This window comes from Actinoplanes cyaneus, assembly GCF_016862095.1.
Taxonomy (GTDB): Bacteria; Actinomycetota; Actinomycetes; order Mycobacteriales; family Micromonosporaceae; genus Actinoplanes; species Actinoplanes cyaneus.
In genome coordinates this window covers 1-56499 of the sequence record NZ_BOMH01000041.1, presented here as the reverse complement: position 1 = coordinate 56499, position 56499 = coordinate 1, and the positions used below count along the sequence as shown (strand labels likewise).

The window sequence follows — 56499 nt, the reverse complement described above, 5'->3', positions numbered from 1 at the left end:
CCGGGCAGCTTCCCCGTCGTCGCCGGTGGCGTAGACGTGCCGGCCCCAGGCGGTGTTGCGCAACGCGAAGAGCACGAGTGCGAACAGCAGCAGCATGATGATCGAACCGTAGGTGAGCCGGAAGCCACCGATCGGGATCGCCGTGCCGGTCCAGGTCAGCAGCCCCGGCATGTCGGCGCCGCGAATCGTCTCGCTGTTGCTGACCACGGAGTTCAGCGAGAAGAAGATGGTCAGCGTGCCGAGGGTGACGATGAACGGTGGCAGCTTGATCCGGGTGACCAGGAAGCCGTTGAGCGCGCCCATCGCCGTGCCGAGTACGAGGCCCGCCACGAGGGCAGCCGGCCCGGGCAGCCCGGCCTTGACGGCGAGAGAGGCCATCAGGATGGAGGAGAAGACCGCGATGGCTCCCACCGACAGGTCGATGCCGGCGGTGAGGATGATCAGCGTCTGCCCCAGCGCCAGGACGGCGATCACGGTGACCTGAGCCAGCACCAGTGACAGGTTGGGGGCGGAGAAGAATCGCGGGTTCGAGACGGTGAACGCGATGACTGCCAGGACCAGGACGGCCAGCGGCCCCAGGGTCGGGTTGGCGTGCAGCAGCTGTTGAACGCGTGCCCGGGCCGAGGTCGTGCGGTTGTCGTCGAAGTCCGGTCTGGCCGCGGCGTCGCTCTTCGCGGGTACGGGCGCCGGCGCGCTTGCGGTGGACGAGGGTGTGGTCATGGTCGGCACTCCTCATGCCTTGTGGGGTGGACGGGAACTCGGGGCGCGAGCAGCGAGATCAGCCCCAGCAGTTCTGCTTGGCCCAGGTGGAGTCCTTGGCCTCGACGCCGTCCTGCGGCTGGTCGGTGATGAGCTGGACCCCGGTGTCGACGAAGTCCTTGCCGGCCGAGGCCGCGGGCTTCGTGCCGTCCTTGGCGAACTTCGTGATGGCTTCCACGCCCATCGACGCCATCTTGAGCGGGAACTGCATGGAGGTGGCGCCGATGACTCCCGAGCCGACGTTGTTCACGCCCGGGCAGCCACCGTCGACGGACACGATGGTCACGTCCTTCTCCTTGCCCGCGGCCTTGAGCGCCTGGAAAGCCCCGGCGGCGGCGGGTTCGTTGATGGTGTAGACCAGGTTGATGGACGGATCCTTCTGCAGAAGGTTCTCCATCGCGGTGCGCCCGCCGTCCTCGGCGCCGTCGGTGACGTCGTGGCCGGCGATCCGCGGGTCGGCCTCGTCGCCGATCTTCGCCTTGTCCTTCACGTCGACGCCGAAGCCCTCCAGGAAGCCCTGGTCGCGCTGCACGTCGACGGAGATCTGGTTGGCGTTGAGGTCCAGCAGCGCGATCCTGGCCTGCTTGCCCTCCTTGGTGAACTTGGCCTTGGCCCACTGGCCGATGAGCAGACCGGCCCGGTAGTTGTCGGTCGCGTACGTCGCGTCGACGGCACTGGCCGGGTCGGTCGGGGTGTCCAGGGCGATCACCACCATGCCGGCCTGCCGTGCCTTGTCGATCGACGGGACGATGGCCTTCGAGTCGTTGGGCGTGATCAGGAAGCCCTTCGCGCCCGCGGAGATCAGGTTCTCGATCGCCTGGACCTGCGCCTCGTTGTCACCGTCCTGTTTGCCGGCGAACGACTGCAGGTCGACGCCCTGCTGACCGGCCGCGTCCTGAGCGCCCTGCTTCATCTTCACGAAGAACGGGTTGGTGTCCGTCTTGGTGATCAGCCCGACGATCGGCTTTCCGCCGCTCGCCGAGCTCTGCGGCGTGCTGCAGGCGGTGCTCGTCAGCGCGCACACGGCTGCGGCGGCGACGGCGAGGCGCCGGCGGCGGCTGTTCAGGACATGGGTCATGACGGCTCCTGGTTCGGAGTGGAAAGGGCTTGAGGGGAGATGTCCGGCCATCGACGACCGGCCGGGACAACGTTGTCTGCGAGTACACGCGATGAGTTCCGATGTTGTCAACACCACAAGTCTGATCGGTTTCCATCAGCAGCTCGTCACCTGGTGCAACCGCCGGGCGGCCTGATTGTCGGCGCGCTGGATCATCCGGAGACTGCCGGACGCGCGGGTCTGGCGTCGGACAACGTTGTCTCATTAGGGTCCCCGGATAGGCTTCGGCGTCGGCCGTCGTCAAGGAGGAACAACGTGCAAGCCCTCGGCGAGCCGGCATCCGGCGGTGAACAGCCCGGCAAGGCCCGGCCGACCATGAACGACGTCGCCCGCGCCGCGGGAGTCAGCCTCAAAACGGTCTCGCGGGTCGTCAACGGGGTGCGCAGCGTCTCCCCGGATCTGGCCGCTCAGGTGCAGACCGCCATCGCGGCTCTCAACTACCACCACGACATCGGCGCCAGCACGCTCCGGCGCAGTGATCGCCGCACGGACACGATCGCCCTCCTGCTGGAGGACGTGGGAAACCCGTTCTCCTCCGCCCTGCACCGGGTCATCGAGGACGAGGCGCGGGCCCGGAAGATGCAGGTCCTCACCGGCAGCCTCGACGAGGACCCGCAACGGGAGCGCGAGCTCGTCCAGACCTTCGCCATGCGTCGCGCCGACGGCGTGATCATCGCTCCGGTCAGCGCCGACCACAGCTACCTGGGCGCCGAGCTCCCGCCGGGAACCCCGGTGGTCTTCGTCGACCGGCCCGGGCAGGGCTTCGCCGCGGACACCGTCCTGACCACCAACGTGACCGGGGCCGGCGAGGCCACCAGGCATCTGCTCGCCCACGGGCATCGCAGCATCGCCTATCTCGGCGACCACTTCCACATCTCGACGGCTCAGCACCGTTACGAGGGCTATCGTGCCGCCGTGACCGAGGCCGGCCTCACTGTGGACCCGACCCTCGTGACCCACGGCCTGCACACAGCGGCGCTCGCGGAAACGGCGGTCATGAGCCTGTTCCACCGGCCGGACCCGCCCACCGCCCTGTTCAGCAGCCAGAACCTCGTCACCATCGGAGCGGTGCGGGCTCTGCGCCGGCTCGGGCTGCACCGCGCCGTCGCGCTCATCGGCTTCGATGACTTCCCGCTCGCCGACCTGCTCGAGCCCGCTGTCACCGTGGTGGCGCAGAATCCCGCACTGATGGGTCGCACCGCCGCCGCGGCACTGTTCCGCCGTCTCGACGGGGACACCGGCGAGCCCGGCACGTTCTGGATTCCTACCGAGCTCATCCGCCGCGGCTCGGGCGAGTTGCCGCCGAGCCCGCAGCTCCTCAGTGGCAGGTCGGGTCAGCCGCTCTGAGCGACGGGGCCGCCCGCGCCGTCACCGTGCCTCGCGATTCGCCGCTGCCAGCACCGCGACGAGCACCGGCAGCGCCGCCCACCAGCCGAGGTGCACGGCGGTCCAGGTCGCCGCTCCCGGCAGCGCCCACGGTGACCAGCGGCCCGGCAGGAAGAACGTTGCGACCACCAGGGCCGCCTGGAACGCCGGACCGGCCGGCGCCGTCGTGGCCGAGCTACCGGCGCGGCTCGCGACGGCAGCGCCGGTCAGCCCGCCGAGCACGCACACCGCCGCCTCGATCGCCAGGCCGGCCACCGGCAGGGGCGGCCGGTCCAGTGGCATCGCGGCCACCGCCAGCAGGCACAGGCCGGCCCAGACGAGCCCCGCCGGGACCGCCACGATTGTGAACCGCAGCCATTGCCGCAGCCACCGCGGCGTGGCGGTGACGGTCACCGGCGCCATCGGGTCGACCATCGCGAAACTGGCCCCGGCGCCGAGCAGGAGAGCCGCGATCCGCAACCCCCACACCTGGGCGGCCGGGACGGCGGCGCCCAGCAGCGCGGGCAGCATCCCCGTCGCGGCCAGTGCGATCGCCGCCAGCAGTGGCAGCCCGGGCACCGCCCGGATCAGCGGCGCCAGCAAGCCCGGCCGCCGCCGTGAACAGGGTCAGCGCACCGCCTGCCGCCGACGGCAGCCAGGTGCCGGCCGCGACGCCGATCGCCGCACCGGCCATCGGCACGATCACCGCCACCAGCGCCGACCCGGCCCGCACCGTGCCGGCCGGCCACGCCGGGGTGAGCGTCAGCAGCTCGAGGCCGAGGCAGAGCGCACCCGCGAGGCCACCCGCCGGTACGAGCGTCAGCAGCGCCACCGTCCGCCGGGCGGGCCGCACCGGTAGCGCCGCCGCGGCCTCCCGCGCGCCGTGCCGGTGATCGCGTGACGCCGCGAGATGTCCGAGAACGATCAGGAAGCCCGCGAGCACGAGCGCCGCCAGGCCGGTGTCGGTGCGCACCGAGGCTCCGGCCGGCTCGGTGCTCCACAGCCAGGTGGTGCACAGGCCTGTCGTGACGGCCACTCCCGCCCAGAGGACGGGGTCGCGCAGCAGCAGTTTCACCTCGGTCCACGCCAGGGTCCGGGTCCCCGGCCGCTGCAGGGTCGCCGTCATCGGACCGCCGTCGCGGCGTCGGGGCCCAGCAGCGTCAGATAGCCGTCCTCGATGGATGGGCGCACGGCGGCGCCACCCGGAGGCCGTACGCCCAGGGTCCGGTAATCCCCGTCGGCGGTGCGCCAGTACATCGAGCCGCCGGCCGGTGGATCCGCGGACAGCCACACCTGTCCCTGTGCCAAGGCGGCCAGCTCACGAGGCGTACCGTCGAAGACCGCCCGGCCGGCGCGCAGCACGATCACCCGTTCGCAGAGCGCGCTCACGTCCTCGGTCTGGTGGGTGGAGAGCAGCACCGTCCGGGTCTCGCCCAGCCGTGAGATCAGCGCCCGGAAGAACATCCGCTGCTCCGGGTCCAGGCCGACCGTCGGCTCGTCGAGGATCAGCAGGTCGGGTGTGCCGAGCAGGGCCTGCGCGAGGCCGAGCCGCTGGCGCATGCCGCCGGAGAGTTTGCGGACCTTCGTACGCGCGCGGTCGGTCAGGCCGACCTCGTCGAGCACCCGGCGGACCTCGGCACGCCGCTGCCGGGTGCCGGTCAGTTCCTTGAGGACCGCTACGTAGTCGAGCAGGGCGGCGGCGGTGAAGTTCGGATAGAGGCCGGGCGACTGCGGCAGGTATCCCAGGCGGCGGCGCAGCGCGGTGCGCTCGGCGGCCACCGCCGGGTTCAGCCCGAACACCTCGATCCGCCCGCTGTCCGGGGCCTGCGCGGTGCCCAGGCAGCGCAGCAGGGTGGTCTTGCCGGCGCCGTTCGGGCCGAGCAGCCCGGTCACTCCGCGGCCGATCGTCAGGTCGAGGTCGTCCAGCGCCGTCGTCGCGCCGTACCGCTTGCCGAGACCGGTGATCCGTATGGTGGTCATCGCGACTCTCCGGGGTCGAGGCGACGGCGTCGCCGGGTCAGAACGCCGGCGGCCAGTGCCGCCGCCAGCAGGTATCCGGACTGGGCGGCCGGGCCGAAGACCACCGGCAGGTCCGCCTCCCCGGCGATCGACACTCCGCCGGCCACGATCACCCAGCCCGTGGCCAGGAGTCCCGCCGCCACCGGCAACGGCAGAACCGTCGCCAGCGCCAGGGTGCCGACGCTCAGCAGGAACGCGGGCAGCAGCCAGGCCGCCGCGTACCAGCCGGGGCCCGGCAGCAGGGCGGCGGCGACCAGGCCGAGCGCCATGGAGACCCCGACCACGGCGGTCGCGCGCCAGAGCACGAGCGCCGGTCCGGCCGACGGGGTCATCGAGGTGATCTCGTGCATCGGATCGAACGGCGGCCCGTACGCGGTCGCCACCGCCAGCACGGGCAGCAGCGGAGCGGCGACCAGGAACCACGTCAGGGACGTCCGGGCATCCCCGGCGTACGCCGCCACCACGCCGAACGTCAGCACCGCGACGGTCGCCGCGAGCCAGGACCATCGCAACGCGGGGGTGGCGGCCAGCAGTCGCAGCCGGTGCCCGGGCAGGCCGGCGCGTTCCGCCGCGCGTTCGACCGGACCGGGCGCCGGCGTCCGGATCAGGTCCAGGACCGCCTCCCAGCTGCGGTCGAGCCATTCGGCGTCGGCCGGCACCGCGCTCCGGCACGCCGGGCAGGCCTGCAGGTGGGCGTCGACCGCCATCACCCGGCTCGGGTCGAGCCGTCCCTGCTGGTAGGCCTCGAGCAGGGGCTCGTCCACGTGCCAGGGCATGGCCTCTCCTCGCGCCGTCATGCCAGCAGCTCCCGCAGTCGCGCGCGGGCCCGCATCAGCCGGGTCTTCGCGGTGCCCTCCGGCACGCCGAGCAGGCGCGCGGCCTCCCGGACGGTCAGCCCGTCCAGAGCGGTGGCCTGGATGACCGCGCGCAGCTCGGGCGGCAACCGGTTCAGGGCGTCGCCGAGATCGCCGTGCTCGACGCGCAGCAGCACCAGCTCCTCCGGCGACGGTGAGACCCTCTCGTCGCCGGGCGTTGTGGCCGCGCCCAGCCAGCGGTGCCCCGGCCCGCGCAGGGCGGAGATCAGCCGGCGTACGGCGATCGTCCAGATCCAGGCGGCCGGGTCCCGGCCGGTGTCGCGATAGCGGTGCGCGTCCTTCCACAGTGCCAGGAACGTGTCCTGGACGGCCGCGTCGACGACGTCCGGGTCGGCGCAGCGGCGGGCCAGCCGCGCGCGCAGCCAGGGCGCGTGCCGGCCGTGCAGCATTCGCAGCGCCTCGACCTGCCCAGCGGCCACCGCCCGCAGCAGCTCGGTGTCGCTGCTGCGGGCGGTGGCCGCCTCTTCCGGTCTCGTTCTCTTCCCGCGCACACTCGGACTATCGCGCCCGGCGCGCGAAAGCGTTCACTGTCAGGCGGCCGGGCCGGTCCAGCCGGCCGGGACGTGGGCGAGGCGTACCCGCTGCGGGTGGTCACCGACCGGCACCGAGACGACCTTGCGCCCGGTGGCGAAGTCGATGGCGGTGACCTGGTCGGCGCCGCTCTCGGAGATGACGCAGTTGCGCCCGTCGCCGCTGACCGTGGCCCAGTACGGCTTGGACGCCGGCACCTGCGGCCCCTCCTGCAGACTCGCGCGGTCGACGACGGTGGCGTAGTCGTCCATCGTCCCGGCCACGCACAGCTTGCTGCCGTCGGGGCTCATGGACAGGCCGTGGTGGCGTGAGTCGTTGACGTAGGTGGTCCGGTCGTCGCTGGTGGCCGGGTTCTTCGGCAGCGTCTTGACCCGGGTGACCTTGTCGGTGGCGACGTCGTACTCGACGAGGCCGTTGAAGAACGACACCTGGAAGTAGAGCTTGCCGGAGTCGGGGCTGAAGACCGCGGGCCGTACGGCGTTGGACAGGTCCGAGCGGCCGAACGCGTCGAGCCGCGCGCGCATGTCGATGGTCTTGACCACCCGGTAGGTGCTGGTGTCGACCACGGTGATGTGCCGGTCGCCCTTGGTCCAGTCCCACCCCGGGCTGTCCAGGTCGGTCTCGACGTTGCCGATCGACATGTTCCACAGGTACCGGCCGCCGTCGGTGTAGACGTTCTCGTGCGGCTTGTCACCGGTGGCGAACGAGCCGACCTGGGCGCCGGTGTTGATGTCGAGCACGTGCACGGTGTTGGCGGTGGAGGCGGAGACCGCGACCTTGGTGCCGTCGGGCGAGACGGCCATGTGGTCGGCGCGGTAGCCGGAGACCGGGAACCGCCACTTGAGCTTTCCGGTGGCCAGGTCGACCGAGACGACGTCGGCGAAGCTGGGTCGCGACGCCACCAGGGCGGTGCCGTCCGGAGTGGAGTAGAGGTCGTCGACGAGCTGGTCGTGGCCTTCGCCGGGCCCGGAGCGGATGCCCAGGAAGTAGATCAGCTTGATCGGGTTCAGGTAGATCTCGGCGAGTCGCTGGCTCTTGTCGGGCACGACGTTGATCCGCCCGATCTTGGCGAAGTCGCCGCGGGAGTTGATGACGTCGGCGGTGCCCTCCCAGTTGTTGCCGACGAACATGACCTCGCGCAGCGCGGCGGCGGTGGACGCCGGGCTTGCGGAGGCGATCGAGGTGGTGGCGGTGGCGCCGAGCGCGACGGCTGCGGCAGCCGCGCCCAGCAGCCGCCAGAGGTGGCCGGTGGCGGCCCCTCCGGCCGCGGTGGTGGTGGAGCGCATGTGTTCTCCCGGTGGCTGGGTGAGCAGGACGATGCCCGGAATGCGAAACCCCGCGGTGTTCCCATTGACGTTACTGGATGGTAGGTCCGGGGTGGCCCAGATCACAATGCGCTGGAATGAAAACTTCTCGCGTCAGTGCCCGCACAAACGCCTCGCCTGACCAGCACGCCGATTTCCGGGTACGAACGGTCCCGCTAGGCTGTCGTCATGATCGAGCAGACGGGTGGGGGCGAGCGCCCGGAACCCTTGTCGCTGGGTCTCTCCCCGCTGTCCCGGGTCCGGCTGGACGAGCTGCTGCAGGAGATGCTGGACCGCGTCGGCGAGGTGGTGGCCAGTCGCGAGCGGCTGCGCGCGCTCCTGGACGCGGTCGTCGGCATCGGCACCGACCTGGATCTGAACAGCACGCTCCGGCGGATCGTCGAGGCGGCGTGCGCCCTGGTCGGCGCGAAGTACGGCGCGCTCGGCGTGCTCGCGCCCGACCACAGCAGCCTGTCCGACTTCGTCACGCACGGCATCGACCCGGCCGCGCACGCCCGGATCGGCGACCTGCCGCACGGCCGCGGGGTGCTCGGGCTGCTGATCAGCGACCCGAAACCGGTCCGCCTGCCGGACATCCGTAAGCACCCGAGGTCGTTCGGCTTCCCGCCCCACCATCCGCCGATGCACAGCTTCCTCGGCGTGCCGGTGCGCACCCGCGAGCAGATCTTCGGCAACCTCTACCTGGCCGAGAAACAGGGCGCCGCCGAGTTCACCGACGACGACGAGGAGATCGTGATCGCCCTGGCCGCGGCCGCGGGCATCGCCATCGACAACGCCCGCCTCTACGAGCTGGCCCAGCGCCGGGAACGCTGGCTGGCCGCGACCGCCGAGATCACCAGCGTGCTGCTGGGCACCGTCCAGCGCACCGAGGCGCTCCGGCTGATCGCCCGGCGCGCCCGCGAGGTGGCGGCGGCCGAGCTCGTCCTGGTCCTGCTCTACGAGGAGCCGAACAGCCGGTACGTGATCGAGGTGGCCGAGGGCGCCGACCCGGGTTGTGCCCGGCTGACCGGGCAGTTCGTCCCGGTGGACCCGGCCGATGTCACGGCCCTCGGGCAGGAGGGCTACCGCGCGGTGGAGAACCTGCGCGCGATCGCCGACTGGCCGGGCGAGGTCCCCGCGCTGCCGGCCCTTGCCGCGCCCCTCACCGGCGCCGCCGCGCTGCAGGGCGTGCTGATCGTCACCCAGCCCGCCGGCCAGACGGCCGGTGACGAGGACGCCGTGCTGCTGTCCACCTTCGCCGGTCAGGCGGCCCTCGCGCTGGAGCGCGCACGTGCCCAGGAGGAGCGCCAGCAACTGGCCGTTCTCGAGGACCGCGAGCGCATCGCCCGCGACCTGCACGACGTGGTCATCCAGCGGCTCTTCGCCACCGGCATGCAACTGCAGGCCACGGTGCACCAGGTGACCCGTCCGGACGCGACCAGGCGGATCAACGCCGCCGTCGACGACCTCGACGCGACGATCCGCGACATCCGCCGCTCCATCTTCGAGTTGCGCGCCCCGGCCGGGCCGTCCCTGCGCGGTGAGATCCATCAGGTGGCCGAGGAGGCCGCCGGGCAGCTCGGTTTCCGGCCGGTCCTGGACACCAACGGCCCGGTGGACAGCGTCGTCCCCGACGATGTCGTGCCCGATCTGCTCGCGGTGCTCCGGGAGCTGCTGTCGAACGTGGCCCGCCACGCCGGGGCCACCGGCGTCCGGGTGTCGTTGTCCGCGAGCGCCGCCGAGCTGGTGCTCTGTGTCGAGGACGACGGCGTCGGCACCGACCCGGCGAAGGCCCGCGGCGGTCTGATCAACGTGCGGGGCCGTGCGGAGGATCTCGGCGGCAGCCTCGAACTGGGCCCGGGCTCCGGCGGCTCCGGCACCGTGGTGACCTGGCGGGTCCCGCTCGGCTCCTGAGCGGGGCCGAAGGGCCACCGCCGATCGATTGGTGCTTCACCGTGCTGCCGGCCGGCCCGTAGCGTGCCGGTATGCGGATACTTCACCTGTCCGACACCCATCTGACCCGGGACGCCGGGCCCAATCACTACGGCGTCGACCCCGCGGCGTCGCTGCGGCTGATGCTGCGCGACTGCGGTGAGCTGCGCGAGCTGGACGCGGTCGTGGTCACCGGGGACGTGGCCGACGACGGGACTTCCGAGGCGTACGCGCAAGCCTGGCAGTTGATCGGGGGCTTCGCGCGCGCGGTGTGGGCGACGCCCGGCGTGGTCACCCGGATCGACCCGACCGCCCCGCTGAGCACCGTCCGGGCGGTCCGGGGCGCGTCGGCGAGTCTGGTCGACCTCGGCGGCCCGCACTCGCCGGTGCTGCACACGCTGCACACGCGTGACCCGGAGACGGGGCGAGTCGCCTACGAGACCGGCGCCCAAGGAGCGTGATCAACCCACCGGACCGGCTGACCGTCTGCTGTGCGTAACCGGCGAGGTCCCGGGGTAACGATCGGGCCGATGTTGTGGACCGGCACCTTCACCCGCTACTTCGTCGCCCGAGCGGTCTCGGTGTTCGGCGACGCCATGCTGATGGTGGCCGCGGCCCTGGCGATCGGCCAGGTCTACGGTGCCACCGGGGTCGGGGTCGTGCTGGCCGCCTGGATGGTCCCGTTCCTGGGCCTCATCCTGTTCGGCGGCGTGTTCGCCGACCGGATCGGCGCCCGCCCGCTGATGCTCGGCGCCGACCTGGTCCGGGTGATCAGCCAGGGCGTCGTCGCGGTGGCGTTCTTCACCGGCACACCGCCGCTGTGGCTGCTGGTCACGTGCTCGGCGGTCACCGGCTCGGCCACGGCGATGTTCCAGCCCGGGGTGAACGGCATCGTGCCGCTGGTGACCTCCGACCCGCAGCGGGCGAACGGCACCATCCGGGTCGCCAACGCGATCGCCGAACTGCTCGGACCGGCCGCGGCGGGTGTTCTGTTCGCCCTCTTCGGAGCCGGCCCGGTCTACACCGTGGACGCCGCCACGTTCGCGATCAGCGCCGTCTGCCTGGCCGGGCTGCGCATCGAGCGGGTCCGCGGCACCGGCACCTCGACCGCCAAGGACCTCGTCGCCGGCTGGCGCGAGTTCCGGTCGCGCGCCTGGCTGTGGAGCGTGATCCTGGTCTGGGTCGTGTTCGGCATCTTCCTGTTCGGCCCGCTGGTGCCGCTGGCCGCCGTCGTGGTGAAGCCCGCCGATTATGGCTGGATGCAGTCCGCGGTCGGCGCCGGCACCATCCTCGGCGGTCTCGTCGCGCTGCGCGCCAGGCCACGGCGCCCACTCGTCGCCGGCGCCGCGATGATGTTCGGGTACGCGCTGCTGCCGCTGGCGATCGCCCTGCACACGGTTCTGCCGCTGCTGCTGCTCGCTGCCGCGGTCAGCGGGTTCGGCTGGGCGTTCTGGTCGATCATGTGGCAGACCACCGTGCAGACCCGGGTCCCCCCGGCGATGCTGAACCGGGTCACGTCCTACGAGGTGTTCGGCTCGGACGGCAGCCTCCCGATCGGCCAGTCGCTGGCCGGGCCGGTCGCCGCCGCTGTCGGGGCCGAACGCGTGCTCGGCGCTTCCGCAGTGGTCGGGGTCCTCGGCTGCGTCGCGTTGCTGTGCTTCCCGGCCGTCCGCAACCTGCGCCGGGAGCCGTAGGCCGACGCGGTTCCAGCCTGCCGCAGGCTGGCCGCCACCGTGGTTCTGGCGCCCGGACAACCACGGTGAACGCCAGCCGAAAGCGCGCTGGTTCTGACCGTGGTCATCGGCCGCGACAACCACCGTGGACACCAGCCGTGAGGCGCGGGCTGGTCGCCACAGTGGTGTTGCCGGGGGCGCATTACCACGATGAGCACCAGCCGGGCCCCGATGTCCTGTTCTCGATCGGCGATAACTCGTTGGGCGGCCCGCAAGCGCCAGGCCGTAGCCTGGAAACAGCGACGCCCGAGGAGGCTGTTCCTGATGCGAGAAGCTGAACCGGATCCGGAAGACCCGGCGCTGAGTACGGGGCAGAGGATCATGTTCCATCGGCAGCGACGCGGCCTCACTCGTGATGTTCTCGGCGGCCTCGTGGGTAAGAGCGGGCGGTGGGTGAAAGCTGTTGAGCGAGGCGAGATTCAGCAGCTCAAGCTCCCCACCGTGATCAGCTTGGCGGAGGTCCTCAGGGTGCGGGATCTGGCTCAGCTGACCGGCGGTGAGCCGATGCCCGTGACGACGTTCCGCGGACCAGGACACCCGGCCCTTCCTGCCGTCCGTGCCGCTGTCAATGCCGTCGGCCTGCGGAATGCTGAGGCGCCGCCGTCGCTGGACGATCTTCAGAAGCGGCTCGTCGCAGCCTGGAGGGCCAGGCACGCCTCACCTGATCACCGCACCGTCTTGGGCTCCTTGCTGCCCGACCTCATCCGGGATGCCCGGCTTGCTGCGCGGGAGTTTGACGGTGCAGATCGCCGGCGAGCACTTGCTCTTCTGGCACAGGTCTACAACCTGACGCAGTTCTTCGTTGCTTACCAACCCGATGCCAGCCTGCTCTGGCGCCTCGTCGAGCGGTCGTTCATGGCGGCCGAGGAGTCCGACGACGCCCGCGCACTGGCCGGTGCCATCTGGCTCGCCACCCAGGCACATCGAGACGCCGGCGACTTCGATGCGGCAGAGGCGGTGAACCGTGAAGGCATGGAAGCGTTGAAGCCTCGCATGGCAAACACCGAGAATGACGATCTTCGGGCTGTCTGGGGAGCGCTTCATCACGAGTTGGCTTACACGGCGGCCCGCGCGGGCCAGTACGGCACCGCGTGGTGGTGGTGGGAACAGGCCGACAGAATCGCGCGAACACTCCCGATCAGCTTCTACGAGCCGATGACGAGCTTCAGCCGGGTGATCATGTCAGCCCACGCCGTGACGATCGCGGTCGAGGCGCGACAAGGCGCCGAGGCTCGCAGGCAGGCAACAAAGGCGAGCAACTTGGCGATTCCATCCCAGCCTCGCCGCGGCCGGCACCTGATCGAGGTTGCGCGTGCGTGGGAACTGGTGGGAGACAAGGCAGCAGCGCTCCGCACGCTCAAGGATGCGTATGTGGCCGCGCCGGAGACCATCCGCTACAACGGGCACGCGCGCCGGATGACGTTGGAATTCACCAAGGAACCGGACAGCTTGCGCCGAGACGCAACTGATCTGGCCGATCAGATCGGGTTGCTCATATAGGGGACAGTTTCCTGTCCGTTCGGAATGGTCGGTCGACATAGCGTCCTGCCATGGCCTCGGAGCACGGACAGGATGTTCTGCGCGACGGCTGTCGACGATGACCGACGCGGCAGCCGATTCTTCGTTGATGGGCGCCCGGGAGATCGCGGTCCGGATGGGCCTGTCGCGCCAGCGCATTCAGCAACTCGCCGAACGCCCCGACTTCCCCGCACCGGTGGCGTCGCTGCGCATGGGGCGGGTCTGGCGAACCACCGAGATCGAGTCCTGGCTACGCACCTACCGCGACCCCGGTGAGAGGAGATGAATGTCGATGCTGATCGACCAACCGTTGTGGCGTGCCGCCGGCAACGTCGCCGACCTACTGCTCGCCGACCACTATGCCTCTATTGAGGAACACGAGATCGAACCGCTCGCCAGGACCATCCGGCAGTTCCTGGTCGACCACGGCATTGTCCTCCCCGACGCCTCGGAAGCGAATCCGGACACCGTCGGCTCCAGGCTCTTGTGAAGCCGGACGATCCAGTGCCTTCCCGAGCCGCCTCGAAGCGTTGATCACCATCAACAACGGTGGTCGAGCTGTGCGGGCGTCGGTGCAGCCTGATGTGAGTTCTGACGACTGCTGACAGCGGCGGTGGCGGGCTGGTCGGGGGGCGAGGGTTTAGGTGCCGGTTCCTGTGGAATCGGGGAGCGCATGGGACGTACCGGAAAAGCGCTTCTGATCGCCGCGCCGCTGGCCGCCGGCACCGTCGCGGTGGCTGCCGCACGGCGCCGCGCCGCCCGCGGGCCCGCGGCACATCGCACTCATGTTCTGACCGTTTACAAGCCTATCGACGAACTGCAGGCCACCCAGCTGCCCGGCTCGCTGCGCGAGATCGCCGACGGCGTCGAGATCAGCCTGCGGGCCGCTCCGGGAGATCGGGGAACGGAGATTGCCGTACGCATTCCCGACGGCTCCTCGGTGACCGACGGTGACGTGCGTCGCGCCTTGCGGGAGACCCGTTCGCTGATCGAGACCGGCGACGTGCTGCTGCCGTCGGGCCCCGCCACGACGACGCCGACGTTGCTGAACCGGCCGTTGCAGACGGCCACCCGCAAGGGCCGCGAGGGAGGTCTGCTGTGAAGGCGCTGCAGTGGCAGGGGGTCAACAAGCTCGCCGTCGGCACCGTGCCGGACCCGGAGCTGCGCAACCCCGGTGACATGATCGTGCGGGTCACCAAGAGCGTGACCTGCGGTTCCGACCTGCACCTGCTGGGCGGGTACATCCCGTTCATGGAGAAGGGTGACGTGCTCGGGCACGAGTTCCTCGGCGAGGTCGTCGAGGTCGGGCCGGACGTGCGTAACCACCGGGTCGGCGACCGGGTCGTCGTGTCGTCGTTCATCTCGTGCGGCAACTGCTGGTACTGCGACCAGAAGCTCTTCTCGCTCTGCGACAACGGCAACACCAACCCGGCGATCACCGAGTCGCTGTGGGGGCACGCGCCGAGCGGCTGCTTCGGTTACTCGCACGCGATGGGTGGCAACGCCGGCAGTCACGCCGAGTACATCCGGGTGCCGTTCGCCGACGTCGGCGCGTTCACCGTGCCGGAGGCCGTCAGCGACGAGCGCGCCCTGTTCGCCTCCGACTCCGCCTCGACCGGCTGGATGGGCGCCGACCTGGGCGGGGTCAAGCCCGGCGACGTCGTCGCGGTGTGGGGTGCGGGCGCGGTCGGCCAGATGGCGGCCCGCGCGGCGGTGCTCCTCGGCGCCGAGCGGGTGATCGTGATCGACCGCCTCGACAACCGGCTGCAGCAGGTGGACCGGCACATCGGCGCGGAGACGATCAACTACGAGAAGACCGACGTCTCCGCCGAGCTGCGCGAACGCAGCGGCGGCCGGGGCCCGGACGTGTGCATCGAGGCGGTCGGCATGGAGGCGCACGCGCCCGGGCCGCACTTCGGGTACGACCAGATCAAGCAGCAACTGCGCCTGCAGACCGACCGCCCGATCGCGGTCCGCGAGGCCATCCACGCCTGCCGCAAGGGCGGCTCGGTGTTCGTGCTCGGCGTCTACGCCGGCTTCGTCGACAAGTTCCCGCTCGGCGCCCTGATGAACAAGGGCCTGACGGTGCGGGGCGCGCAGATGCACGGCCAGCGCTACATCCCGATGCTCCTGGACCGGATGGCGAAGGACGAGCTGAAGACCGAGCACCTGGCCACCCACGTGCTGCCGCTGGACCGGGCGCCGGAGGGCTACCGCATGTTCAAGGAGAAGGAGGACGGCTGCGTCCGCGCGGTCTTCCTTCCGTGACGCCCCGGCTGCCGGCGGGTCACGCCGGCTGGCTCTGCTGAGCGGCCCACTCGGCGACCCGGCGGGCGCTCTCCTGCTCGGAGAGGTCCTCGACCCGGGTCATGACCGACCAGCGGATGCCGTACGGATCCCGGATGCTCGCGAATCGGTCACCGGAGACGAAGGTGGCCGGCGCCTCCCGCACCACGGCGCCGGCCGCCTCGGCCCGGGCCACCACGTCGTCGACGTCCGGGCAGTACAGGCCCATGGAGTAGCAGTCCTGGTCACCGCCGGGCGGCGCGATCAGTCCGTAGTCCGGCTGCGGCTCACCCAGCTGCAGCAGGCCGTTGCCGAAGTCGAGCACGGCGTGCGCGACCACGTCGCCGAACTCGGTCACGTCGACCACCCGCGCGCCGAAGATCCTGGTGTAGAAGTCGATGGCCCCGCGGGAGTCCGGGATGACCAGGAAAGGGGTCAGTGCCGTCGCGCCGTGCGGGGTGCCGTTCGTGGTGTACTGGCCGTCCGCGGCCTTGGTCGTCTCACTCATAGGTCAGGATCGTAGGTATGCCCGGAGTGGAGCGGCTTGAAGATTCGCGACAGAAGACCGCGCCGCGTGGCATTCTCTACCCCGCGCGGCTGCCGACGTTCGACCGGTTCCCGCCACCCGAGGCGGTGGCCCAGCTCGTGCGGTGGTTCTGGATCCCGGAGTGGCAGCTCCAGCCCGGCCGCACCTCCCGCCAGCACCTGATCGCCTTTCCCGCCAGCAACCTCGTCGTCGAGCCGGACCTGGTCGGGTTCTCCGGGCCGACGACGCGCAGCTCCTACCGCGACCTCACCGGAACCGGGTGGGGCGTCGGCGCGCTGCTGCGCCCGGCGGCGGTGCCGCACCTGGTCGCGGATCCGGCGGCGCTGCGGGACACGTACCAGAAGATGGATTTCCCGGTCCTGCACGAGGTGGTGTGCCGGGCGATGTCCGGCCCGGGTGACGCGCCGGCCCGGCACCGCGACGCGATCGAGGCCTTCAGCACCTGGCTGGCCGCGGAGATCCCGGCGCCGGATCAGGAGGCGCTGCTGGCCAACCGGATGGCCGACGTCATCGATACGGATCCCTCGATCCGGACGGTCAAGGACGCCACCGAGCGGCTGAACCTCTCGGCCCGCTCGTTGCAACGGCTCGCGTCGCGCTATGTCGGCCTGTCCCCGCTCACGATGATCCGGCGCCGTCGCCTGCAGGAGGCTGCCGCACGTGTACGGGCCGAGCCGGGCACCAGCCTGGCCGACGTTGCCGCCGACCTCGGTTACAGCGACCACGCTCACCTGGCCAACGAGTTCCGCTCGGTCCTCGGCCTGACCCTGAGCGGTTACCGGCAGGAGGCCGAACCCGAGGCTGTCCGCGACTGATCAGGTGTCGCCGAGGCCGATGTGCTCGGCGAGCAGTGCCACCTGTCTGGCGTAGTGCTCGACGAACTCGGGGGAGCGCGGGTCGGCACCGACCAGCCCTTCGATGACGTGCGGCAGGGTGGTCGTCGCCATGCACGCGGCCATCAGCATGATCTCCAGGCAGACCGGGTCGAGCTCGGCCGGCAGCCGGCCCGCCGCCTGCAGGGCCCGCAGCTGGGTGACGCTGCCGCCGAGCATCTCGGTGCGGGTGTCGCGGTCCGGGTCGTCGTCCGGGCCGGTCCACTGCAGGCCGCTCCAGGCGAACATGCGCACCCCGGCGGGGTCGCGCAGCGTCTCCATCGCGTAGCCGCGCAACTGCTCCGGCATCGACGACCCGGGCGGCGCCAACTCCTCGCGGCGCTGCGCCCACCGCTCCGACATCGCGCGGTAGAGGCCCTCCTTGCCGCCGAAGTAGTACGACACGAGCTGTTGGTTCACTCCCGCCCGGGACGCGATCGCCCTGGTGCGGGCGCCGGCGTAGCCGTGCTCAGCGAACTCCGCGGCGGCCGCCTCCAGAATCTTCTGGCGGGTGCGCTCGGGGTCGCGCTGCCGGTTCTGCGGTGCTGGTGACCTGCGCGGACGTGGTGATGTCACGCGTCGATCATACGCCCACCTGACACAATCAAGTAATCATCTGATTGACACGAGCATGCATATGGTTGATAGCCTGCCCGGCATGACACGAGTACTGATCAGCGGGGCGGGCATCGGCGGTCTCGCCCTCGCGCAAGCGCTGCGACAGGGCGGCGTCGACGTCGTCGTCCACGAGCAGGACCCGACGCCGCAGACCCGCGACCAGGGGTATCGCATCCACATCGACGCGAACGGGAACGCCGCTCTGCGCGCCTGCCTGCCGCCCGCGGTCCTCGACCGGGTCCGTGACACCAGCGGCGTGAACGGGGACCTGGTCGCGACCTTCACACAGCGGCTCGAACGGGTCTTCGCGCAGGAGTTCCCCGGCATCCCGCCGAGCGACCTCAGCAACGTGGACCGGGACACGTTCCGGCGTGGGCTCCTGACCGGGCTCGACGACCGGGTGTTCTTCGGGCGGACGGTCGCCGCCTACCAGGTGACCGATGCGGGGCGGGTCCGCGTCGAGTTCGCCGAGGGCGGCTCCGACGAGGGCGACCTGCTCGTGGGCGCGGACGGGGTGGGCTCGGCCGTCCGGCGGCAGTTGGCTCCGGGCCCCGGTCCCCGGGATCTCGGTCTGCGCTGTGTCTACGGAAGGATGCCGATCGACGCCGCGACCGAGCCCCTGATCCCGGCCGACTTCAACCGCGGGTTCTGCTGGGTCGCCGGCGACAACGGCGCCGGCGCCGGCTTCGCCCCGGTGCGCTACCGCGATCGCCCCGGTGGATACCTGATGATCGCCCTCGTCACGACACCGGACCGAGTCGGCGGCGACCTGCACGCCATGGTGATCGAGGCGACGAGCGGCTGGCACCCGACGATCAAGAGCCTTGTCGCGTACGGCGACAGCACCTCCTTCTTCCCGATCACCCTGCGTGCCAGCGACCGCATCGAGCCGTGGCGATCCGGTCCCGTGACGATGCTCGGCGACGCGGTTCACGCGATGCCGCCGGCCGGGGGCGTCGGCGCCAACGCCGCCCTGCAGGACGCCGCGACCCTCGCCGCCGAGCTGCTGTCCGGAAAGGATCTGCTCGACGCGGTCGCCGACTATGAGAGGGTCATGCTCCCGCGCGGCTTTGACACCGTCGAGAACTCGGTGCGCATGATGGGCCGGCTCGCGGGCGGCTGACCCCTGATGGGCCGGCTTGCGGCCAGCCCCTGATGGTCGGGTTGCAGGCGGCCGGCCTCTGGCGGGTCGACTTGCGGGCGGCCGGCCCTTGATGGGCCGGCCCTTACCGGCTCACCAGGGGAGCACGCCGTGCCGGTCGCTGAACGTGCCGGTCGGGCCGTCCGGGCCGATCGTGGCGAGCGCGACGATGGCGTCGGTGCCCTCCGTGACGGTCTGCGGGCCGGAGTGGCCGTTGAGGTCGGTCGCGGTGTAGCCCGGGTCGACCGCGTTGATCCGCAGAGCCGGGAGGAAGCGCGCGTAGACCGTGGTCAGCATGGTGAGGGCGGCCTTGCTCGCCGAATACCCCAGGCAGGGAACCGAGTGCTCGACCTTGGACTCGTCGGCCCGCACGCCGAACGAGCCGAGACCGCTGCTGACGTTGACGACGACGGGCGCCGACGACTCCTGCAGCAGGGGGAGGAAGGAGTGCATCGTGCGGACCGGGCCGACCGTGTTGGTGTCCAGGACGGAGAGGACCTCGGGGCCGTCGAACTTCGCCATGTCACCGATGAAACCGGAGACCCCGGCGTTGTTGATGAGCACGTCCAGGCCGCCGAACCGGGCCCGCACCTGCTCGGCGGCCGCGGCCACCGACTCGTCGGAGGTCACGTCGATCGCGACCCAGTCGACGCCGAGGGTCTCCGCGGCCTCCCGCGTCCGGCCGGCGTCGCGGCCACCGATAACCACCTGGTGACCGAGCTCCTTGAGCCGCCGAGCCGTCTCGTAGCCGAGTCCCTTGTTACCGCCGGTGATGAATGTCGTCGTCATGCCGGTAACCCTCACACGATTCCGGCGGGGCGTCGTAAGACCGTTCTCCCTATGACCAGCAGTACCACCCAGGGCCGCAGAACCCGGACTAAGGTTGCGCGGTGAGCCAACCCGGCGGCTTCTCCGCCCTTCTGCGAGCGTGGCGAGCCCGTCTCCAACCGGCCGCCGCGGGCCTTCCCGCCGGCCGTCGCCGGACACCCGGCCTGCGCCGGGAGGAGGTGGCGATCTTGGCCGGCCTGTCCGCCGACTACGTGACCCAGCTCGAGCAGGGCCGGGCCGACCGCCCGTCGGAGCAGGTCGTCGCCGCCCTCGCCCGGGTGCTGCAGCTGACCGCCCTCGAGCGTGACCAGCTCTACGTCGCGGCCGGCCTGCCCGCGCCCCTGCCGAGGACAGTGCCGACCGACATCCCGGGCAGCGTGCAGCGTCTGGTCGCCCGCATGCCCGACGCGGCGGTCGGCGTCTACACGTCGTACTGGAAGTTGTTGACGGCGAATCCGACATGGGTCGCGCTGCTCGGCGAGGTGGACCCGTCCCGGAATCTGATCTTCGAGGAGTTCACCGGTTCCGAGCTCTGTGCCGTGCGCACCCCGGCCGAGCGGGATCAGCTGCGGCGCGGTCTCGTGTCGGACCTGCGGGCGACACACGTGCGCTACCCGCGGGATCCGGAGGTGCGCTCGCTCGTGGCGAGGCTGGAGCAGGTCAGCGCGCCGTTCGCCAGGATGTGGGCGGAAAGCGTGATGGTCGGCGAGCGCCCCAGGCTGAAGACGTTCACGCACCCGGTCGTCGGCCCGATCACCCTCGACTGCGACGTGTTCACCGTGGTCGGCACGGATCTGCGCATCCTGGCGTACACGGCGGTGCCCGGCAGCGTGGACGCCGCGCGCTTCCAGCAGGTGCGCGCCCTGGTCTCCCAGCCGGTCGGATGAGCTCGTTCGCCCCGGCATCACGGGGCAACGGGCCGCGGCGCTCTCCATCAGACTGGGTCGATGAGTCTGAACGGGGACGTCACGAACCGGTCGGCCGGCGCCGCGGAGCAGGCGGTGCCGCCTCCGTCACGGCGGGCCGTGCTGGCGGGGTGGGTCGCGGCCCTGGCGGCGACGGTGGGGTTCATGCCGTTGCACGTGGCGTGGGCCGCGGGAATCCCGCTGTTCGCCGACAGGGAGCGGTTCGAGGTGTGGCACGCCGACGGGGGCGGCACCTATCTGTGGACGCTGAACGCGCTGGCGTTGCTCCCGGCGGTGCTGGCGTTCGCGCTGATCCGGCCCTGGGGGCTGGTGCTCCCGCGCTGGGTTCCGGGCCTCGCGGGCCGGCGGGTGCCGCGCCTGCTGCTGATCGTCCCGGGGTACGGACTGGTGGTGGCGCTCTCCGCGTACACGGTGTTCGCGCTGGTCCTGACGTTCGTGCAGTGGGGCGCGCCCGAGGCGATCTTCAGCCCGTGGACCGGGGTCTACGGGATTCCGCACTTCATCGTCTGGGTCGTCGCGCTGGCCGTCGCGACCCACTCGTACTCGCGGCGCACGCGCGCTCTCCGTTGACCTCCTCTCCGTCCTGAAGACGGGGATTCCTTCATGCTGCGCGGAGAACGCGTGGCCTCCGGGTGGGTCATCGCCCTCACCGCGCGGTGCCGGGACAGGCTGGTCAACAGCATCGAGGGCCTCTCCGCACGCCGGTGCGCGCTGGCTCAGGAGCGCTTCTTCCTCGTCCAGACGACGTAGGCGGTGCAGAGGATCAGCATGAGGACGGCGATGGAGCTCCACGCCCAGCGGGCGAAGGGCTCGTCGGCCGCGAAGGCGCGGACGCCGGCCAGGACGGCGAGTGCGAGCGGACCCAGGCCGAACCACTCGGAGTGCTCGGAGAAGGCCAGATCCTTCAGCGTCTGCCGCATGCGGCCAGTCTAGGTAGGACGGCGGGAAGGAGCGAACGGCACAGTGCCTGGAGCGGCGAGCTCGGGTTGCCGCAGGGCGAGGGCCGCGCCGGGGCGGGGGTCCGGCAGGGCGTGGGTCGCGCCAGGCCGGAGGGCGGAGGCCGCGCTATGCCGGCGTCGTGCTCCGGCGCCGCAGGCGCAGCCAGGAGAGCCAGCCCAGTCCGATGATGAAACCGAAACTGATCAGGCGGTAGAGGACGACCGTGGCCACCGCCGCGGGACCCGCCACCCCGCCGGTGATCAGTCCCAGGATCAGCGCGCTGTCGATGATGCCCAGGCCACCGGGGACGATCGTCACGGTCCCGGCGGCCATCGCGGCGCAGAATGCCAGCAGGGTCGCGGTCACGCCGGGCGCGGGTTCGCCGATGGCCAGGAAGCAGAGCCACAGGCCGGTGGCGTCGAGCAGCCAGTTGAGCACGGCCAGCAGCGCCGCGGACAGGCCCAGGGCGGGGCGCAGCCGGGCTGCCCGCAGCTGGGTGAGGAAGTCCTGGACGCGGTCGTGGCCGTGGTCGGCGGGGCGGCGGCGCAGGCGGTTCACGGCGGCGAGCGGGGCGTGGAAGAGGTCCGGGCGCCGGGCGATCCGGCGGGCGCCGGCGATGAGCAGGATCGTGGCGGTGAGCAGGCCGGTCAGGTGCCGCCAGTCGGCGTTGCCGCCGGCCGCGAGGGCGCCGGCCACGGTGATCGCGGCGAGCGCGCAGGCGGAGAGGATGCCGCTGAGGGCGATGACCCAGGAGGCCACCGCGGGGGTGGCGCCGAAGCGGCGCATCTGCTGGAAGTTGAGCCGGGTGGAGAACGCCGGGCCGCCGGGCAGGGTCTCGTTCAGCGAGTGCGCGGCGTAGGCGAGCCGGACGTTGTCCATGAGGGGCGCGTGCACGCCGGCGGACTGCAGCAGGCGGCGCTGCATCCGGGCGTAGGCGTGCATCGAGACGATCTCGGCGGCCACGGCCAGGAGCAGCCATCCCAGGTGGGGGCGGCGCAGGTGGTGCAAGGCGTCGACCAGGGAGCTCCATCCCAGGACCAACTCGACGGTGACCAGGACCAGAACCGTGGCGGCGGCGGCCAGGCGGAGCCGGTTACGCCGTACCCAGGAAGGGGCCGGATCTTGGGTCTCGGGGTGTGGGGTGGTGATCGCGGGCACGGTGGGCCGCTGCAGGGTGGGGATCACCGCTGGCTCCTGGCGGGTGTGACGGAGTGGTTCGACCGGCGCCGGAGTTGCCGCCGCGTGGAGATCAACAGTCGAGTCGAGCCATGAATTCCCTGGTAGAGGGGGTGATAAGGATCATGGCGGCGGCTGGTCCCGCGCGGCCTCAGCAGCGTGGCCGGCGGGAGAACCCGTTCCGGCGCGCGAGGTTGTGTCGGCCTGTGCATGCGCGCCGGAACGGGAGGCGGGGTTCAGGTTCTGCCGATCGCCGCGTACTGGGGCGATCGGCAGGACGTGACACCTAGCGGCGGGTGGTGTCCACCTGGTCGATGGCCGGGGCGCCGTCGACGGCGTCGGCGCCGACCGCCGCCGCTTTCATCTCGCCGGGCAGGTCGAGGCTGTCGCGCAGCATGACCGGCCGCATGGCGACCGCCGCGACGATGCCGATGATCCCGATGAACGCCGAGATCAGGAAGATGTGCCCGGTCGCGTCGCCGTAGGCAGCGCGGATGATGTGCACGATCGGCTCCGGCAGCGCGGTCAGGTTGAGCGCGCTGGTGCCGCCGCCGCTGCCGGAGGCGGGCACGCCGGCCGCGGCCAGGTCGTGGGTGATCTGGTCGGTGACCCGCCGGGCCAGGACCGCTCCCAGGACGGAGACGCCGATCGTGCCGCCGAGCGACCGGAAGAACGCGACGGTGGAGCTGGCCGCGCCGATGTCCCTGAGGGCCACGGTGTTCTGCACCGCCAGGACCAGGTTCTGCATCGACATGCCGACGCCGGCGCCGACCAGGAACATGCCGATCCCGACGAACCACAGCGCGGTCTGGTGATCGATGGTGCTGAGCACCGCGAATCCGGCGACGAGAACGATCGAGCCCGCGATGATGTACGGCTTGATCCGCCCGGTCTTCGTGATCAGCCGGCCGGAGACGATCGAGGTGACGAGCACGCCGGCCATCAGCGGAATGGTGAGCAGGCCGGCCTCGGTCGGGCTGTAGCCACGGCCGATCTGGAAGTACTGACCGAGGAAGACCGCGCCGCCGAACATCGCCATGCCGACCGCGAGGCTGGCGAGGATGGCCAGGGCGGTGTTGCGCTGCCTGACGATGGGCAGCGGGATGATCGGCTCGGCGGCCCTCGACTCCACGAGGACGGCGAGGGCGAGCAGCACGATGGTGCCGCCGACCATGGCGTAGGTCTGCCAGGACAGCCAGGCGAAGGTGTCGTCGACGAAGGAGATCCAGATCAGCAGCAGGCTCACGCCGGCGGCGATCAGGGTCGCGCCCAGGTAGTCGATCTTCACGTTGTCGCGCCGGTTGGTCGGCAGGTGCAGGGTCATCTGCAGCAGGACCAGGGCGACGACGGCGACCGGGACGCCGATGTAGAAGCACCAGCGCCAGCCCAGCCAGCTGGTGTCGACGATCAGGCCGCCGAGCAGCGGGCCGCCGACCGTGGCCAGGGCCATCACGCCGCCGAGGTATCCGTTGTAGCGTCCCCGCTCGCGCGGCGGGATCATGGCGGCGATCGCGACCTGGACCAGGGCCTGCAGACCGCCGACGCCGATGCCCTGGAAGGCGCGGGCGGCGATCAGCTCACCGGCGTTCTGCGCGGCGCCGGCCACGGCCGACCCGATGACGAAGATCACGATCGAGATCTGGATCAGGGCCTTCTTGTTGAACAGGTCGGCGAGCTTGCCCCAGATCGGGGTGGTGGCGGTCGCGGTCAGCAGGGTGGCGGTGACCACCCAGGTGTACTGGGTCTGCGAGCCGTTCAGCGCGCCGATGATCTTCGGCAGCGCGGTGGAGACGACCGTGCTGCTCAGCATCGCGACGAAGAGCACCAGCAGCAGCCCGGAGAGGGCCTCCAGGAGCTGCCGGTGCGTCTTCGTCTCGCTCGCCGCGGTTGCCGCCGGTGGGGTGGGTGCGCTCATGGCGCGGCCTCCGTGGTTTCGTGGATGTTCAGTGCTCTGTGGATGTCACCGACGAACCGGTCGATGCCCCGCTGAAGGGATTCGATGTCGTCGGCGCTCCAGCCGTCGAGGGCGCTCGTGATGAGCTCGGCGTGCCATCGCAGGGCATCGCTGAGCGCGGCCCGGCCCGCGGGCGTGACCACGAGGATCGTCGCGCGGCCGTCGTGCGGGTCGGCCTCGCGCGCCACCATGCCCTGGCGGACCAGGGTGGCGACGCCCCGGCTGACGGTGGACGGGTCGAGCCCGGCGTGCTCCGCCAGGTCACGGCTCCGGCAGCCGGTGGGCAGCCGGTCGATCTCCGTGAGGAGTCCGAGCAGGCCGGTAGGGATGGCCGGCTGCGCTGCGGACCGATGCTGCTTGATCAGGCGGATGGCCTTGAGCAGATCGTGCAGGCGCATGCCGATCTCGGGCGGTGCACCGTGCATGGGCGGAACCTTCCAGGCCGTTCAATGCTTGCTACAGCCAAGTATCTTCACAGACTTGCTCAAAGGGCAAGTTTTCCCAGAGAGAAAGTTCGACGGAGGGATCAGCGCGATCTGGTACACCCCGACGGACCGTGAGTGGGAGGCGGGCGAGCGCCGGGCACGCTGCTTCGTCTACCTGACCAAACGTGCGGTCCGCGGGTCGCTGGCCGGGATCGGGCCGTCCGGCCTCTGATCAGGCGGCCACCGCGACCTGGTCCCGCCCGGCCTCCTTGGCCCGGTAGAGGAGCTGGTCGGCGAGCAGGGGAAGGCGGGCCGACTCGGTCACGTCGGTCGGCGTGCACGCGACCCCGACCGACACCGTCACCGTCACCGACTCGGTCGCGGTGACCGGGATCGGCGCGGCCCGGACGGTGGCGTGGATCCGGGCGGCGACCGCGCGGGCCTCGGCGGGGGAGGTGTGCGGCAGCAGGACGGCGAACTCCTCCCCGCCGTACCGGGCGATCACGTCCTGCGCCCGGACCGCGCCGTTGAGCCGGGCGCCGACCTCGCGCAGCACCCGGTCGCCGGCGTCGTGCCCGTACGTGTCGTTGACCTGCTTGAAGTGGTCGATGTCGAACAGGATCACGGCGTGGTCGCGGTGCCCGGCGTGGACGAGCGCCTCCTGGAAGTACCGCCTGGTCCGCAACCCGGTCAGCCCGTCGGTCGTCGCCATCCGCCGCATGTCCGCGACCAGACCGGCAAGCCGCCCGATGACCAGCAGGAACAGCACGCCGCAGATGGCGCAGATCAGCGGCACGTGCAGGGCAGCGCCACGTACGTACTGCGCCAGCAGCGTCGCCGGCGCCAGCAGCGAGGCGAGCGCGAGCGTGGTGAGTCGCAGCGGGCCCATGTCCGGGGTCGGCACCGGGCTCGGCGCGTCCAGCTCCCGCATCGACGGGTGCATGCAGCTGAGGCCGAGCATGAGCGGCGAGATCACCCAGAGCGCGGCGGCCAGCGCGTGCCCGTGCGTGCTGCCGGAGAGCGTGCCGAGGGTGCTGATGGTGTCCGGCACGACGGTCAGCCCGAGGTAGCCGGTGATGCTGTGGACGGCGACGGACTTGCGGCCGGTGTCCAGCAGCAGGCGTGCGCCGAGCGCGGCCAGCATCAGATCGCCGAGCGGGTACGCGGCCGCGACCAGACGAGTGGCGAGCTCGACGTCCGTGCCGGCGACGATCGGGTCGATCAGGAAGATCCACCAGAACAGCCCCGCCGAGACCGTGATGATCGCCGCGTCGAGCAGCCCGGCCAGGTCCCGTCCCGGGTTGCGTTTGCGCAGGATGAGCAGCAGGGTCACCGCTCCACCGGCGGTCACGCTCAGGAAGCACACGTCGGCCACGCTGGGTGGGCGGCCCTGGAGGACACCGGGCGGCAGCAGGGTGCCGACCGTTGCCAGCACCAGGGAACCGGCCAGCAACCACGGCCAGACGGCGCCCGGCCGGTACCGCCGGATGCCCAGCAGAACCGCCGTGACGCCGGCCGCGACGGACACCGCGGACAGGCCGGCCGTGACCGCTTCCGGGGCGCCGGTGACCGTCGCGATGACGTACGCGACGGAAATCGTCACCGCGACGGCGACGTATCGGATCCACGGGGAGCTCAGGAGCATGGGCCTTCCGGTGTCCGCGGGCACGTAACCCACCGATCGGCAGCCGTCGCCGAATCCTGACCATTTCCAAACGACCGCTCGGAATGCTTCCTCCTCGACCCGTCGGCAGATGAGAGGAAACACATCGATGCGGAAAACTCTGGTTCTGGTGGTGGCAATGCTGGCGCTGTCCGCGTGCAGCCCGGCGAAGGAGGCCACCGCGCCGGAGGTGGCGACGCTGGCCGGCCCGTCGGCGGCGGTGTCCGCCTCACCGCAGTCGCATCGCCCGCGCGAGCGCCTGGACACCACGCCCGAGGAGTACGAGGCGATGCTCGCGCCGTACAACAAATGCATTGCCGAGCACGGCGGGATGTCGAGATCCGCGGCCGCCGCGGGCGGCGCGCCCAAACCCGCGTCGGAGAAGGAGGTGGCGAAGTTCGACGAGGCGAACCGGATCTGCGAACCGCAGTACTTCCCGCTGCCGCCGTGGGAGAAGGACCCGGCGAACCCGGAGGCCAAGGACTTCGCGAGGGACGTGGTGAAGTGCCTGAAAGGCAAGGGCGTGAAGTACGTCGAGGTCAGCGACGACGGGATCAGCATCGCGCTCGGCGGCGACGACAACGACGCGCGATCCATCTCGATGGGCATGGACCTGATCCCAGGCTGCGAGCGGGCGACCGCGGCGACGAGGAAGTGAGCGCCGTACCCAGTGAATCGGAGGCTCAGCCGGTCAGTTTGGCCTCCCTGACCCAGCCCCGCCCCTCGTCCAGGTACGGCGGGACCGGCGTCGCCGCGTCGGGCGCGGTGGCCAGGGCCAGGGTCGCCTGGCGGGTCGCCTCCTGCCGGTGGCCGGCCATGGCGAGCGCCCGGGCCAGTGCCAGCCGGCCCAGTTGCTGGCGCCACCGGTCCCCGAGCCGTTCGGCGGCCAGCACGGCCAGCATCGCGTGATGTCCGGCCCGATCCAGCGGCCGGACGTCGTTGTCGTGCCCTGCCTCGCACAGTGCGAGGTAGGCGTGCGCCAGCCGCTCGTGCGTCACCACCTGGCGGTGATCGTCCTGTTCCCGCCGGGCGGAACGGGCCAGGATCATGATCGCCTCGCCGGGGTCGTCGGCGGCCAGCAGCCGGGAGGCGACGATCAGCGTCTTGCGGTACTCGTCGGTGGCCTCCCCGCCGAGCACGTCCGAGTCGGTGAGTTGCGCTGCCACGTCCACCCGGGCGAAGAGCGCCGCGTCCGGTTCGTGGGCGAGCAGGGCACGACAGCGGCCCAGGTGTTTCGCCGCGCGTTTCGGCCAGCGCAACTCGGCGTAGATCTCGGCCGCGGTCAGGTGCGCGAGCAGGTCCTGACGCGGATCGTCGGGGACGGCCGGCACGGTCCCGGCGAGCTCGGTGAGCAGCGTCTCGGCGGCGTCGTACCGTCCGGTGATCAGATGGATCCGGATCCGCTCGACGCGGATGTCCGGCACCGGCTCGGCGAGCATCGCGGTCAGCCGCCAGTCCAGCTCCGGGTCGTGATCGTCGGCGAGGACCGGCTCGCCGCTGTTCTCCTTCTCCACGGCGAGCTCCCGGTAGGCCGCGGCGAGCCGATCGAGCGCCGCATGGCCGTCGACCACCAGGCTGGGATCCTGGGCCAGTTGCGCCTCGGCGTAGGCCCGCACGAGCGGGTGGAAACGGTAGCGGGCCAGGCCGAGGTGGTCGTCACGCCCGGCGGGCTCGAGCAGCCTGACCCCGGCGAGCTCGGTCGCGACCACATCGCCGGCCGACGCGCTCGTGCCGGCCAGCGGGCCGAGCACCCAGGAGCCGAACGACGCCGTGGGCACGAGCGTGAGCAGGCAGATCGCTCGGCGCTCGAGCGGGCTGAGCCGGCCGAACTCCGCGGCTATGCCCGCCGGCACGGCGGCGGCCGGGTCGGATCCGGCACACCCCAGCAACGCCGTGGCCTGAGCCTGCTCCGTGATCTCGTCCAGGTCCAGCTCGTCGTAGACGACCCGGGTGGCCAGCGTCTGGATCGCCGCGGGCAGCCGTCCGCAGGCCTCGACCAGGCGCGTGGTCGCCTCCATGCTCGGCAGGCCGCCGCCGGGTGAGGCGATCGCGTGGAACATGGCCAGCGCCTCGGCCGGCGGTGGCGGCGGCAATCCGTACGATCGGATGCCCAGCTGCGGGCCGAGGTTGCGGCGGCTGGTGATGATCACCGCGCACCCGCCGGTCTTGGGCAGGACCTCGGCCAGCTGGGCGGGGTCCCGGGCGGCGTCGAAGACGAAGAGGATGCGTCTGGTGGCGGTGAAGGCCCGGAAGATGCTGACCCGTTCGGGGGTCCCCGGTGGCAGCTCCCGCTCGTCCCAGCCCAGCAGGCGCAGCGCCGTGGTCAGCGCGTCCCGGCCGGCCACCGGCCCGGTGGAGTCGTCGAGGCTGACGACGACCAGCCCGTCGGGGTAGTCACGCTCGAGGCGGTGGGCGACCGCTTCGGCCAGCGCCGACTTGCCCACCCCGGGCATGCCGTGGATCAGCACCGACGCGGGCATCGCGTTGACCGCCTCGGCCGGGCGATCGCACAACTGCTTCCGGATGTCGCGGATGGCGTCCTCGCGCCCCACGAACACCGGGGTGACGGCCCGCGTGACCGTCCCGGCCGGCCGGCCGGAGCGCAGATGGGACAGCACCAGGAGGGTCAGGGTGACGACGGCGAGCAGCGCCTGCAACGACAGCACGAGGGTCCAGTGCAGGCGTCCAGGCCAGAACGCGGTGGCGAACAGCAGGGTGAGAAGGACCAGGGTGACAGTCCGGCGCTGCCGCGAGGAGACCGTTGCGCTGCTCATGCCTGCCCGGCGAGGGTCGGCCTGCGATCCGGGACCATGCTGTCCAGCAGCGCTTTCACCTCGGCCGCCTCGGCGAGGTCGCCACAGGCGGTGAAGCCGTCGCGGGCCTCGATCCAGCACATGACCGCGCGCTGCCGATGTGGCTCGGCCGCCGGTTCGGTCTCCGCGTTCAGCGCGTCGGCATGGATGTCACCCAGCAGCCGGGCGGCGCGAGCACGGCCGTACCGATGTCCCATGTCGCCGAAGGCGTGCAGTGCCTCCCGGGCGTGCCGGGTCGCCGTCGCCGGGTCGTCACCGGCCCGCAACAGCATGGCCCGCCGGTACGCGGTCCAGGCCAGGCTCAGCCGCTCGGCGCGCCGCAGCGCCCACCGCTCGGCTTCCACCAGCGCCTGCTCCGCCGCGTCCAGCTTCCCGGCGGCCTGCAGGATGTAACTGCGGGTGCGGCACAGATAGGTCTGCAGGACCACTCCCTCGTCCGGCAGCCCGGCGCAGACCCGGGTGGCCCACTTCAGGTTCCGCCAGGCCCGGCTCTGGTCCTCGGGGCCGCCCTGGCTGTCCAGCACCACCATCTCCAGCAGGGCCAGCACCAACTCCTCGGCCTCGCCCGGGTCGGCGGCGTTCGCGGTGTCCACGATCGGCACGAGCAGGTCGAGGGCGTCCTGGCGCCGACGGGTACGGCGGGCCAGGCGGGCAGCGCAGCGCTGGGCCCGTTGCCACGCGACGGCGCCGTTGCGTTCCCGCCGGTCGAGCACCGCGGTGGCCAGGTCGTGGGTGGGCCCCGCCGCGCCCAGTTCCATGTGCAGTTCCGCCAGGGTGGCGAGGGCGAGACCCTCGTCGGCGTGATGGCTCTCCCGGTCGTCCTCGCGTGCCAGATCCACCGCGCGCCGGGCGGTGCCGAGCGCCCCGTCGACGTCCCCCCTGGCGATCTGCCGGCGGGCGGTGGCCACGCATGCCTGGACGTCGGTCTGCTTGCGGTCGGCCTTGCGGGTGCGGATCCGGTCGTCGAGGCGGCTGCGATCCGAGGCGCGACTGTCCTCCTCGAACTTGCTGCGCGCGAAGTGCAGCACGTCCTCGTTGACCCGCAGCACCGGCACGCCCACCGCGTCGGCGCTGGTCCGGGTCAGGAAGCCGGCCACCGAGAGCCGGTCCAGCACCCGGGTGGCCTGCGCACTGTCGGCGTCCAGCAGGCTCGACAGCATCCAGGCCGGGAAGGCCGGTCGGTCCAGGTAGCCGATCATGCGCAGGCCCAGCTTCTCCTCGTCGCCGAGCAGGTTGTAGCTGACCTGCAGGGCCACGTTGAAGGTCGGCGCCCACGGCGTGGTGACCGGCTGCTCGCGCCGGCGCAGCCGCCGGGCCGACAGCTCGGTGGCCGGGTCGGCGTAGATCCGGCTCAACGCGTCCACCCCGGAGTCCTCACGGCAGGCCAGTTGCGTGGCGGTGAGCCGGATGGCGTTGGGGTGGCCGAACAGGCCGGTGGCGATGCGGCGGCAGGTCTCGTCGTCATTGGTCCAGGTCGCCGAGATCAGCTTGCGCAGCAACTCCATCGACTGCTCCTCGCCGAGCGGCTTGAGCGGGAACGATCGCCACGACCTGTTCTCGGTCAACCCCGGGTCGGCGGTCGTCACGATGACCGGGCACCGGGGCGAGGCCGGCAGCAGCCGGGCGATCACCTCGGCAGTGTCCGCGTCGTCGAGCACGATGATCGCGCCGTGTTTGCGGGTGAGCGCGTGATACTGCCCGACGCGGGCGTCGACGGTCGGGGCGACCTGCTCCCGCGCCGACTTCAAACCCGTGATCAGCACCTTGAGCGCGTCGTCGACGATGTCGTCGTCGCTGCGGTCGGCTCCGTCCGGGCCGCGCCGCCGGCTCAGGTCCGCGACCAGGGTGCCGCCGATCGACCGCTGGGCGAGTTCGGTCGCGACCACCGCGGCGAGGGACGACTTGCCGATCCCGTACGGGCCGACCAGGACGGCGACGGGCGGGGCGTCCCCGGTGCGCGTGGTGAGGAAATCGATCAGGTCCTGCTTCTCCCTGGCGCGACCCACGAAGATCGGGGGCAGGGCGGCCAGCTCGGAGGGCGCCAGGTAATCGCGGCGCGCACGTCCCCGCCACGATCGCCGTAACCGTTTCCGCTCGGGCCCGACCATGATGAGGATCATTGCGGTCGTCGAGACGACCATCGCCGCCATCGACCACCGGGCCAGGCTCGGCGCGTGCACCATCCGGATCATCGTGAGAACAAATCCGGTGACCATGCAAATTGCAATGACCACGTCCACGAGACGTCGTGAGAAAACTCCATGTCTGGCGCGAAGATCGATGATCGAGCGGCTTTCGAGTCGTCGGATCATGAATGCCCTCCGCTCGGCCGATCGACGATGCCGGATGGCGCCCCGCCGGTCCCGTGGGTCTTCATGATGGCGTATACGAGCCGCATGTGGCCATAGTTCGTCCATTCCGTCGTGCCCGCAAGGTCATCGGCGACCCGGCGGACGGGCCGCAATTGCATGGGACCTGTGTTTTACCGGGATGACGAGGCAATTGCTGTCTCATAGTCGTCACGGATGGCCCGAAATGGCGACCACTGAAGTGCGGAACTGATTGTCGGGGGACTGGGCAACGCACAAACAGGACGTCATTCCCCTGTCCGGGTGACCCTATGGTCGCGGCGTGCGGGACACCATGACGCGAATTCGGCTGGACGATTCCCTCGGGGAACTCGACGGCCTGCGCAACGAGATTCTGACCTGGGTGTCGGCAACACGCCGGCATGACGCCGACGACCGGCACGGCGACCACCTCCAGGCGATCGAGGAGGTCACCACGGCCGCCCTGCTCGGCGTCCGGGAGTGGCTGCTGGACCAGACGACCGGACGGGCGCAGGGCGAGGTCTACACCGAGTGCCGCCGGGCCGACCTGCGCGTCGTCCGGATCCGCCGGTTCTGGCGCTGGTACGCCGACCGCCTGGACCAGTACGCGCGCAGCCCGCACGCCGGTACCCTCGCCGCGGCGGACGAGATCGTCCGCAGCAGCTGGCACGAGGTGTTCACCGCCGCCGGCGGCGCGGACGTGCCGCCGGTGCCGCTGACCGCCGTCGCCGACGTCGACGTGCCCACCGCCCTCGCCCGCGCCGAGGTGCCGTGGGAGCTCAAGGCCCCCGCCGACGAGATGGTCGCGACCTGGACCGCCCGGATGCCGATCGCCACGATCACCCTGCCGGTCGCCGTGCTGACCCGGCCGTGGTGGCTGATCCTGGCCGTCCACGAGGCCGGCCACCACGTGCACGCGGAGCTGTTCCGGGCCGGCGACGCCGTGGACAGCCTGGTCACGGCGGCAGAGCAGGCGGTGGACCGGGCCGGCGCCGGCCGCGAGGAGCGCACGCGCTGGGCGCGCTGGTCGGCGGAGCTGTTCGCGGACGCGTTCGCCGTCGTGCTGGCCGGCAGCGCGCCGGCGTGGTCGGTGGCCGAGCTCGAGCTGGCCGATGACGACACCCTGCTCGCGCCCGGGCCGTCGACCGGCCGGTACCCGCCGCCGCTGGTGCGCTGGCTGCTCGCCGACGCGGTGGCGAGCCGGCTCGGTGTCGCCGACCCGGTCACCGGAACGCGTGCCAGGCTGCTCGACCGCCATCCACGGGCCCGGGACCTGGTCTCGCTGGGAACCGGCGTGGCCGAGGCCCTGCTCGACCTGCCGCTGGGCACGACCTGCCTGCGCCGCATCGGCCTCGCCACGGCCGGCTGGCAGCAGACGGCACTCTCCTGGCGGCAGGCCCTGCTGGCGCGGGCCGAGCCGCTGCCACGGCGCCGCCCCGAGTCCGCGCGGCTCTGCGCAGCCGGGGGGACGCTGGCCTGGTTCGTCCTGGCCGCCGACCCCGAGGGGCCGGCGCCGGACCGGATCGCCACCGTGAACCGCCGGATGCTGGAGCTGGTGCCCCGGTGCGGGCCCACCCGCGTACGCACCTCGGCGCCGGCCGCCATCGCCAAGGGCATCGCCGCGGCGGCCGAGTCCGTCCTTGCCGACCTGCGAAGTGACAGCTGGTGAGGATCGTGGTCACGGCCCGGCGCACGCGGTCACCGGAGGATCCGGGCTGGACGGTCGTGGTGGGCGCCGACTCCGGGACGCTCTACGAGCGCACGATGCCGGCGGGCGTGGCAGGGGACCGGTGGTGGCCGATTCCCGCGGACAGCGACCCGCGGACCGACACCGCTACCTTCGTCTCCCTGACCGACCTGGTCCTCGGCTGCGGTGACCGTTCACCGGACGCCTCCGATGCCATCACCTACGGCTGTCATCTGCTCGACTCCCTGCTCGGCGACGGCGAGGACGAATGGGACGCACTGCGGGCGCTGCTCGACACCGCGGAGTTCCCCGAGATCGTCCTGGACTTCGCCGCGGACGACACCGATCTGCACCGGCACCACTGGGAGTTGCTGCACGAGCGGGGGGAGGCGCGCACCTTCCTGGCGCTGGACACCGCCCGGCCGGTCCTGATCCTGCGGCAGGTGGCGGCATCCGGGTCCACCCGGGCGGCCGAGCCGATCGTCGAGGTGCCGCGCCTGCTCTTCGGTGTCGGCAGCCGGCTGCACGACGCGCAGATCCGGGCCGGCACCGAGGTGATGGGGGTGATCCGCGGCCATCACCAGGGCAACGGCCTGCTCGACGTACGGGTGAGACCGGAGCTGACCCTCAACACGCTCGCCGATCAGTGCCGGCAGTTCACGCCGCACGTGGTGCACCTGATCGGGCACGGCAGCTGGCGTCCGGAACTGGGCCGCAGCACCGTCGATCTGCGCGCCGAACGTGGGCAGCGGGCCGGGGCCGACGGCGCCGAGGCGGTCGACGGCTCGCAGCTGGCGTGGGCGCTGCGGCAGGGTGAGCGGCCACCGCTGATGGTGATCCTGAGCGCCTGCGAGCTCGGCTACACGGAGCCGGCCCGGCACCGCCGCGAGCCGTCCGAGGGCGAGGGTGCGAACCCGATGGCGGCGGAGCTGGTGGCTGCTGGCATTCCCGTCGTCGTGGCGATGACCGGCCGGATCTCGCATCTCGCGTGCCGTGACTTCGCGCGGGCGCTGGCCCAGGCCGTCCTCGAAGGGCGCCCGCTGGCCCGGGCGACGGCCGCGGCGCGCATGGCGGCGGCCTACCGGCTGGGCAGCGCGGAGGACCGCCCGCTCGACTGGGCTCTGCCGGCGGTCTTCGTCGGCCCCTCCGTCGGCGTGGGCTTCCAGGTCGTCGACGTCAGCCGGACGGAGAAGCTGCGGCAGTTCATGACCAGGTTCGGGTTCATGCTCCGGCCGGTCTTCTACGGTCGTGACGAGTTCTTCGACCTGCTCACGGATCTGCTCGATCCCCGCCGGGACCTGGCGATCCTGCTGGCCGAAGCCGCACGCGGCCGGGAACGGCCGGGCGGCACCCGGCTGCTGGACGAGTTCGCCGCGGCCGGCCTGCGGGCGGGGCGGATCCCGTGTGTCGTCGGCCCGTTCGCCCGCGGACGCGAGCCGCGCAACGCGGCCCAGTTCGCCCTGGAGATCGTCACCGCCATCGCGAAGACCCGGGCGTGCCTGGGCCTCGGCGCCGGGTTCCGCAGCACCGTGGTCGAGGCGTTGTGGGAGGAGGTGCCCCAGCCCCAGCGGGACACCATCACCGAACGGGTCCGCTCGAAGACCGATTCGCTGGCCCGGCGGCTGCGCAACCTGGCCGGCGACGCCGACCCGGACGATCTCAGCGCCGAGGACCTCGGTGATTACCTGCGCGAGGACCTGCTGGCCCTGCTGCGGGACGTCCACCGGGAGCACCCGGACATGTTCCCCGACGACCTGGGGCCGATGATCCTGATCGACAACCTCCATCGCTTCGACGCCCCCTTCGACTATCTGAGCGCCATGCTGGACGCGGCGGGGCTGCGGGCGATGCAGCAGAGGGCGTCGGAGAACACGTACAAGATCCCGGTGGTGATGTTCACGAAGGACCCCGCGCAGCGTTCCACCTGCGGGGAGTCCCGGCTGACCCGAGCGTTTCTCGGCAGCCGGTACGCGACCACCGCCGAGCTGCTGCTGTTTCCGGAGATGGCCGAACGCCGGGGCGACGGTTGTCACCTCGCGGCGTGGCGGACCCTGCTGATGAGCCCGACGGAGAGCACCGGCGAACTGGCCAAGGCGTGGACGGTACGGGCCCACGCCCAGGCCGAGGAGCAATGGCGGGCGCTCGCACAGCGCCAGTACGACGACATCGGCGACGAGGAGAAGGAGAAGATCTTCTCCCTCGAGTTGCTGCGCCGCATCGTCAAGAACGGTGAGCACGTCCTGGAGGCCGACAACGACGAGGCGCTGCTGGCCGAGTGGTGCAGCGGCGTGTGGAGCCGATCGTGAGCGACCCGGCCATGCTCTGGCTCGCCCTGCTGCCGTACTGGACGGGCGAGGCGGCGGAGGTGGCCGGCTTCCCGGTGCCGGGTTCGCCGGCCACGCCGTTCGGCGAACGGCTCAGCACGTTCATCGCCGACGCGGAACAGCAGCGACGTGCTCAGCGCAGCGGTGCGCTGCGCCCCGAGCGCATGGCCATGGTGGAGTTCTGGTCCCCGCCCGACCGGCAGGCGGACGAGCTGCGGGCGGCCGTGGCCGAGCTCGGCGGGCCGGCGGTCGTCGCGCAGGCCAGGCTGATCGCGGACCGGCTCGCCGAGGCGGTCCTCGACCTGCCGTTCGCCCCGGTGATGGAGTACTGGGTCGAGATCGCCCGCGCGGACCGGGAGCACCGACCCGACCTGGCCTTCCTCGGTATGGTTCGCAGCCTGTGCCGGACCGATCAACGAACCGCGGCGGCCGATCTGATCACGGCGGCGGAGACCGCCGAACCGATCGCGGCCGTCCCGCTGCGGGACGCCATCGACGCCGCCCACCGGTTGCTGCACCTGGCGAATCGCCGCAGCGACGACGCGAAGGCACTCCGTGACTTCCAGCCGCGCCCGGAGTGGGCCGCGGCCCTGCGTGACCTGCTGCGCCGCGACGACGGCACCGCCTGGGCCATGCATCTGGTCGGTCCCGGCGGAACCGGGAAGACCTCGTTCATCAGGTACGTGACCGCGGGCGGCTTCACCCGGGAGAACGGCCTGACCCGGATCGCCGCCGCGCGGGTCGACTTCGACCACGTCAGCCCGGCGTACCCGGCGGGCAGCCCGGCGCAGCTGCTGGTCGAGCTGGCCGACGAGCTGGCCGCCGAGGCGGACGACGCGGCCGGCGAACAGGCGCTGATGGACTGCTACGCCGCGGCCCGCTCGGCGAACGCGTCGGGCGGCCCGGTCGACGAGGCGGTGCGATGCTTCGCCGCGCTGCTCACGGCGCTCGGCCGGCCCGTACTGCTGATGCTCGACACCTGCGAGGAACTGTCACGCCTGGACCCGGCGGATGCTCCGGACGCCGCGGTGGACATGATGTTCGACCTGCTCGGCCGGGTGCACGCGGCGGTGCCCGGGGTGCGGGTGCTGCTGTCCGGCCGCCGCCGCCTGCACCCGCGGCAGCCCGAGTGGCACGGTATGACCATCCTACCGGCGCGAGGCTTCCGGCAGGCCGAGGCGCTGACCTTCCTCACCCGCCCGGACGGCTCCGACCGGATGACGCCGGACCTGGTCGAGCTGGTGCTCGAGCTGTCACCGGAGCGGGGCGAGCCGGACCCGCGGGAGCGCCGCTTCAGCCCGTACGACCTGGCCCTCTACCGGCAGTGGTGGGTGGCCGAGAAGAGCATCACCGCCGACGCGCTGCGCGATTCCGGCCGGCTCGCCTACGTCGAGGCGCGCATCGTCAAGCGGCTCAGCCCCGAGCTGCTCGCCTGCCTGCCGGCCGTGGCACTGCTCGGCCGGTTCGACGAGTTCATGCTCGCGCCCGCGCTGCCGGCGGGCACCGACGCGGCGGCGGTGCTGGCCGAGCTGGCCCGGCAGGACTGGACCGACACCGACACCGACCCGGCGAGCGGCTCACTGATCCTCGACGTCGACGAGGAATTGCGCCGCGCGCTGCTGGACTGGTGCCGCAGCCACGAGGAGACCCGGCTGTGGCGGGCACGGGAGACGCTGGTCGTCGAGCTCGCCGAACAGATCCGCACCCGGGAGCTCGGCGAGATCAGCACGGCACAGCTGCTCTGCACGCTCCGGCTCGCCCGCCCGGCCGGCGCCGTGGTGCTCTGGGAGCAGGTCGAGGGCCGCACGACCGAGCCCGCCGACTGGCGATGGATCGAGCGGGTGTGCCCGCGGCTGCTCGGCGTGATCGCCGAGCCGCCGGGCGTCCCGGAGGGCGACGACGGGCTGGCCGGCAACGTCCTGCTCGGCGCGGCCGTGCGAGCCACGGCTCTGGCCGCCGCGGCACGGACCGGCCGGGAGCTGGACCGGGCCGGCGAGTGGCGGGCGATCCGGGCGAGCCTGAGCGGGCGGGCCGGTGACGTCGCCGACCGGCTGGACATCCGGGCCGGCCTGGGCGAGATCGCGGCCGGGGAGCTGCCGGAGCGGCTCGGCGACGTGACCGTTCTGCTGCGGCGTGCCGCGCGGTTCCCGGGCAAGCTCGACGGCGGTGTCGCGGCGGCGATCGAGGCGGTCGCCGACGGCAACCCCGCCGAGGCCGGCCGGTCCGAGCTGGTGGCCTCGGTGCGGGAGTGGCAGACCATCACCGCGGACCCGGTCGTCGACGCCACGCTGCGAGTCTGCCTGGCCCGGCTCGACGGCGACCGGTGTCCGCTGCGGACCACCGACGAACGGGCCGTCCGGCGGACCGCCACCCACCGGTCCAGGTGGGCGGACTGGCTCGCCCCGCCCAGCGGGCTGCTGCGCCTCTACCTGTTCCAGGCCAGGCAGGCGCACGAGAACGGCGGACCCCTGCTCGCCCTGCCGCTGCCGGCCTGGGAGGCGGAGGCGCAAGCACACCGCGGCTGGGTCGACGCGGACCGGCTGCTGTCGCAATGCCTGGCGCTGCGCCTGGGCCACGGAACGGTCCCGGCCGAACATCTGGAGCGGATGCTGTCGTACGCCACGGCCCGGCTGCGCGACCCGGCACGCCTGCGCCTGCATACGAGCATCCGGCCGCTGTTCGTGACCGTCAGCCACGGACTGTTCATGCTCGGCGCCCCGCACCGGGCTCGCCTGCTTCTCGAGCAGCGGCTCGCCGCGATCCGGCAGGCGCGGGCCGCGGGCTGGCGGATCGAGGCCGGCGCCGCGCGTGCGGCCCTGATCGATCTGGCCCGGCGGATGCGCGACCGGGCGGTGATGTACGCGGTGGCCGACGAGGACCGGGCCGGACGGGCGTGGATCGCGGCCGCCCTGATCGACGGCGACCCGCCGCCGCGGGACACCCCGGAGGACGGCGCCTCGCCGTGGCGCTGGCACCGGCGCTGGCAGGCCACCAGCGTCAACCCCGGCAGCGGCCTCGCGCTCGTCCCCGAGCCGCCCGACCTGACCGCGGCCGGCGACGATCCACTGCTGGCCGGCCTGCTCAGCGGTGATGCCGCGGAGGTCGCCGCGGTCGGCGGCGGGCCGGGCACGGCACGGCTGACGGCCTGGTCGCTGACGCACGAGCGCGGCCTGCCGCAGCCGTCCGGCGACGACGTGCTCACCACGGTGCGGCCCCTGCTCGCCGCCGCGCGACCGGAGGAACTGGGCCGGCTGGGCAAGGCTCTCCTGGACCGGGTGCCGCCGCTGTGTGTCGCCCTGATCGCCCTGGAGCTCGGTGAGCAGCGAGCGCTGCGCGACCCGCGGGGCGCGTACGCGTTGCTGGAACTCGCCGCCGCTTGCGCCGAGGCCCGCAACCCCGTGCTCGCCCTGCAGGCGGTGACGCTGCGGGCACTCGCCCTGGTCCACACCGGCGAACCGCCGGCCCGCGCGGCGGCCAAGGCGGCCGTGCTCAGCCTCAACACGGCGTACGAGCGGATGCGGGAGCACCTGCCGGCGCCGGAGGAGCTTCCCGAGTGGGCAAGCCTGGTGGAGGCCGACACGTCGCCACCGGCCTGGGCCGGCTGGCTGGCGCGGATCCGGGTCGCCGTCGCCGGCCTGGCCCGGGCACGGGGCCTGCCGGGGCCGGTGGCGCCGGCGCGAGCGGACGGTTCCGTGGAGCTGTATCCGGCGGCCTTCGGGGTGCACGCCCCGCGGGAGCTGACCGAGACGGCCGCCACCGAGCTGACCCCGGTGCCACGAGTCGGCTGGCGCGTGCAGCTGGCCTGGGTCAGGAAGGCCGTGCGGGCGGCGGTGAACCCCCGCATCACCTTCCGGATCACGCCCCGGTCCCGCCAGCTGACCATCTCGGTGGACGGCGTGCCGGCCGACTGGCTGGCCACCGGCGGCGGAACCGGCGACGGATCGCTCCGCCGCAGGATCCTGACGCCGCGGGCCAGCGGGACCGTGGAGCTGGGCCCCGGCGACGAGGTCCCGGACCTGCCCCCGTCGATGCGCGAGGCGTTCCGGGCGCCCGGCAAATCCCGGCTGGTCACCCGGTTGCTGGTCAACCCGAGCGATCAGGTCCGCTTCTGGGAGGCCGAGATCATGGACCGGCTCGGCGTTGCGCCCCGGGAGACCGCCGCCGGCTGGTACCGGCCGTGGAACCGGACCGGCGAGCCACCGCACCGGCCCGGCCCCCAGCGGGTGGTCCGGCTGGTCGGCGAGCCGGTGCGGACCCGGGCGGTGTTCCAGACCGGACCGCCCGAGGTGACCCGCCGCACCCCGGAGGAGATCGCCGCCCTGGGCGCGGACCTGATCGTCCTCCAGGTGGCGGTCACCGCCGAATCGGCCGGCGGTGCACCGGTACGCGACGTCGATGCCCTGCGCTTCGCCGTCCGCTGCATGGACGCCGGAACCCGCAACGTGCTGCTGGCGACCGAGTCCACCGCGACCGTCCAGCAGTGGATCGCCGAGCGCAGCGCCGCACTGGACGCCCGCGGCACGGCGCCGACGCCGCTCGAACTCGTCGACCTGGCTCGCGACCTGAGGTGCGAGCTGGCCGGCGACTCCGCTCAGCACGCCGTGCTGTTCCTGACCGAAGGAGAGGACGCATGACCGCGCTCGACGACCTGGGACGCCGCGTCAGCCGCTGGTGGGGCCGCGCCTCGGAACACCTGGTCTACCACTTCGCCGCGGCGCCGGGCACGACGGCGCCGATCGTCCGGGACTCCTACGTCCGGGTCTGGCTGACCGACATGTTCCTGGCCGACGCCCGGGTCCGGGCCGCCGACGTGTTCCCGGCGCTGCGCTGCTCGGTCACGATGGACCTCGACGGCACGCGGGTGACCACGTCGGCCGTCGTACAGGCCCCGCCCGGGCAGGAGGCACCCGGTCCGCGCTCGGGCAGCCTGACCGGCTGGGTGCCGTACACCGGCGGCAGTGTCGGCATCCAGGCCTGCCTGTACGCGGTGAAGGCCAACGACTCGCTGCGCCTGGCCCTCGACGTGCTCGGCGTCTTCGCCTCGGTGGCCGCGCCGACGATCCCGGCCCTGGCGCAACTCGGCGAACAGGTGGCCAAGGGCATCGACAAGGTGGAGTCCGCGATCGACGAGGTGGGTGACGGCCCCCGGCTGGTGCTGGACAAGGAGTACGCGCTGACCGGCGGCACGTCCGACCGGCTCACCCCCGGCCACCTCGCGGTGATCAACCGGCCGGCCCGTGACTTCGACGTGAGCCGGCTGGATCTGGCCGGCGGGCAGCTGCGCCTCGACGGAGGTCCGCTGGACGGCACCGACTACCTCGTCCTGGAGCTGCAGACGACCCGGGAACGCGACGACTGGACCTTTCCCGAGCTGGACGAGCTGGTGCGGGAGGCCAAGGAGGCCCAGTTGCGCAACGAGACCGGCCGCTTCGACAGGCTGCGGCAGGACCTGCTGGTCGCCATCTTCACCCACCCCGGGCTGACCCACGCCGACCAGAAGCGGGTGGCCGCGGGGATGCGGCGGGAACTGGAGGACGCAGGGTGGGGCGCCGCCGCCCGCGACGAGGTGGGCTCCGTGGCCGACCTCGTCCGGTTCCGCGGGCTGCCCGCGCCGTCGGAGGTCGGTGGGCTGACGCTGGGAGACCTGCTCGGCTGAGGGCTCGGGTCAGACCGCCGCCAGCGCCTGGGTCGGGGTCAGCCGCGCCGCGCGGACACAGGGATACACCCCGGCGAGCACGCCGATCACCACGGCGCCGCCCGCTGCGAGCGCCGCCGACTGCGCCGGCAGCACCACCGGCCAGCCCTGCCAGCTCGCGTAGCCGACCGTCGCGAGCACGCCCAGCGCGGCGCCGATCAGACCGCCGGCCGCGGCCAGGATCACCGACTCGGTCAGGAACTGGCCACGGATCTGGCCGCGGGTGGCGCCCAGCGCACGGCGCAGCCCGATCTCCGAGCGGCGTTCGAGAACCGAGACGACCATCGTGTTGGCGACGCCGATCCCGCCGACCACCAGGGCCACCCCGGCCAGCGCCAGGAACAGCACCGAGAAGCTGCTCTCGGCGGCGCGTTTCGCGGTCAGGGCGTCCGACGGACGCGTGATCATGACGGCGCCCGGCCGCTCGGGGGAGATCGTCGCGGCCAGCACCCCGCGGACCGCCTCGATCCGGTCCTCCTCGGCCTGCACGTAGAGGACCGTCGGGTGCCCGTCGAAGCCGAGTTCGGACTTCGCGGCCGGCCAGCCCACCAGGACGGAACGGTCGATGTCAGGGGTCAGCGGCGTGGTGGCGAGAATGCCGGCGACGGTGAACGCCCGGTCGGCGATCATGACCTGCGGCTTGCCGGACACGTCGGTGACGCCGAGACGTTCCGCGGCGACCGACCCCAGCACCACGGCGGGGAACCTCTCCGTCGCGGAGGAGAGCCAGGCTCCGGTACGGACGTGCGCGTTGATCACCGGCAGCAGGTCCCGGCGGGTGGCGAGCACGGTCAGGCCGGAGCCGTCGCGAGGGTCGAGACGGTCGTTGCGGCGTACCACGGCATGGGTGTTGGCGACCGCGCTCCCGCTGGTGACCGGGCCGATCCGGCGGACCATCTCCACCGTGGACTCGGGCAACGTGGCCGGCGGATTCAGGTCCGGAACCGCCATGGCCTGCAGCGTGTTCGTGCCCAGCGCGCTCAGCCGGGCGACCAGCGCGGCCTGGCTGGACGCCGGGATGCCGGTCACGACGATCATCGTGGCGATGCCGATCGCGATGCCGAGCCCGGAGAGCGCGGCGCGGCCCGGCCGGGTCCGCAGCCCGATCAGCCCCAGATCCAGCAGATCCAGCGGGCTCACTGTGCCGCCTCCGGGACTCGGCTCATCGATTCGCTCGCAAGCTCGCTCACGGGACCAGCCGCCCGTCGCGGATCTCGATGCGGCGCGGCAGTGAGGCGGCGATGTCCCGGTCGTGGGTGATCAGCGCGATCGTGCTGCCCTCCTCGTTGAGCCGGCGCAGCAGGGCCAGCACCGCTTGACCGTTGGCGGTGTCCAGGGCTCCGGTCGGCTCGTCGGCCAGCACCAGCGACGGCCGGTTGACCAGGGCGCGGGCGATCGCGACCCGCTGCCGTTCACCGCCGGAGAGCTGGTGCGGCTGGTGCCCGGCCCGATGTGCCAGGCCGACGCGGGCGAGGGCGGACAGGGCCCGCTCGCGCCGCCGGCGACGGGGGACCCCGGCGTAGAGCAGGCCGGTGGCGACGTTCTCCACAGCGGTCAGGCCGTCGGTCAGGTGGAACTGCTGGAAGACGAAGCCGATCTCGCGGGCCCGCAGCGCGGACAGCCGGCGGTCGCTGAGGGTCGCCACGTCCTGACCGTTGATCAGGACCGTGCCGGTCGTCGGGCGGTCCAGCGTGCCGATGATGTTGAGCAGGGTCGACTTGCCGGAGCCGGACGGGCCGACGATCGCCACCAGCTCGCCGCGGGCGATGTCCACACTCACGCCGGCCAGGGCGGTCACGCCGCCCGGATAGGACATTCCCGCATCGCGTACGGACAGCACGCTCACGACGCCACCACCAGATCCATGCCCTCGGCGAGCCCGGCGCCGCTGATTTCCACGAAGCCGTCGGCGAACATGCCGGTGGTGACCGCGACCAGCCCGGACGGGCCCTGCACCGCGTAACCGCCCTCGCTCAGCGCGATCAACGCCTCGATCGGCGCCGCCAGCACGTCCCGGGCCGTCCTGCCGGTGACGTGGACGGCCACGTCGCCCCCGTCGAGGCGGTCGATCGCCTTCGCGTCGTCGACGGTCACCGAGACGGTCAGCTTCGGCTCGGCGCCGGCGACACCGTCCTGCGCCACCGGGGTGCGGCTGACCGCCAGGATCCGGGCTTTGACGGTACGGTCGTCGGGCAGCGTCACGGTGACCCTGTCACCGCGGCGCAGGCCGGCGGCCTCGCTCAGCCCCGCCGCCACGGTGATCACCTTGCGGGTCGGGGTGACCGACATGAGCGGGACGTTCGCCGGGGATCCGGGCTGCACGGCGGTCGAGTCGACCCGGACGGCGCCGGCCAGCACCTCGACGTCACCGACCGCGATCTCACCGGTGGGCGGGCGGCCGGCATCCTCCTGCCACTTCTTGATCGCCTTGACCAGCCCGGGAGTCAGGACGCCCTCGCCGTCCCTGACCTTCACCTGCGTGGGGGCCGCCTTCTCGCCCGGTGCCGGCTGGGGGCCGACGTGGTAGCCGAGCGCCTTCAAGTTGTCCACGACGATGCGGACGTCGCGACCGGCCGTCCCGGCGACCCCGATGGTCCGGAACAGCGGCATGCTCCCGTAGAACAAGGCCACCGGTTTGTCGTCCACGCGGAACAGTTGCTGACCGCGTCTGATCGTCGCACCGGCCGCCGGCAACCACGTCACCGTTCCGGTCGCGTGCCCGTCGAGCGGCCGGGCCGTCCCGAACCCGATGCTGCCGTCGAGCTTCTTCGTCGTCGACAGGTCCCGCCGTTCCAGCTTCACGGTCGCCACCCGCGTGCTCTGCTGCGCGACCGGCTCGCCGTCCGGGCGGTGCCGCAGGACCGCGACCGTCGTGCCGCCCACTGCCACGATCAGGACCAGGCCCCCGGCCGCGCCGGCGTGGTGGCGGCTCCGGCGCCGGGGTGAGCACTTCGGTCGGGGCGTCAGCCTTCGATTGCATGGCGACGAGCGTGGACGGAGATCGTTAGAAAGCTGTCAGGTATGCGAACAGGTTCCCCGCGCCCGTGCGACGCCTGCCTATCATCGCCGCCATGTGTGCGAAGGTGCTGGTCGCCGACGACGACCCGCGGCAGGCCGAGGTGATCCGGCGGTACCTGACCGCGGAGGGGCACGAGGCGTTCGTCGTGCACGACGGCCGGGCCGCGCTCGACCAGGCGCGGCGCCGCCGGCCGGACCTGCTGGTGCTGGACGTGATGATGCCCGGCCTCGACGGGCTGCACGTGTGCCGGACCCTGCGCCAGGAGTCGGACCTGCTGGTGTTGATGCTGACCGCACGGGCCGGCGAGGAGGACCTGCTGCTCGGGCTGGAGCTGGGCGCCGACGACTACCTGACCAAGCCGTACAGTCCGCGCGAGCTGATGGCCCGGGTCCGCACCCTGCTGCGCCGGGCGCCACGCGGTGAGACCCGGGCGGACGTACGCCGGATCGGGCGCATCGGCGTCGACCTCGCCGCCCGACACGTCACCGTCGACGGTGTCGAGGTCGAGTGCACCCGGGGCGAGTTCGCGATCCTGGCCGCGATGTCCGAGCAGCCGGACCGAGTGTTCACCCGCGCGCAGCTGCTGCACCACACCCGGGGGATCGATCGCAGCTCGACGGAACGGACCATCGACGTACACGTGATGAATCTGCGCCGCAAGATCGAGGCGGACCCGCAGCGCCCCGCGCAGCTGATCACCGTCTACGGCGTCGGTTACAAGATCGCCGCGGGATCGGCGTGAGCCGCGTCCGGCTGCGGCACAGCCTGGTCACCCGGCTGCTGGTCACCTCGGTGCTGATCGCGATCGCGGCGATCGCCGCCACGGCCTGGCTGGCCGCGAGCACCGCCACCAGGGCGATCTCGCAGGAGCAGGGGCAGTCGCTGACCGACGACAAGGGCGTCTACGACATGCTGCTCGGCTACGCCGCGACCCACAGCGACTGGTCCGGCGCGCAGGCCCTGATCCAGGCGCGGGCCGCGAAACTGAACCGGCGGATCACGCTGACGACCGTGGACCGCGCGGTGCTCGCCGACTCCGGCCCGGGACCGTCGCTGGCGACCGCGCGGCCCTCGGCCACCGTCGACCCGCTCACCGTCGACACCGCGCTGACCGGCGGCACGGAGCGGATCGACCCCCGCGCGACCGGGCCGTTCCGGGTCCCGGCGGCGCAGCGCGCGGAACTCGACAAGTACGCCTCGGACGTCCTGGTCTGCCTCCGCAATGCCGGTGCCGACGGCCGGATCGTGAACCTGCCCAACGGCCGGCCGTCGGTCACCGTGACCGGTCACGACCCGGAGAACAGCGCCGCAGCCTGCCCGTCGAAACTGGACTATGCGGTCACCAAGGCCGAGGCCGGGCCGCTGAACAGGCTGGGCCGGCTCGCGACGGCCTGTGCCGGGCTGGACCCGAAGTTCCGGCTCGGCGTGTGGCCGGACTTCTCCGCGTACTACGCGACCGCCGTGAGCCCCGCCGAGGTCCAGCCGGTCACCGCCTTGAGCACCCCGCGAGTCGACGGCTGTGTGGAGAAGTCACGGCGGACCATGCTCCAGCCGTACGTCGCCCCGCCCGCGCTGCTGTTCGTCACCGACCCGCGCTCGGGCGCCGACCAGACCCGGTTCACGCTGTCCCGCGCGAACACGATCCGGATCGTGACCGTGACCGGTGGCGTGCTCCTCGCGACGATCCTGGTCACCGTGCTCCTCGGGTACCGGCTGGTGCGGCCGCTGCGCGCGCTGACCGATGCGGCCGACGGTCACCGCCCCGTGCCGGTCACCACCCGGGACGAGATCGGCCGGCTGGCCCGCGCGCTCAACGACTCCACCAGCCGCCGGGACCGGGCCGAGGCGCAGCGCCGGGCGATGGTGATCGACGTGGCGCACGAGCTGCGCACCCCGCTCACCAACATCCGCAGCTGGCTGGAAGCCGCCCAGGACGACCTCGCGCCGACCGACTCCCAGCTGCTCGACCTGCTGCACGACGAGGCGGTGCAGTTGCAGCACATCATCGACGACCTGACCGACCTGGCCGCGGCCGACGCCGGGACGCTGCGGGTGCACGCCGAACCGACGTACGTCCGCGATGTCCTGACGCCGATCGCGGAGAGCCATCGCGTGCCGGCGCGGGCCGCCGGTGTGGAGCTGACGATCGAGATCGACGGTGACCCCGTGGTGTCCGCCGACCCGGTCCGGTTGCGGCAGGTGGTGGGCAACCTGGTCGCCAACGGGATCCGCTACACCCCGGCGGGCGGCTCGGTCACCGTCGCCGCCGCGCAGAACCGGATCCGCGTACGGGACACCGGCGTCGGCATCGCACCGGACGACCTGCCCCGCATCTTCGACCGTTTCTGGCGCGCCGACGAGTCCCGCAGCCGCGCCACCGGCGGCAGCGGCCTCGGGCTGGCCATCGCCCGCAAACTCACCGAGGCGCACGGCGGCACGCTAACCGCCGCCAGCGCGCCCGGCCACGGAAGCACCTTCACCATCGACCTGCCACCAGCACACCCGCACCCGCCTGCTCCACAACCACAGTGAGCCCAGCCAGAGCCGCAACGTCGGCCAGAGCCGCAACGTCCGCCGGAGCCGCGGCGTCCGCCGGAGCTGCGACGTCCGCCGGAGCCGCGACGTCCGCCCGGCGCCCGCTCCCGGCGCGGCGCGGGGTTTCGGCTGGTGCTCACGGTCGTTACTCGTGCCTCATAACAACCGTGAGCGCCAGCCCGGGCCGCGAGGTGCGCTGGGGGTGGGCCGGCGGCGCGGTGCCGGGGTTTCGGCTGGCGCTCATGGACGTTATTCGTGCCTCATAACGTCCATGAGCGCCAGCCGGGGCCGCGAGGTGTGCTGGGGGTGGGCGCGCGGCGCGGGGCGGGGTTTCGGCTGGTCCTCATGGACGTTATTCGTGCCTCATGACGTCCATGAGGACCAGCCGGAGGGCGGGACTCGCGTAGCGGCCCGGAGGGGAGCGGGGCCGGCGGGCGCGGGGTCACGGGCGGGGGCTCACGGCGTACGGGAAATCGGGGTCAGTGGGTTCTGATCTCTTTCTCGAGGTCGATGGCGTCGGGCGCACCGCCAAACTCGTCGGCGATCTCGCCGGCCACGTCGTCGGGAGCGCTGTGCGGCCCCTCCGCGGCCATCGCGGCGTCGGCGGCGGCGAGCGGCCGGTGTCCGGTGGACAGGACGGCGACGCCGAGCAGGACGACGACCGCGCCGATGATGAACGGGACGTGGATGTTCCAGTGGTCGACCATCTTGCCGGCCGCGTAGGGGGCCAGGCCGCCGCCGATGAAGCGGACGAAACCGTAGGCCGCGGACGCGACCGGGCGCTCGATCGGTGAGACCAGCATGACGGCCTGGGTGGTGAGCGTGTTGTTGATGCCGGCGACGATGCCGGACGCGACCACGCAGACGATCACGGCCCAGCGATTGTCGGTGAACACGCCGATCAGCAGGAGCAGGACGGCGAAGACGGTCAGCGCGCCGTAGAGCGACCGCGCGGTGCCGAACCTGCGCTGCAGCCACGCTGCGCCGGTGATGGAGAAGAAGGCGAGCAGCAGGCCCCAGGCGAAGAAGACGAAGCCGAGCCGGGTGGCGCTGAGCTCCATCGGGTACGGCGCGTAGCCGAGCATCGTGAAGAAGCCCCAGTTGTACAGCAGCGCCGTGATGCCCATCGTGAGCAGGCTGCGGTGCCGCAACGCCTTGATCGGTGCGAGCAGCGGGGTCGGCCGCGCGGGCTTCGGGGTGGGCTCGACCAGGGTGATCGTGGCCAGCAGCGCGATCGCCATCAGGACGGCCACGCCGAAGAACGGGCCGCGCCAGCTGAGGTTGCCGAGGAAGCCGCCGAGCAGCGGGCCGGCCGCGATGCCCAGGCCGAGCGCCGCCTCGTAGAGCACGATCGCGCCGGCGAAACCGCCGGTGGCCGACGCGACGATGACGGCGAGGCTGGTGGCGATGAACAGCGCGTTGCCCAGGCCCCAGCCGGCCCGGAAGCCGACGATGCCGTTGATCGAGCCGGACAGGCCGGCGAGCGCGGCGAAGACGACGATCAGCGAGAGCCCGGCGATCAGTGTGGGCTTGGCGCCGATGCGGCTGGCGATCCAGCCGGTGAAGAGCTGGTGAACAGCAGGCTGACCTGGCTGGGCGTGGCGTCGAGTTTCGAGGAGAGCGCCGGGAGGATCGGGTCGACCAGGCCGATGCCCATGAAGCTGACGACGCAGGCGAACGCGACCGCGAAGACGGCCCGTGGCTGCTTGAAGAGTGATTGACCGGTAGCCGTGCTCACCGGACCACCTCCGTACGAAAGGATCTGGATGTTTTCCACTCTAGGTCCATAATGAGGTTATGCAAATGAGCGGCGAGAGTCGTGGATCACAGTTGTTGCCGGTGCTGGCTCAGCTGGTGCGCTTCCTGCGCCAGTTGGAGGGGCCGGACAACCCGAGCTCGGTGGCCCTGGCCGTGCTGCGCCGGCTCTCCGAGGAGGGGCCGGCCCGGGTCACCGACCTGGCCCGGATGACCCGCGCGTCGCAGCCCGGCATGACCCAGCTGGTCGGCCGGATGGAGAAGTCCGCCCTGGTCCGCCGCGTGCCCGACCCGACCGACGGGCGTGGCGTGCTGGTCGAGGTCACCGAGGAGGGGCGGGCTGTGGTCATCCGGACCCTGGCGCACTACGCCACGACGCTCGACCACCTCTTCGACGAGCTGGAGCCGGCCGACCGCGACGCGATCGTGCAGGCCTTGCCCGCGTTGGAACGCCTGGCCCAGGCGGGGCAGAAGGAACGCGCCGGCTGATAGGGTCCGAGCCGACAAGTGAAGACTTCGCCGCAACGACCGCTGCGGGAGAGCCCTCGCGACCTGGCGAGGGCGCCGAAGGAGCAACTTCTCCCTCAGAATCTCTCAGGCCCATGTACCGCAGCGGTCAGGCGACTCTGGAAAGTCAGCGCTTCTACGGCGCTGCGCCCACGGTGCAAACCGCTCAACGGCGGTGAACCTCTCAGGCAGAGATGACAGAGCGAGGGAGGCACCGATCCAAGGAGCCTCCCGTTGCGACGCACCGCGCTCTACGACGTCCACCAGCGCCTCGGCGCCAGCTTCACCGGGTTCGCCGGCTGGGAGATGCCGCTGCGGTACGGCAGTGATGTGGCCGAGCATCACGCCGTACGCCGATCGGCGGGGCTCTTCGATCTCGGCCACATGGGGCAGATCGCTGTCGCCGGGCCGGACGCCGCCGCGTTCCTGGATCACGCCCTGGTCGGCAGGCTCTCCGCGGTGAAGCCGGGGCGCGCCAAGTACACGATGCTGTGCCACACCACCGGCGGCGTGCTCGACGACCTGGTCGTCTACCGGCTCGCCGAGCAGGAGTTCCTGGTCGTGGCGAACGCCGCGAACGCGCAGGTGGTCCGCGCGATGCTGGGTGAGCACTCGGGTGGTTTCGCGGTCACGATCGAGTCCGTGGACCGGGCGCTGATCGCGGTGCAGGGCCCGGACGCCGTGACGATCGCCGGCGAGCACCCGGATCTGAAGTACTACGCGATCAAGCCGTCCCGGGTGGCCGGCAAGGACGTGCTGCTGGCCCGCACCGGATACACCGGCGAGGACGGGTTCGAGATCTACTGCGCGAACGAGGACGCGGCGTCGATCTGGGCGTTCCTGCAGGAGGCGGGCGCGCAGCCGGCCGGACTGGCCTGCCGGGACACGCTGCGGCTCGAGGCCGGGATGCCGCTCTACGGTCACGAGCTGACCATCCGCACCACCCCGTTCGACGCCGGGCTCGGCCGGATCGTGGCGCTGGACAAGCGGGACTTCGTCGGCGGCGAGGCGCTGCGGTCCCACTCGTCGTCGCGGGAACTGGTCGGGCTGGTGTCGAAGGGACGCCGCTCACCGCGGGCCGGACACGCCGTGGTCGACGCAGAAACGGGCGAGACGGTCGGCGAGGTGACCAGCGGCGCGCCGTCGCCGACGCTCGGCCACCCGATCGCTCTCGCATATGTCACGAGAAGTCTGGACTCACGCCGCCTGGCGGTCGATGTTCGTGGCAAGCGTGAAGACGTCGAGATCGTCCCGCTCCCGTTCTACCAGCGCTCCCGGTAAGGATTGATCATGGCCGTCTCCGTCTTCGACCTGTTCTCGATCGGCATCGGCCCGTCCAGCTCCCACACGGTGGGCCCGATGCGAGCCGCGCGACTGTTCACCCGCCTCCTCGACGAGCGGGTGCTCGGCATCCGCGCGGAGCTCTTCGGCTCGCTGGGCGCTACCGGTCACGGCCACGGCACGCCGCGCGCGGTGCTGCTCGGCCTGATGGGGGAGGAGCCGGAGACGGTCGACACGTCCCTGGAACCCGGGCCGATCCTGCTCGGCGGCCGCGAGATCGCCGTCGACCTGGTGCTGCACCGGCGGCGGTCGCTGCCCGAGCACCCCAACGGGATGACCTTCACTGCGCTCGGCGCCGACGGCTCCGAGCTGCTCCGCAAGACCTACTTCTCGGTCGGCGGCGGCTTCGTCGTGGACCAGATGTCCCCCTCCCGCGTACGGGCGGACGACACCGTGCTCCCACACCCGTTCAGCACCGGCGCGGAACTGCTGGAGCTGACCCGCACCACCGGGCTCTCCATCTCGCGGGTGATGCTGGCCAACGAGACCGCGTGGCGATCAGTTCCGGACATCCAGGCCGGGCTGCTCGGCATCTGGCAGGTCATGCAGGACTGCGTGAACGCGGGACTCGACGCCGAAGGGGTCCTGCCCGGCGGCCTCAAGGTGCGCCGGCGCGCGGCGGCGACAGCCCGTCAACTGCGGGCGGCGGGTGACCCTGCCGTGCACGCCATGGAGTGGCTCACGGCGTACGCGATGGCGGTCAACGAGCAGAACGCGGCCGGAGGTCGCGTGGTGACCGCGCCCACCAACGGCGCCGCGGGGATCATCCCGGCCGTGCTCAGCTACTGCCAGGCGTTCGTGCCCGGCTTCAACGCCGACGGTGTGGTCCGGTTCCTGCTGGCAGCCGGTGCGATCGGGCTGCTCTTCAAGGAGAACGCGTCGATCTCCGGCGCCGAGGTCGGCTGCCAGGGCGAGGTCGGCTCGGCGTGCGCGATGGCGGCGGCCGGGCTCGCCGAGGTCCTCGGCGGCACCCCCGAGCAGGTGGAGAACGCCGCCGAGATCGGCATGGAGCACAACCTCGGGCTGACCTGCGATCCGGTGGGCGGGCTAGTGCAGATCCCGTGCATCGAGCGCAACGGGATGGCGGCGGTCAAGGCGGTCACCGCGGCGAAGATGGCATTGCGCGGCGACGGGAAGCACCACGTCTCCCTCGACAAGGTCATCAAGACCATGAAGGAGACCGGCGCCGACATGAAGATCAAGTACAAGGAGACGTCCCGCGGCGGCCTCGCCGTCAACGTCATCGAGTGCTGACGATCAAGACCCCTTCGCGCGTACGGCGTCAGCCCGCCAGCTGACGCAGCGCCTCGTCATCCAGATCGTCGTCGTCCAGGTGCACGTGCCATCGCAGGCTCGGCACCGCCGCCTTCAGGTCCAGCAGCGTTCGCGCCCAGTGCTCGAGCGCTGTCATAGTCACTTTCTTTACTATGCAACTCTTTGTATAGTCGCCTTCCATGAGCCGGTATCCGACGCTGCTGAGCCCCCTGGACCTCGGCCACACCACGCTGCGCAACCGCGTGGTCATGGGGTCGATGCACACCAAGCTCGAAGATCGTGAGCGTGACCTGCCGAAGCTCGCGGCGTACTTCGCCGAGCGGGCCAAGGGCGGCGTCGGCCTGATGGTGACCGGCGGTTACGCGCCGACGTGGCGGGGCTGGCTCGCGCCGTTCGGCAGCACGATGGCCACCCGGCGGCACGCGGACCGGCACCGGATCGTCACGGACGCGGTGCACGAGCACGATGGCAAGATCATCCTGCAGGTGCTGCACGCCGGGCGGTACGGCTACCACCCGTTCATCCAGAGCGCCTCCGGCAAGAAGTCGCCGATCACGCCGTTCCGCCCGCGCGCGATGTCGTCGCGGCAGGTCGGCCGGACCGTGACGGCGTTCGCCCGCGCCGCGAAGCTGGCCCGGCGTGCGGGGTACGACGGCGTGGAGATCATGGGCTCCGAGGGTTACCTGATCAACCAGTTCCTCGCGGCCCGCACCAACGACCGCACCGACGCCTGGGGCGGCACCGCCGAGAAGCGGATGCGGTTCCCGGTCGAGATCGTCGAGCGCACCCGTGAGCTGGCCGGCGACGACTTCATCGTGCAGTACCGGATCAGCCTGCTCGACCTCGTCGACGGCGCCCAGACCTGGGACGAGACCGCCGAGCTGGCCCGGCGGCTGGAAGCGGCGGGCGTGAGCCTGTTCAACACCGGCATCGGGTGGCACGAGGCCCGGGTGCCGACCATCGTCACCTCCGTGCCGCCGGGCGCCTTCACCTGGGTGACCCGCAAACTGCGCGGCGAGGTGTCGGTCCCGGTCATCGCGTCGAACCGGATCAACCGGCCGGAGGCCGCCGAGCAGATCCTCGCCGCGGGCGACGCCGACCTGGTGTCGATGGCCCGGCCGCTGCTCGCCGACGCCGAGTGGGTGGTCAAGGCCGCGCAGGAGCGGGAACGCGAGATCATCACGTGCATCGCGTGCAACCAGGCCTGCCTCGATCACACGTTCCGCAATCAGCGCGCGTCGTGCCTGCTCAACCCGCGGGCCGGGCACGAGACCGAGCTGGTGCTGCTGCCGACCCGTACGGCGAAGAGGGTTGCCGTCGTCGGCGCGGGACCGGCGGGACTCGCCGCCGCCGTGGAACTGGCCGGACGCGGGCACCGGGTGGAGCTCTTCGAGGCGGGGGAGGAGATCGGTGGGCAGTTCCGGCTGGCCGCGCGGATCCCGGGCAAGGAGGAGTTCGCCCGGACCCTCGACTACTACCGCCACATGATCGACATCCGTGGGGTGAAGCTGCACCTGGGGACGCGGGCCACGGTCGAGCCACTGGCCGGCTTCGACGAGGTGGTCCTCGCGACCGGCGTACGGCCGCGTGTTCCCGCCATCCCGGGGGTCGATCACCCGTCGGTGCTCACCTATCAGCAGGTCATCGACGGCGCTCCGGTCGGCGATCGGGTGGCGATCATCGGGGCCGGCGGGATCGGCTTCGACGTCGGCGAGTTCCTGCTGCACAGCCAGAACGAGCCGCTCGGCGACTGGATGCGGCGCTGGGGCGTCACCGACCCCGCCGAGCACCGCGGCGGTCTGGCGACGAAGGTGAAAGTGCCCGCGAAACGGGAGCTCTACCTGCTGCAGCGCAAGGAGACAGCGCTCGGCAAAGGGCTGGGGAAGACGACCGGCTGGGTGCATCGGGCCACGCTGCAGGACGCGGGCGTGACGATGCTGCGCGGTGTCGACTACCAGCGGATCGACGACGACGGGCTGCACCTGGCCGACCGGGTCCTCGCGGTGGACACCGTGGTGCTCTGCGCGGGGCAGGAATCCGTCCGCGACCTCGAAGCCCCCTTGCGGGAGCACGGCGTCACGGTGCACGTCATCGGTGGTGCCGACGTCGCCACCGAGCTCGACGCCAAACGGGCGATCAAGCAGGCGACAGAGCTCGCGGCTCGCATCTGATTCAGGAGACAAACGTGAAGTATCTGTCGCTGAGCGTGGAGAACGGCATAGCCCAGGTCAGGCTGGACCGTCCCGACAAGCTCAACGCCCTCACCCTGGACACCCTCGACGAGCTGATCCGGACCGCCCGCCAGCTCAAGAAGGACCGGACCCTGCGCGCCGTCGTGATCGCCGGCGAGGGCCCGTCGTTCTGCGCCGGCCTGGACATCGCCGGCACGCTGAAGACGCCCGCCCGGGTCGCGAAGGCATTCGTCCCGGCGCCGTGGCGCGGCACGAACACGTTCCAGGAGGCCTGCTGGGCATGGCGCCGCATCCCGGTCCCGGTGATCGCCGCGGTGACCGGTCACTGCTACGGCGGCGGCATCCAGATCGCGCTCGCCGCCGACTTCCGCTTCGCCACCCCCGACTCGAAATGGTCCGTCCTCGAGGGCAAGTGGGGGATCATCCCGGACATGACCGGGGTCCGCAGCCTCACCGAGATCGTCGGGCCGGACGTCGCCAAGCGGCTCACGATGACCGCCGAGCAGTTCAGCGGCGCCGAGGCGCACCGGCTGGGCCTGGTCACCGAGCTGGACGCCGAGCCGCTCAAAGCCGCCACCGCGTTCGCCGAGAGCCTGCTGAGCAGGTCACCGGACGCGCTCGCCGCCGCCAAACGGCTGGTCGACGGCGCGCTGACCGGCAGCGCCCGCCGCACGTTCGCCCGCGAGCGCTGGGAGCAGCTGCGTCTGCTGCGCCTGCCGAACACCGGTGCCCTGCGCCGCGCCGTGCTGAAGAAGAGCGATCCGGAGTTCGGCCCCCGCGCCCGTAGGATGCGCCTGTGGCCCTGAGGAACGCCCTGCTCGCGGCGCTGATCGACAGCGAGTCGTCCGGGTACGACCTGGCCAAACGGTTCCGGGTGTCGGTCGCCAACTTCTGGACCGCGACACCGCAGCAGCTCTACCGCGAGCTCGACAAGATGGAGGCCGAGGGGCTGCTCACGGCCCGCGTCGTGCACCAGGACAAACGGCCTGACAAGCGGCTCTTCTCGATCACCGCCGCGGGCCGGGCCGCCCTGCTGGAGTTCACCCGGCGCGAGCCCAGACCCACCACCGTCCGTGACGAGCTGCTGGTCCAGGTCGAGGCGTTGGCCTGGGCCGACCCCGCCGCGGTCCGGACCTCGATCGAGGCCCGCATCAAGCAGAGCGAGCAACGGCTGGAGGCGTACGAGCGCCAGCTCGCCGAGATCCTCGGCAACCGGAGCCACGAGGAGTTCCTGGCGACCGGGAACCGGATCGGCCCCTACCTGACACTCCAGCGCGGCATCAGTTTCGAGCGCGAGAACATCTCCTGGGGCGAGCTGGCGCTGCGCGTCCTTCAGTCCAGATCAGCCTGAGCCGTTCTCGACGCTCGGCCGCTCCCCGACCGGAGGCTCGGTGGCCAACAGGCCGCTGCCGTCCCGGGCACATCGATGCTCGGACGGCAGCGGTGTCACAACTTCACACCTGGCGAAGCCCTTCAGTGACCGTCCAGTTGGGGAACGTATTCAGATGCGGTGTCGCTGTGACCCGAGAAGGCCCACAGCCGGCCACACCCCGGACAACGCCATACCTGCGTGGCCCGGATGCATTTGCCGGGACGTCACCCCGCGCCATCGGGAGCGATCTCATCGTGCACGCCGCCAAGGACCTGACCGCCGTGGCCACCGAACTAAACAACGGCCGCGCAACGTCCTCGGCTGGGACACCCCTGCTCGGCGGTTCGCCCGTTGCTCGCCGAAGCCTGATCACGTTTACTGATCTGCCGATGAGAGGGCGTTGAGCGTCGCCTTCTTGAACCTAATCTTGTCGGTGGGTAGCGCTAGGGTCCGGCCATGACAAAGATCGACTGGTCAGACGTCCGGCCCCGCATCGCCGCTTTGGCAGGACTCACCGGTGCCGCTGAGGTCTTTGGCGCAACCTCGCACGGCTGGCACCTGGCGGAATCGTTGACCCGTGATGAGCTTGCCGAGTTGGAAGGCCAGCTGGGTGTCGAGCTTCCGGTTGAGTACCGTTCGTTTTTGCTCGAGGTGAGCCGCGGCGGTGCCGGCCCGGCATACGGCCTCTTTCCTGTGCACCGGTTGGATGAGCGTTGGACATGGGAAGGCGGCGGTGCCGCCCTCAACGACCGCGAAGCACTTGTCCGACCCTTTGCTCACATCCGAGCCTTCAACCCAGCCGACGAATTGCCTCCCCGGCCGGAGCGCGGACGGGAGGAGGACGCCTGGTGGGAATTGCGCAGCGAAACTCTCTTCGATCCGGCCCATTCGACCGGCTTGCTCTATCTTTGCCACCTTGGCTGCGCCCTATATGAAGCGCTGGTGGTAAGTGGCCCCTCCCGCGGTCAGATGTGGGCCGATGACACGGCGGATGAGGAGGGCTTCCGTCCGCTGCAGAACCCGGACGGCAGCCGCATGACCTTCGCTGACTGGTACCGCACCTGGCTCTGCCGGTCGGAACGGGCAGCTGGCGCGTGAGAGCGCCCTCCGCTCGAACGTCCTCTTC

At 71.8% G+C, this 56499-nt stretch carries 52 protein-coding genes and 2 riboswitches (1 of these 54 only partly in view); of the genes, 28 read left to right on the top strand and 24 right to left on the bottom strand.

The window, feature by feature from the left end:
• Together Acy02nite_RS27495 and Acy02nite_RS27490 are read right to left on the bottom strand one after the other, a co-directional pair.
• Positions 1-720 carry the 5' portion of an ABC transporter permease gene (locus Acy02nite_RS27495; RefSeq protein WP_203745694.1) on the bottom strand. It extends 348 nt beyond the left edge of the window, so the window shows 720 of its 1068 coding nt (coding positions 1-720); its start codon is at positions 718-720; the stop codon falls past the left edge of the window.
• Between the two features lie 58 nt (positions 721-778).
• Positions 779-1837 (bottom strand): sugar ABC transporter substrate-binding protein, encoded by a 1059-nt coding sequence (locus Acy02nite_RS27490; protein WP_203745692.1) that lies wholly within the window; start codon positions 1835-1837, stop codon positions 779-781.
• Positions 1838-2131: 294 nt separating this feature from the next.
• Here Acy02nite_RS27490 and Acy02nite_RS27485 point away from each other — a divergent pair, with 294 nt between their 5' ends.
• Positions 2132-3223: a LacI family DNA-binding transcriptional regulator gene (locus tag Acy02nite_RS27485; RefSeq protein ID WP_239175255.1), complete on the top strand. Its 1092-nt coding sequence runs from the start codon at positions 2132-2134 to the stop codon at positions 3221-3223.
• Positions 3224-3244: 21 nt separating this feature from the next.
• On the opposite strand, the gene Acy02nite_RS27480 is transcribed toward Acy02nite_RS27485, so the two are convergent.
• Positions 3245-3844 carry a hypothetical protein gene (locus Acy02nite_RS27480; RefSeq protein WP_203745690.1) on the bottom strand — a complete coding sequence of 200 codons (600 nt, stop codon included), beginning with the start codon at positions 3842-3844 and terminating at the stop codon, positions 3245-3247.
• A 14-nt stretch (positions 3845-3858) separates the two neighbouring features.
• Here Acy02nite_RS27480 and Acy02nite_RS27475 point away from each other — a divergent pair, with 14 nt between their 5' ends.
• Positions 3859-4134 carry a hypothetical protein gene (locus Acy02nite_RS27475; RefSeq protein ID WP_203745688.1) on the top strand — a complete coding sequence of 92 codons (276 nt, stop codon included), beginning with the start codon at positions 3859-3861 and terminating at the stop codon, positions 4132-4134.
• A gap of 229 nt (positions 4135-4363) precedes the next feature.
• Here Acy02nite_RS27475 and Acy02nite_RS27470 read toward each other — a convergent pair whose 3' ends face one another.
• Genes Acy02nite_RS27470 through Acy02nite_RS27455 form a run of 4 tightly spaced genes read right to left on the bottom strand, consistent with a single transcriptional unit; the run spans position 4364 to position 7952 of the window.
• Complete coding sequence (locus Acy02nite_RS27470; protein WP_203745686.1) at positions 4364-5221, bottom strand: ABC transporter ATP-binding protein; 858 nt, start codon at positions 5219-5221, stop codon at positions 4364-4366.
• Positions 5218-6036 carry a zf-HC2 domain-containing protein gene (locus Acy02nite_RS27465; protein ID WP_203745680.1) on the bottom strand — a complete coding sequence of 273 codons (819 nt, stop codon included), beginning with the start codon at positions 6034-6036 and terminating at the stop codon, positions 5218-5220. The genes Acy02nite_RS27470 and Acy02nite_RS27465 overlap by 4 nt, the downstream gene beginning before the upstream one ends.
• A 17-nt stretch (positions 6037-6053) precedes the next feature.
• Entirely contained in the window at positions 6054-6626 is a 573-nt protein-coding gene (locus Acy02nite_RS27460) for an RNA polymerase sigma factor (RefSeq protein WP_239175254.1), read from the bottom strand.
• 39 nt (positions 6627-6665) lie between these two features.
• Complete coding sequence (locus Acy02nite_RS27455; RefSeq protein WP_203745678.1) at positions 6666-7952, bottom strand: YncE family protein; 1287 nt, start codon at positions 7950-7952, stop codon at positions 6666-6668.
• A gap of 207 nt (positions 7953-8159) precedes the next feature.
• Between Acy02nite_RS27455 and Acy02nite_RS27450 the strand changes: the two genes are divergently transcribed.
• From Acy02nite_RS27450 to Acy02nite_RS27415, 8 genes are all read left to right on the top strand, one after another.
• Positions 8160-9884 (top strand): GAF domain-containing sensor histidine kinase, encoded by a 1725-nt coding sequence (locus Acy02nite_RS27450; RefSeq protein ID WP_239175253.1) that lies wholly within the window; start codon positions 8160-8162, stop codon positions 9882-9884.
• A 71-nt stretch (positions 9885-9955) separates the two neighbouring features.
• Positions 9956-10363: a metallophosphoesterase gene (locus tag Acy02nite_RS27445; RefSeq protein WP_203745677.1), complete on the top strand. Its 408-nt coding sequence runs from the start codon at positions 9956-9958 to the stop codon at positions 10361-10363.
• 69 nt (positions 10364-10432) lie between these two features.
• Complete coding sequence (locus Acy02nite_RS27440) at positions 10433-11596, top strand: MFS transporter (protein WP_203745675.1); 1164 nt, start codon at positions 10433-10435, stop codon at positions 11594-11596.
• 303 nt (positions 11597-11899) lie between these two features.
• A complete protein-coding gene (locus Acy02nite_RS27435; RefSeq protein ID WP_203745673.1) occupies positions 11900-13135 on the top strand; it encodes a helix-turn-helix domain-containing protein in 1236 nt (411 codons plus the stop codon).
• Positions 13136-13232: 97 nt separating this feature from the next.
• Positions 13233-13439, top strand: coding sequence for a helix-turn-helix transcriptional regulator (locus Acy02nite_RS27430; RefSeq protein ID WP_239175252.1), 207 nt, complete (start codon positions 13233-13235; stop codon positions 13437-13439).
• The gene (locus Acy02nite_RS27425) at positions 13440-13643 is read left to right on the top strand and encodes a hypothetical protein (RefSeq protein ID WP_203745671.1); all 204 of its coding nucleotides are present in this window, start codon (positions 13440-13442) and stop codon (positions 13641-13643) included.
• A gap of 183 nt (positions 13644-13826) precedes the next feature.
• A complete protein-coding gene (locus tag Acy02nite_RS27420; RefSeq protein ID WP_203745669.1) occupies positions 13827-14255 on the top strand; it encodes a hypothetical protein in 429 nt (142 codons plus the stop codon).
• Complete coding sequence (locus tag Acy02nite_RS27415) at positions 14252-15421, top strand: zinc-dependent alcohol dehydrogenase (protein WP_203745668.1); 1170 nt, start codon at positions 14252-14254, stop codon at positions 15419-15421. The genes Acy02nite_RS27420 and Acy02nite_RS27415 overlap by 4 nt, the downstream gene beginning before the upstream one ends.
• 19 nt (positions 15422-15440) lie before the next feature.
• Here the strand turns inward: Acy02nite_RS27415 and Acy02nite_RS27410 are convergent, their stop codons facing one another.
• The gene (locus Acy02nite_RS27410) at positions 15441-15947 is read right to left on the bottom strand and encodes a VOC family protein (protein ID WP_203745666.1); all 507 of its coding nucleotides are present in this window, start codon (positions 15945-15947) and stop codon (positions 15441-15443) included.
• 26 nt (positions 15948-15973) lie between these two features.
• On the opposite strand from Acy02nite_RS27410, the gene Acy02nite_RS27405 reads away from it, so the two are divergent.
• Positions 15974-16801, top strand: coding sequence for an AraC family transcriptional regulator (locus Acy02nite_RS27405; RefSeq protein WP_307872297.1), 828 nt, complete (start codon positions 15974-15976; stop codon positions 16799-16801).
• Here the strand turns inward: Acy02nite_RS27405 and Acy02nite_RS27400 are convergent, their stop codons facing one another.
• Positions 16802-17434 carry a TetR/AcrR family transcriptional regulator gene (locus Acy02nite_RS27400; protein ID WP_203745658.1) on the bottom strand — a complete coding sequence of 211 codons (633 nt, stop codon included), beginning with the start codon at positions 17432-17434 and terminating at the stop codon, positions 16802-16804. It abuts the gene before it with no gap.
• An 82-nt stretch (positions 17435-17516) separates the two neighbouring features.
• Here Acy02nite_RS27400 and Acy02nite_RS27395 point away from each other — a divergent pair, with 82 nt between their 5' ends.
• Positions 17517-18599 carry an FAD-dependent oxidoreductase gene (locus Acy02nite_RS27395; RefSeq protein WP_203745655.1) on the top strand — a complete coding sequence of 361 codons (1083 nt, stop codon included), beginning with the start codon at positions 17517-17519 and terminating at the stop codon, positions 18597-18599.
• Positions 18600-18710: 111 nt separating this feature from the next.
• On the opposite strand, the gene Acy02nite_RS27390 is transcribed toward Acy02nite_RS27395, so the two are convergent.
• Positions 18711-19406 (bottom strand): SDR family NAD(P)-dependent oxidoreductase, encoded by a 696-nt coding sequence (locus Acy02nite_RS27390; RefSeq protein WP_203745646.1) that lies wholly within the window; start codon positions 19404-19406, stop codon positions 18711-18713.
• Between the two features lie 101 nt (positions 19407-19507).
• Between Acy02nite_RS27390 and Acy02nite_RS27385 the strand changes: the two genes are divergently transcribed.
• Both Acy02nite_RS27385 and Acy02nite_RS27380 read left to right on the top strand, forming a co-directional pair.
• Positions 19508-20332 (top strand): helix-turn-helix transcriptional regulator, encoded by an 825-nt coding sequence (locus Acy02nite_RS27385; RefSeq protein ID WP_203745636.1) that lies wholly within the window; start codon positions 19508-19510, stop codon positions 20330-20332.
• Between the two features lie 60 nt (positions 20333-20392).
• Complete coding sequence (locus Acy02nite_RS27380; RefSeq protein ID WP_203745634.1) at positions 20393-20941, top strand: hypothetical protein; 549 nt, start codon at positions 20393-20395, stop codon at positions 20939-20941.
• A 146-nt stretch (positions 20942-21087) separates the two neighbouring features.
• Here the strand turns inward: Acy02nite_RS27380 and Acy02nite_RS27375 are convergent, their stop codons facing one another.
• The 5 genes from Acy02nite_RS27375 to Acy02nite_RS27355 form a co-directional block, all read right to left on the bottom strand.
• Positions 21088-21291, bottom strand: coding sequence for a hypothetical protein (locus Acy02nite_RS27375; RefSeq protein WP_203745632.1), 204 nt, complete (start codon positions 21289-21291; stop codon positions 21088-21090).
• Positions 21292-21436: 145 nt separating this feature from the next.
• Complete coding sequence (locus Acy02nite_RS27370) at positions 21437-22495, bottom strand: lysylphosphatidylglycerol synthase transmembrane domain-containing protein (protein ID WP_239175251.1); 1059 nt, start codon at positions 22493-22495, stop codon at positions 21437-21439.
• Between the two features lie 277 nt (positions 22496-22772).
• Positions 22773-24401 (bottom strand): MDR family MFS transporter, encoded by a 1629-nt coding sequence (locus Acy02nite_RS27365; RefSeq protein WP_203745630.1) that lies wholly within the window; start codon positions 24399-24401, stop codon positions 22773-22775.
• The gene (locus Acy02nite_RS27360; RefSeq protein WP_203745621.1) at positions 24398-24865 is read right to left on the bottom strand and encodes a MarR family winged helix-turn-helix transcriptional regulator; all 468 of its coding nucleotides are present in this window, start codon (positions 24863-24865) and stop codon (positions 24398-24400) included. The genes Acy02nite_RS27365 and Acy02nite_RS27360 overlap by 4 nt, the downstream gene beginning before the upstream one ends.
• A 232-nt stretch (positions 24866-25097) precedes the next feature.
• Positions 25098-26510, bottom strand: a complete 1413-nt coding sequence (locus Acy02nite_RS27355) for a sensor domain-containing diguanylate cyclase (protein ID WP_203745619.1) — start codon at positions 26508-26510, stop codon at positions 25098-25100.
• A gap of 127 nt (positions 26511-26637) precedes the next feature.
• Here Acy02nite_RS27355 and Acy02nite_RS27350 point away from each other — a divergent pair, with 127 nt between their 5' ends.
• Positions 26638-27186 (top strand): membrane lipoprotein lipid attachment site-containing protein, encoded by a 549-nt coding sequence (locus Acy02nite_RS27350; protein ID WP_203745617.1) that lies wholly within the window; start codon positions 26638-26640, stop codon positions 27184-27186.
• Positions 27187-27211: 25 nt separating this feature from the next.
• Here the strand turns inward: Acy02nite_RS27350 and Acy02nite_RS27345 are convergent, their stop codons facing one another.
• Both Acy02nite_RS27345 and Acy02nite_RS27340 read right to left on the bottom strand, forming a co-directional pair.
• Complete coding sequence (locus Acy02nite_RS27345) at positions 27212-29302, bottom strand: AAA family ATPase (RefSeq protein WP_203745615.1); 2091 nt, start codon at positions 29300-29302, stop codon at positions 27212-27214.
• Positions 29299-31524, bottom strand: coding sequence for an NB-ARC domain-containing protein (locus Acy02nite_RS27340; RefSeq protein ID WP_203745613.1), 2226 nt, complete (start codon positions 31522-31524; stop codon positions 29299-29301). The genes Acy02nite_RS27345 and Acy02nite_RS27340 overlap by 4 nt, the downstream gene beginning before the upstream one ends.
• A gap of 448 nt (positions 31525-31972) precedes the next feature.
• Between Acy02nite_RS27340 and Acy02nite_RS27335 the strand changes: the two genes are divergently transcribed.
• The 4 genes from Acy02nite_RS27335 to Acy02nite_RS27320 are packed head-to-tail and all read left to right on the top strand — an operon-like array spanning position 31973 to position 41338.
• Positions 31973-33340 carry a hypothetical protein gene (locus tag Acy02nite_RS27335; protein WP_203745611.1) on the top strand — a complete coding sequence of 456 codons (1368 nt, stop codon included), beginning with the start codon at positions 31973-31975 and terminating at the stop codon, positions 33338-33340.
• Positions 33337-35664: a CHAT domain-containing protein gene (locus tag Acy02nite_RS27330; protein WP_203745610.1), complete on the top strand. Its 2328-nt coding sequence runs from the start codon at positions 33337-33339 to the stop codon at positions 35662-35664. Before Acy02nite_RS27335 ends, Acy02nite_RS27330 begins: the two co-directional genes overlap by 4 nt.
• Positions 35661-40316, top strand: a complete 4656-nt coding sequence (locus tag Acy02nite_RS27325; RefSeq protein ID WP_203745608.1) for an AAA family ATPase — start codon at positions 35661-35663, stop codon at positions 40314-40316. The genes Acy02nite_RS27330 and Acy02nite_RS27325 overlap by 4 nt, the downstream gene beginning before the upstream one ends.
• Positions 40313-41338 carry a hypothetical protein gene (locus tag Acy02nite_RS27320; protein ID WP_203745606.1) on the top strand — a complete coding sequence of 342 codons (1026 nt, stop codon included), beginning with the start codon at positions 40313-40315 and terminating at the stop codon, positions 41336-41338. The genes Acy02nite_RS27325 and Acy02nite_RS27320 overlap by 4 nt, the downstream gene beginning before the upstream one ends.
• A gap of 9 nt (positions 41339-41347) precedes the next feature.
• Here Acy02nite_RS27320 and Acy02nite_RS27315 read toward each other — a convergent pair whose 3' ends face one another.
• The 3 genes from Acy02nite_RS27315 to Acy02nite_RS27305 are packed head-to-tail and all read right to left on the bottom strand — an operon-like array spanning position 41348 to position 44266.
• Entirely contained in the window at positions 41348-42517 is a 1170-nt protein-coding gene (locus Acy02nite_RS27315) for an ABC transporter permease (RefSeq protein ID WP_239175250.1), read from the bottom strand.
• A gap of 46 nt (positions 42518-42563) precedes the next feature.
• Entirely contained in the window at positions 42564-43193 is a 630-nt protein-coding gene (locus Acy02nite_RS27310; protein WP_203746172.1) for an ABC transporter ATP-binding protein, read from the bottom strand.
• A 26-nt stretch (positions 43194-43219) separates the two neighbouring features.
• Positions 43220-44266, bottom strand: a complete 1047-nt coding sequence (locus Acy02nite_RS27305) for an efflux RND transporter periplasmic adaptor subunit (RefSeq protein ID WP_203745604.1) — start codon at positions 44264-44266, stop codon at positions 43220-43222.
• A gap of 182 nt (positions 44267-44448) precedes the next feature.
• On the opposite strand from Acy02nite_RS27305, the gene Acy02nite_RS27300 reads away from it, so the two are divergent.
• On the top strand, positions 44449-45138 hold the full coding sequence (locus Acy02nite_RS27300; RefSeq protein WP_203745602.1) for a response regulator transcription factor: 690 nt from the start codon (positions 44449-44451) through the stop codon (positions 45136-45138).
• On the top strand, positions 45135-46928 hold the full coding sequence (locus Acy02nite_RS27295; protein WP_203745601.1) for a sensor histidine kinase: 1794 nt from the start codon (positions 45135-45137) through the stop codon (positions 46926-46928). The genes Acy02nite_RS27300 and Acy02nite_RS27295 overlap by 4 nt, the downstream gene beginning before the upstream one ends.
• Before the next feature lie 482 nt (positions 46929-47410).
• Here the strand turns inward: Acy02nite_RS27295 and Acy02nite_RS27290 are convergent, their stop codons facing one another.
• Positions 47411-48451 (bottom strand): MFS transporter, encoded by a 1041-nt coding sequence (locus tag Acy02nite_RS27290; RefSeq protein WP_239175295.1) that lies wholly within the window; start codon positions 48449-48451, stop codon positions 47411-47413.
• Positions 48451-48669 carry a hypothetical protein gene (locus tag Acy02nite_RS46695; protein ID WP_239175249.1) on the bottom strand — a complete coding sequence of 73 codons (219 nt, stop codon included), beginning with the start codon at positions 48667-48669 and terminating at the stop codon, positions 48451-48453. The genes Acy02nite_RS27290 and Acy02nite_RS46695 overlap by 1 nt, the downstream gene beginning before the upstream one ends.
• 65 nt (positions 48670-48734) lie before the next feature.
• Here Acy02nite_RS46695 and Acy02nite_RS27285 point away from each other — a divergent pair, with 65 nt between their 5' ends.
• The 3 genes from Acy02nite_RS27285 to Acy02nite_RS27275 all read left to right on the top strand — a co-directional run bounded on the left by Acy02nite_RS27285 (position 48735) and on the right by Acy02nite_RS27275 (position 51788).
• Positions 48735-49175 (top strand): MarR family winged helix-turn-helix transcriptional regulator, encoded by a 441-nt coding sequence (locus Acy02nite_RS27285; RefSeq protein ID WP_203745598.1) that lies wholly within the window; start codon positions 48735-48737, stop codon positions 49173-49175.
• Positions 49176-49210: 35 nt separating this feature from the next.
• Positions 49211-49306: riboswitch (glycine riboswitch) on the top strand.
• Positions 49307-49310: 4 nt separating this feature from the next.
• Positions 49311-49396: riboswitch (glycine riboswitch) on the top strand.
• A gap of 31 nt (positions 49397-49427) precedes the next feature.
• On the top strand, positions 49428-50474 hold the full coding sequence (gene gcvT / locus Acy02nite_RS27280; protein WP_203745590.1) for a glycine cleavage system aminomethyltransferase GcvT: 1047 nt from the start codon (positions 49428-49430) through the stop codon (positions 50472-50474).
• A gap of 9 nt (positions 50475-50483) precedes the next feature.
• Positions 50484-51788 carry an L-serine ammonia-lyase gene (locus tag Acy02nite_RS27275; RefSeq protein WP_203745588.1) on the top strand — a complete coding sequence of 435 codons (1305 nt, stop codon included), beginning with the start codon at positions 50484-50486 and terminating at the stop codon, positions 51786-51788.
• 28 nt (positions 51789-51816) lie between these two features.
• Here the strand turns inward: Acy02nite_RS27275 and Acy02nite_RS47275 are convergent, their stop codons facing one another.
• Entirely contained in the window at positions 51817-51945 is a 129-nt protein-coding gene (locus Acy02nite_RS47275; protein ID WP_264653306.1) for a hypothetical protein, read from the bottom strand.
• A 43-nt stretch (positions 51946-51988) separates the two neighbouring features.
• Here Acy02nite_RS47275 and Acy02nite_RS27270 point away from each other — a divergent pair, with 43 nt between their 5' ends.
• Genes Acy02nite_RS27270 through Acy02nite_RS27260 form a run of 3 tightly spaced genes read left to right on the top strand, consistent with a single transcriptional unit; the run spans position 51989 to position 55352 of the window.
• The gene (locus tag Acy02nite_RS27270; RefSeq protein ID WP_203745579.1) at positions 51989-53980 is read left to right on the top strand and encodes an NADPH-dependent 2,4-dienoyl-CoA reductase; all 1992 of its coding nucleotides are present in this window, start codon (positions 51989-51991) and stop codon (positions 53978-53980) included.
• Positions 53981-53994: 14 nt separating this feature from the next.
• Positions 53995-54807, top strand: a complete 813-nt coding sequence (locus Acy02nite_RS27265; RefSeq protein WP_203745577.1) for a crotonase/enoyl-CoA hydratase family protein — start codon at positions 53995-53997, stop codon at positions 54805-54807.
• Positions 54798-55352 carry a PadR family transcriptional regulator gene (locus Acy02nite_RS27260; protein ID WP_203745575.1) on the top strand — a complete coding sequence of 185 codons (555 nt, stop codon included), beginning with the start codon at positions 54798-54800 and terminating at the stop codon, positions 55350-55352. Before Acy02nite_RS27265 ends, Acy02nite_RS27260 begins: the two co-directional genes overlap by 10 nt.
• Before the next feature lie 122 nt (positions 55353-55474).
• Here Acy02nite_RS27260 and Acy02nite_RS47875 read toward each other — a convergent pair whose 3' ends face one another.
• Positions 55475-55582, bottom strand: a complete 108-nt coding sequence (locus Acy02nite_RS47875; RefSeq protein ID WP_498063720.1) for a DUF8617 domain-containing protein — start codon at positions 55580-55582, stop codon at positions 55475-55477.
• A 247-nt stretch (positions 55583-55829) separates the two neighbouring features.
• Between Acy02nite_RS47875 and Acy02nite_RS27255 the strand changes: the two genes are divergently transcribed.
• A complete protein-coding gene (locus Acy02nite_RS27255) occupies positions 55830-56471 on the top strand; it encodes an SMI1/KNR4 family protein (protein WP_203745573.1) in 642 nt (213 codons plus the stop codon).
• Positions 56472-56499 lie beyond the last annotated feature (28 nt).

What these genes read in the sequence shown, in the direction of transcription:
- Acy02nite_RS27395 (WP_203745655.1), top strand. Translation starts at nt 17,517, where the DNA reads ATGACACGAGTACTGATCAGCGGGGCGGGCATCGGCGGTCTCGCCCTC.
- Acy02nite_RS27430 (WP_239175252.1), top strand. Translation starts at nt 13,233, where the DNA reads ATGACCGACGCGGCAGCCGATTCTTCGTTGATGGGCGCCCGGGAGATC.
- Acy02nite_RS27410 (WP_203745666.1), bottom strand. Translation starts at nt 15,947, where the DNA reads ATGAGTGAGACGACCAAGGCCGCGGACGGCCAGTACACCACGAACGGC.
- Acy02nite_RS27425 (WP_203745671.1), top strand. Translation starts at nt 13,440, where the DNA reads ATGTCGATGCTGATCGACCAACCGTTGTGGCGTGCCGCCGGCAACGTC.
- Acy02nite_RS27465 (WP_203745680.1), bottom strand. Translation starts at nt 6,036, where the DNA reads ATGCCCTGGCACGTGGACGAGCCCCTGCTCGAGGCCTACCAGCAGGGA.
- Acy02nite_RS27455 (WP_203745678.1), bottom strand. Translation starts at nt 7,952, where the DNA reads ATGCGCTCCACCACCACCGCGGCCGGAGGGGCCGCCACCGGCCACCTC.
- Acy02nite_RS27390 (WP_203745646.1), bottom strand. Translation starts at nt 19,406, where the DNA reads ATGACGACGACATTCATCACCGGCGGTAACAAGGGACTCGGCTACGAG.
- Acy02nite_RS47275 (WP_264653306.1), bottom strand. Translation starts at nt 51,945, where the DNA reads ATGACAGCGCTCGAGCACTGGGCGCGAACGCTGCTGGACCTGAAGGCG.
- Acy02nite_RS27445 (WP_203745677.1), top strand. Translation starts at nt 9,956, where the DNA reads ATGCGGATACTTCACCTGTCCGACACCCATCTGACCCGGGACGCCGGG.
- Acy02nite_RS27355 (WP_203745619.1), bottom strand. Translation starts at nt 26,510, where the DNA reads ATGCTCCTGAGCTCCCCGTGGATCCGATACGTCGCCGTCGCGGTGACG.
- Acy02nite_RS27360 (WP_203745621.1), bottom strand. Translation starts at nt 24,865, where the DNA reads ATGCACGGTGCACCGCCCGAGATCGGCATGCGCCTGCACGATCTGCTC.
- Acy02nite_RS27375 (WP_203745632.1), bottom strand. Translation starts at nt 21,291, where the DNA reads ATGCGGCAGACGCTGAAGGATCTGGCCTTCTCCGAGCACTCCGAGTGG.
- Acy02nite_RS27470 (WP_203745686.1), bottom strand. Translation starts at nt 5,221, where the DNA reads ATGACCACCATACGGATCACCGGTCTCGGCAAGCGGTACGGCGCGACG.
- Acy02nite_RS27300 (WP_203745602.1), top strand. Translation starts at nt 44,449, where the DNA reads ATGTGTGCGAAGGTGCTGGTCGCCGACGACGACCCGCGGCAGGCCGAG.
- Acy02nite_RS27310 (WP_203746172.1), bottom strand. Translation starts at nt 43,193, where the DNA reads ATGTCCTATCCGGGCGGCGTGACCGCCCTGGCCGGCGTGAGTGTGGAC.
- Acy02nite_RS27285 (WP_203745598.1), top strand. Translation starts at nt 48,735, where the DNA reads ATGAGCGGCGAGAGTCGTGGATCACAGTTGTTGCCGGTGCTGGCTCAG.
- Acy02nite_RS27450 (WP_239175253.1), top strand. Translation starts at nt 8,160, where the DNA reads ATGATCGAGCAGACGGGTGGGGGCGAGCGCCCGGAACCCTTGTCGCTG.
- Acy02nite_RS27340 (WP_203745613.1), bottom strand. Translation starts at nt 31,524, where the DNA reads ATGGTGCACGCGCCGAGCCTGGCCCGGTGGTCGATGGCGGCGATGGTC.
- Acy02nite_RS27270 (WP_203745579.1), top strand. Translation starts at nt 51,989, where the DNA reads ATGAGCCGGTATCCGACGCTGCTGAGCCCCCTGGACCTCGGCCACACC.
- Acy02nite_RS27420 (WP_203745669.1), top strand. Translation starts at nt 13,827, where the DNA reads ATGGGACGTACCGGAAAAGCGCTTCTGATCGCCGCGCCGCTGGCCGCC.
- Acy02nite_RS27490 (WP_203745692.1), bottom strand. Translation starts at nt 1,837, where the DNA reads ATGACCCATGTCCTGAACAGCCGCCGCCGGCGCCTCGCCGTCGCCGCC.
- Acy02nite_RS27350 (WP_203745617.1), top strand. Translation starts at nt 26,638, where the DNA reads ATGCGGAAAACTCTGGTTCTGGTGGTGGCAATGCTGGCGCTGTCCGCG.
- Acy02nite_RS27380 (WP_203745634.1), top strand. Translation starts at nt 20,393, where the DNA reads ATGAGTCTGAACGGGGACGTCACGAACCGGTCGGCCGGCGCCGCGGAG.
- Acy02nite_RS27275 (WP_203745588.1), top strand. Translation starts at nt 50,484, where the DNA reads ATGGCCGTCTCCGTCTTCGACCTGTTCTCGATCGGCATCGGCCCGTCC.
- Acy02nite_RS27435 (WP_203745673.1), top strand. Translation starts at nt 11,900, where the DNA reads ATGCGAGAAGCTGAACCGGATCCGGAAGACCCGGCGCTGAGTACGGGG.
- Acy02nite_RS27345 (WP_203745615.1), bottom strand. Translation starts at nt 29,302, where the DNA reads ATGAGCAGCGCAACGGTCTCCTCGCGGCAGCGCCGGACTGTCACCCTG.
- Acy02nite_RS27320 (WP_203745606.1), top strand. Translation starts at nt 40,313, where the DNA reads ATGACCGCGCTCGACGACCTGGGACGCCGCGTCAGCCGCTGGTGGGGC.
- Acy02nite_RS27255 (WP_203745573.1), top strand. Translation starts at nt 55,830, where the DNA reads ATGACAAAGATCGACTGGTCAGACGTCCGGCCCCGCATCGCCGCTTTG.
- Acy02nite_RS27365 (WP_203745630.1), bottom strand. Translation starts at nt 24,401, where the DNA reads ATGAGCGCACCCACCCCACCGGCGGCAACCGCGGCGAGCGAGACGAAG.
- Acy02nite_RS27440 (WP_203745675.1), top strand. Translation starts at nt 10,433, where the DNA reads ATGTTGTGGACCGGCACCTTCACCCGCTACTTCGTCGCCCGAGCGGTC.